At 65.9% G+C, this 56,770-nt stretch carries 49 protein-coding genes and 1 riboswitch (2 of these 50 only partly in view); of the genes, 19 read left to right on the top strand and 30 right to left on the bottom strand.

Annotation, left to right across the window (positions count from 1 at the left end):
- Nucleotides 1–782: the 3' portion of a LysR substrate-binding domain-containing protein gene (locus tag C8J98_RS17280; RefSeq protein ID WP_107914423.1), read on the top strand. 94 nt of this gene lie to the left of the window's left edge; only the last 782 of its 876 coding nucleotides appear in the window; the start codon falls outside the window, past its left edge; the stop codon is at nt 780–782.
- 1 nt (nt 783) lies between these two features.
- Here C8J98_RS17280 and C8J98_RS17275 read toward each other — a convergent pair whose 3' ends face one another.
- From C8J98_RS17275 to C8J98_RS17255, 5 genes are read right to left on the bottom strand one after another with little or no spacing between them, the layout of a single operon-like run.
- The gene (locus C8J98_RS17275; protein WP_107914422.1) at nt 784–1,773 is read right to left on the bottom strand and encodes a diguanylate cyclase; all 990 of its coding nucleotides are present in this window, start codon (nt 1,771–1,773) and stop codon (nt 784–786) included.
- Complete coding sequence (locus C8J98_RS17270) at nt 1,770–2,339, bottom strand: chemotaxis protein CheB (RefSeq protein ID WP_107914421.1); 570 nt, start codon at nt 2,337–2,339, stop codon at nt 1,770–1,772. Before C8J98_RS17270 ends, C8J98_RS17275 begins: the two co-directional genes overlap by 4 nt.
- A complete protein-coding gene (locus tag C8J98_RS17265; RefSeq protein WP_233260269.1) occupies nt 2,336–3,175 on the bottom strand; it encodes a CheR family methyltransferase in 840 nt (279 codons plus the stop codon). The genes C8J98_RS17270 and C8J98_RS17265 overlap by 4 nt, the downstream gene beginning before the upstream one ends.
- A 1-nt stretch (nt 3,176) precedes the next feature.
- Nucleotides 3,177–6,830 (bottom strand): response regulator, encoded by a 3,654-nt coding sequence (locus C8J98_RS17260; RefSeq protein WP_107914420.1) that lies wholly within the window; start codon nt 6,828–6,830, stop codon nt 3,177–3,179.
- A gap of 47 nt (nt 6,831–6,877) precedes the next feature.
- Nucleotides 6,878–7,786 (bottom strand): type II CAAX endopeptidase family protein, encoded by a 909-nt coding sequence (locus C8J98_RS17255; RefSeq protein ID WP_107914419.1) that lies wholly within the window; start codon nt 7,784–7,786, stop codon nt 6,878–6,880.
- 134 nt (nt 7,787–7,920) lie between these two features.
- Here C8J98_RS17255 and C8J98_RS17250 point away from each other — a divergent pair, with 134 nt between their 5' ends.
- Nucleotides 7,921–9,582, top strand: a complete 1,662-nt coding sequence (locus C8J98_RS17250) for an FAD-dependent oxidoreductase (RefSeq protein ID WP_107914418.1) — start codon at nt 7,921–7,923, stop codon at nt 9,580–9,582.
- 164 nt (nt 9,583–9,746) lie between these two features.
- Here the strand turns inward: C8J98_RS17250 and C8J98_RS17245 are convergent, their stop codons facing one another.
- Both C8J98_RS17245 and C8J98_RS17240 read right to left on the bottom strand, forming a co-directional pair.
- A complete protein-coding gene (locus C8J98_RS17245; protein WP_107914417.1) occupies nt 9,747–11,348 on the bottom strand; it encodes a peptide chain release factor 3 in 1,602 nt (533 codons plus the stop codon).
- Nucleotides 11,349–11,495: 147 nt separating this feature from the next.
- Nucleotides 11,496–12,512: a cysteine synthase A gene (locus C8J98_RS17240; RefSeq protein WP_107914416.1), complete on the bottom strand. Its 1,017-nt coding sequence runs from the start codon at nt 12,510–12,512 to the stop codon at nt 11,496–11,498.
- A gap of 251 nt (nt 12,513–12,763) precedes the next feature.
- A riboswitch (SAM riboswitch) is annotated at nt 12,764–12,877 on the top strand.
- Between the two features lie 95 nt (nt 12,878–12,972).
- On the opposite strand from C8J98_RS17240, the gene C8J98_RS17235 reads away from it, so the two are divergent.
- From C8J98_RS17235 to C8J98_RS17225, 3 genes are read left to right on the top strand one after another with little or no spacing between them, the layout of a single operon-like run.
- The gene (locus tag C8J98_RS17235) at nt 12,973–14,010 is read left to right on the top strand and encodes a homoserine O-succinyltransferase (protein ID WP_107914415.1); all 1,038 of its coding nucleotides are present in this window, start codon (nt 12,973–12,975) and stop codon (nt 14,008–14,010) included.
- A gap of 3 nt (nt 14,011–14,013) precedes the next feature.
- A complete protein-coding gene (gene metB / locus C8J98_RS17230; protein WP_107914414.1) occupies nt 14,014–15,207 on the top strand; it encodes a cystathionine gamma-synthase in 1,194 nt (397 codons plus the stop codon).
- Entirely contained in the window at nt 15,204–16,271 is a 1,068-nt protein-coding gene (locus C8J98_RS17225; RefSeq protein WP_107914413.1) for a homoserine dehydrogenase, read from the top strand. The genes metB and C8J98_RS17225 overlap by 4 nt, the downstream gene beginning before the upstream one ends.
- 170 nt (nt 16,272–16,441) lie before the next feature.
- Here the strand turns inward: C8J98_RS17225 and C8J98_RS17220 are convergent, their stop codons facing one another.
- Nucleotides 16,442–18,112 (bottom strand): APC family permease, encoded by a 1,671-nt coding sequence (locus C8J98_RS17220; RefSeq protein WP_107914412.1) that lies wholly within the window; start codon nt 18,110–18,112, stop codon nt 16,442–16,444.
- Nucleotides 18,113–18,271: 159 nt separating this feature from the next.
- Here C8J98_RS17220 and C8J98_RS17215 point away from each other — a divergent pair, with 159 nt between their 5' ends.
- The gene (locus C8J98_RS17215) at nt 18,272–18,652 is read left to right on the top strand and encodes a hypothetical protein (RefSeq protein ID WP_107914411.1); all 381 of its coding nucleotides are present in this window, start codon (nt 18,272–18,274) and stop codon (nt 18,650–18,652) included.
- Nucleotides 18,653–18,764: 112 nt separating this feature from the next.
- Here C8J98_RS17215 and C8J98_RS17210 read toward each other — a convergent pair whose 3' ends face one another.
- On the bottom strand, nt 18,765–20,147 hold the full coding sequence (locus tag C8J98_RS17210; RefSeq protein WP_107914410.1) for an L-serine ammonia-lyase: 1,383 nt from the start codon (nt 20,145–20,147) through the stop codon (nt 18,765–18,767).
- A 73-nt stretch (nt 20,148–20,220) separates the two neighbouring features.
- Between C8J98_RS17210 and C8J98_RS17205 the strand changes: the two genes are divergently transcribed.
- On the top strand, nt 20,221–20,457 hold the full coding sequence (locus tag C8J98_RS17205) for a glutaredoxin family protein (protein ID WP_107914409.1): 237 nt from the start codon (nt 20,221–20,223) through the stop codon (nt 20,455–20,457).
- 129 nt (nt 20,458–20,586) lie between these two features.
- Here the strand turns inward: C8J98_RS17205 and C8J98_RS17200 are convergent, their stop codons facing one another.
- The 5 genes from C8J98_RS17200 to C8J98_RS17180 all read right to left on the bottom strand — a co-directional run bounded on the left by C8J98_RS17200 (nt 20,587) and on the right by C8J98_RS17180 (nt 25,249).
- A complete protein-coding gene (locus tag C8J98_RS17200; RefSeq protein ID WP_233260268.1) occupies nt 20,587–21,930 on the bottom strand; it encodes a GTP-binding protein in 1,344 nt (447 codons plus the stop codon).
- Nucleotides 21,931–21,938: 8 nt separating this feature from the next.
- Nucleotides 21,939–22,499 carry a YceI family protein gene (locus C8J98_RS17195; protein WP_107914408.1) on the bottom strand — a complete coding sequence of 187 codons (561 nt, stop codon included), beginning with the start codon at nt 22,497–22,499 and terminating at the stop codon, nt 21,939–21,941.
- Entirely contained in the window at nt 22,496–23,080 is a 585-nt protein-coding gene (locus C8J98_RS17190; protein WP_107914407.1) for a cytochrome b, read from the bottom strand. Before C8J98_RS17190 ends, C8J98_RS17195 begins: the two co-directional genes overlap by 4 nt.
- Complete coding sequence (locus C8J98_RS17185; protein ID WP_107914406.1) at nt 23,064–23,690, bottom strand: YceI family protein; 627 nt, start codon at nt 23,688–23,690, stop codon at nt 23,064–23,066. Before C8J98_RS17185 ends, C8J98_RS17190 begins: the two co-directional genes overlap by 17 nt.
- Before the next feature lie 104 nt (nt 23,691–23,794).
- Complete coding sequence (locus tag C8J98_RS17180; protein ID WP_107914481.1) at nt 23,795–25,249, bottom strand: GTPase; 1,455 nt, start codon at nt 25,247–25,249, stop codon at nt 23,795–23,797.
- 115 nt (nt 25,250–25,364) lie between these two features.
- On the opposite strand from C8J98_RS17180, the gene C8J98_RS17175 reads away from it, so the two are divergent.
- Nucleotides 25,365–28,886: an ATP-binding protein gene (locus C8J98_RS17175; RefSeq protein WP_158272748.1), complete on the top strand. Its 3,522-nt coding sequence runs from the start codon at nt 25,365–25,367 to the stop codon at nt 28,884–28,886.
- On the opposite strand, the gene lptG is transcribed toward C8J98_RS17175, so the two are convergent.
- Together lptG and lptF are read right to left on the bottom strand one after the other, a co-directional pair.
- Nucleotides 28,870–29,967, bottom strand: coding sequence for an LPS export ABC transporter permease LptG (lptG, locus tag C8J98_RS17170; protein WP_107914404.1), 1,098 nt, complete (start codon nt 29,965–29,967; stop codon nt 28,870–28,872). The genes C8J98_RS17175 and lptG overlap by 17 nt on opposite strands.
- Nucleotides 29,967–31,070 (bottom strand): LPS export ABC transporter permease LptF, encoded by a 1,104-nt coding sequence (gene lptF, locus C8J98_RS17165; RefSeq protein ID WP_107914403.1) that lies wholly within the window; start codon nt 31,068–31,070, stop codon nt 29,967–29,969. The genes lptG and lptF overlap by 1 nt, the downstream gene beginning before the upstream one ends.
- A 97-nt stretch (nt 31,071–31,167) precedes the next feature.
- Between lptF and C8J98_RS17160 the strand changes: the two genes are divergently transcribed.
- The gene (locus C8J98_RS17160) at nt 31,168–32,658 is read left to right on the top strand and encodes a leucyl aminopeptidase (protein ID WP_107914402.1); all 1,491 of its coding nucleotides are present in this window, start codon (nt 31,168–31,170) and stop codon (nt 32,656–32,658) included.
- A gap of 10 nt (nt 32,659–32,668) precedes the next feature.
- Nucleotides 32,669–33,091 (top strand): DNA polymerase III subunit chi, encoded by a 423-nt coding sequence (locus C8J98_RS17155; protein WP_107914401.1) that lies wholly within the window; start codon nt 32,669–32,671, stop codon nt 33,089–33,091.
- A gap of 699 nt (nt 33,092–33,790) precedes the next feature.
- On the opposite strand, the gene C8J98_RS17150 is transcribed toward C8J98_RS17155, so the two are convergent.
- Complete coding sequence (locus tag C8J98_RS17150; RefSeq protein ID WP_107914400.1) at nt 33,791–36,550, bottom strand: valine--tRNA ligase; 2,760 nt, start codon at nt 36,548–36,550, stop codon at nt 33,791–33,793.
- A gap of 55 nt (nt 36,551–36,605) precedes the next feature.
- On the opposite strand from C8J98_RS17150, the gene C8J98_RS17145 reads away from it, so the two are divergent.
- From C8J98_RS17145 to tsaB, 3 genes are all read left to right on the top strand, one after another.
- Nucleotides 36,606–38,531, top strand: a complete 1,926-nt coding sequence (locus tag C8J98_RS17145) for an ATP-dependent DNA helicase (protein WP_107914399.1) — start codon at nt 36,606–36,608, stop codon at nt 38,529–38,531.
- Nucleotides 38,532–38,656: 125 nt separating this feature from the next.
- A complete protein-coding gene (gene creD, locus C8J98_RS17140; protein ID WP_107914398.1) occupies nt 38,657–39,994 on the top strand; it encodes a cell envelope integrity protein CreD in 1,338 nt (445 codons plus the stop codon).
- Nucleotides 39,991–40,680, top strand: a complete 690-nt coding sequence (tsaB, locus tag C8J98_RS17135; protein WP_107914397.1) for a tRNA (adenosine(37)-N6)-threonylcarbamoyltransferase complex dimerization subunit type 1 TsaB — start codon at nt 39,991–39,993, stop codon at nt 40,678–40,680. The genes creD and tsaB overlap by 4 nt, the downstream gene beginning before the upstream one ends.
- A 99-nt stretch (nt 40,681–40,779) precedes the next feature.
- On the opposite strand, the gene C8J98_RS17130 is transcribed toward tsaB, so the two are convergent.
- Genes C8J98_RS17130 through C8J98_RS17110 form a run of 5 tightly spaced genes read right to left on the bottom strand, consistent with a single transcriptional unit; the run spans nt 40,780 to nt 44,512 of the window.
- Nucleotides 40,780–41,178, bottom strand: a complete 399-nt coding sequence (locus C8J98_RS17130; RefSeq protein ID WP_107914396.1) for an EamA family transporter — start codon at nt 41,176–41,178, stop codon at nt 40,780–40,782.
- A complete protein-coding gene (locus tag C8J98_RS17125) occupies nt 41,175–41,534 on the bottom strand; it encodes an EamA family transporter (protein ID WP_107914395.1) in 360 nt (119 codons plus the stop codon). The genes C8J98_RS17130 and C8J98_RS17125 overlap by 4 nt, the downstream gene beginning before the upstream one ends.
- Before the next feature lie 4 nt (nt 41,535–41,538).
- The gene (locus C8J98_RS17120) at nt 41,539–42,375 is read right to left on the bottom strand and encodes an alpha/beta fold hydrolase (RefSeq protein WP_107914394.1); all 837 of its coding nucleotides are present in this window, start codon (nt 42,373–42,375) and stop codon (nt 41,539–41,541) included.
- A gap of 42 nt (nt 42,376–42,417) precedes the next feature.
- A complete protein-coding gene (locus C8J98_RS17115) occupies nt 42,418–43,845 on the bottom strand; it encodes a sensor histidine kinase (protein WP_107914393.1) in 1,428 nt (475 codons plus the stop codon).
- Nucleotides 43,838–44,512, bottom strand: coding sequence for a response regulator (locus tag C8J98_RS17110; protein WP_107914392.1), 675 nt, complete (start codon nt 44,510–44,512; stop codon nt 43,838–43,840). Before C8J98_RS17110 ends, C8J98_RS17115 begins: the two co-directional genes overlap by 8 nt.
- 151 nt (nt 44,513–44,663) lie before the next feature.
- Between C8J98_RS17110 and C8J98_RS17105 the strand changes: the two genes are divergently transcribed.
- Genes C8J98_RS17105 through C8J98_RS17085 form a run of 5 tightly spaced genes read left to right on the top strand, consistent with a single transcriptional unit; the run spans nt 44,664 to nt 49,148 of the window.
- Nucleotides 44,664–45,287 carry a PepSY-associated TM helix domain-containing protein gene (locus tag C8J98_RS17105; protein WP_107914391.1) on the top strand — a complete coding sequence of 208 codons (624 nt, stop codon included), beginning with the start codon at nt 44,664–44,666 and terminating at the stop codon, nt 45,285–45,287.
- Between the two features lie 11 nt (nt 45,288–45,298).
- Nucleotides 45,299–45,811 carry a DUF2271 domain-containing protein gene (locus tag C8J98_RS17100; protein ID WP_107914390.1) on the top strand — a complete coding sequence of 171 codons (513 nt, stop codon included), beginning with the start codon at nt 45,299–45,301 and terminating at the stop codon, nt 45,809–45,811.
- Between the two features lie 12 nt (nt 45,812–45,823).
- Entirely contained in the window at nt 45,824–46,633 is an 810-nt protein-coding gene (locus tag C8J98_RS17095; RefSeq protein WP_107914389.1) for a DUF4198 domain-containing protein, read from the top strand.
- A gap of 23 nt (nt 46,634–46,656) precedes the next feature.
- Nucleotides 46,657–47,697, top strand: coding sequence for an FAD:protein FMN transferase (locus tag C8J98_RS17090; RefSeq protein WP_107914388.1), 1,041 nt, complete (start codon nt 46,657–46,659; stop codon nt 47,695–47,697).
- A complete protein-coding gene (locus C8J98_RS17085) occupies nt 47,694–49,148 on the top strand; it encodes a sulfite reductase subunit alpha (protein ID WP_233260267.1) in 1,455 nt (484 codons plus the stop codon). The genes C8J98_RS17090 and C8J98_RS17085 overlap by 4 nt, the downstream gene beginning before the upstream one ends.
- A 393-nt stretch (nt 49,149–49,541) precedes the next feature.
- On the opposite strand, the gene C8J98_RS17080 is transcribed toward C8J98_RS17085, so the two are convergent.
- The 8 genes from C8J98_RS17080 to C8J98_RS17045 all read right to left on the bottom strand — a co-directional run bounded on the left by C8J98_RS17080 (nt 49,542) and on the right by C8J98_RS17045 (nt 56,351).
- Entirely contained in the window at nt 49,542–50,207 is a 666-nt protein-coding gene (locus C8J98_RS17080; RefSeq protein WP_107914387.1) for an HAD-IA family hydrolase, read from the bottom strand.
- Nucleotides 50,208–50,285: 78 nt separating this feature from the next.
- Nucleotides 50,286–52,025 carry a M56 family metallopeptidase gene (locus C8J98_RS17075; protein ID WP_107914386.1) on the bottom strand — a complete coding sequence of 580 codons (1,740 nt, stop codon included), beginning with the start codon at nt 52,023–52,025 and terminating at the stop codon, nt 50,286–50,288.
- 1 nt (nt 52,026) lies between these two features.
- Entirely contained in the window at nt 52,027–52,413 is a 387-nt protein-coding gene (locus C8J98_RS17070) for a BlaI/MecI/CopY family transcriptional regulator (protein ID WP_107914385.1), read from the bottom strand.
- A gap of 155 nt (nt 52,414–52,568) precedes the next feature.
- Entirely contained in the window at nt 52,569–52,973 is a 405-nt protein-coding gene (locus C8J98_RS17065) for an HU family DNA-binding protein (protein WP_046968653.1), read from the bottom strand.
- A gap of 168 nt (nt 52,974–53,141) precedes the next feature.
- Complete coding sequence (locus C8J98_RS17060) at nt 53,142–53,897, bottom strand: molybdopterin-binding protein (protein ID WP_107914384.1); 756 nt, start codon at nt 53,895–53,897, stop codon at nt 53,142–53,144.
- Nucleotides 53,890–54,714, bottom strand: coding sequence for a cytochrome b/b6 domain-containing protein (locus C8J98_RS17055; protein ID WP_107914383.1), 825 nt, complete (start codon nt 54,712–54,714; stop codon nt 53,890–53,892). Before C8J98_RS17055 ends, C8J98_RS17060 begins: the two co-directional genes overlap by 8 nt.
- 72 nt (nt 54,715–54,786) lie before the next feature.
- Nucleotides 54,787–55,377, bottom strand: coding sequence for a nucleotidyltransferase family protein (locus tag C8J98_RS17050; RefSeq protein WP_158272747.1), 591 nt, complete (start codon nt 55,375–55,377; stop codon nt 54,787–54,789).
- Nucleotides 55,374–56,351 carry an XdhC family protein gene (locus tag C8J98_RS17045; RefSeq protein WP_107914381.1) on the bottom strand — a complete coding sequence of 326 codons (978 nt, stop codon included), beginning with the start codon at nt 56,349–56,351 and terminating at the stop codon, nt 55,374–55,376. The genes C8J98_RS17050 and C8J98_RS17045 overlap by 4 nt, the downstream gene beginning before the upstream one ends.
- A gap of 86 nt (nt 56,352–56,437) precedes the next feature.
- Here C8J98_RS17045 and moaA point away from each other — a divergent pair, with 86 nt between their 5' ends.
- Nucleotides 56,438–56,770, top strand: the 5' end (the start) of a protein-coding gene (moaA, locus tag C8J98_RS17040; protein ID WP_107914380.1) for a GTP 3',8-cyclase MoaA. It continues 642 nt past the right edge of the window; the window shows 333 of its 975 coding nt (coding positions 1–333); its start codon is at nt 56,438–56,440; its stop codon lies beyond the right edge, outside the window.

Genomic DNA, 56,770 nt, shown 5'->3' with positions numbered 1-56,770 from the left:
AGCCGGCGGCGAGCATGGCGCTGGCCGAGCTGGAGCGGCAGATCGGGTCGCCACTCTTCGCTCGCGAGCGCGGACGACTCCGCCTGAACGACCGCGGACGCGAGCTCTTGCCCCTGGCGAGGGAGCTGATCGAGCGCCATGCCGAGTTCGGTCGCCGAGCCGAAGGTTCGGTGGTCGAGCTCACCGGAGATATCGGCATCGGGGCGAGCAACACGGTGGGTAATTATCTGGTCGGCGACCTGCTTGGCCCGTTCGCCGCGGAACATCCTGGCGTGGCGCTGCGGCTTGGTGTCGCCAATACGGCGCGCATCGCCCAGGGCGTGCTCGATCATGACTTCGACATCGGCTGCGTCGAAGGGCCGGTCAATCATCCCGCGATCGAGTCCCGACCGTGGCGTGAGGATCGTCTCGTGGTCTGCGCCCGCCCCGACCATGCGCTCGCCGGCAAGGCCCGCCCGAAGCGGGAACATTTCGCCGGCGCGCGCTGGGTGTTACGCGAGCGTGGTTCGGCCACGCGCGCGCTCAGTGAGCGGGCGTTGGCGGCCTTGCCTGAAGGAAGGGTGGTGCTCGAGCTCGATCAGTCCGAAGCGATCAAGCAGGCGGTGATCGCCGGGCTTGGTATCGCGTGTCTGCCCGAGGTGGCGATCGTGGATGCGGTGAAGACAGGCCGGCTGGTGGTGGTGCCGACGCCGTTTCTCGACCTGACACGGACACTGTCGATTCTGTTGCATCGGCAGCGATATCGCGGGGCGGTGCTGGAAGCGTTCCTGGCCAGTCTCTGACTCAACCAAACACGCAACGGTTCTTGCCCGATCGCTTGGCGTCGTACATGGCCGTATCGGCGGCGGCCACGATGCGGTCGTAGGCATCGCCGGGGATGAACAGCGTCACGCCGATGCTGGCGCCGATGGTCACGGCCAGTCGCGAGCCGTTGACCTCGAGCGTGTAGGGTTCGGCGATCGCATCGCACAGCGTCTGGCAGCGGGCCAGCGCGGACTGCGCATCGGCGGCGTCGTTCAGCAGCACGGCAAACTCGTCGCCGCCCAGTCGGGCGACCGTATCCGACTCGCGCGTGCGGCTATCGAGGCGACCCGCGATCGCTTTCAGCAGGGCGTCGCCAGCGGCGTGCCCGTGGCCATCGTTGACGCCCTTGAAGCCGTCGATGTCGATGTATGCCAGTGCGAACGAACCGCCTTCGGCATCGCCCACGGCGATGGCATCCTCCAGGCGATCGCGGAACAGGGTGCGATTGGGCAGGCCGGTGAGCGCATCGTGGGTGGCCTGGTGACGGACCAGCTGTTCCATGCGCGTGCGCTCGGCCACCTCGGTGGTGAGCTGCTGGTTGCGCAACGACAACTCGTCCAACGCCTGTTGCAGCAGCGCGCGGGCACGATACAGCTCGAGGAAAATCTTCACCTTCGACTGCAGGATGACGTCATTGATCGGCTTCGCGATGTAGTCGACTGCGCCCGCCGTGTAGCCCTTGATGCGATTGATGTCGTCCGCGTAAGCCGCCGTGACGAAGATGATCGGCGTCTCGCTGAGATGGTCGGTTTCGGAGATGAACTGCGCCACTTCGAAGCCGTCCATCTCCGGCATGTTCACGTCCAGGAGGACCAGTGCGAACTGATGGTCCAGGCACAGGGCCAGCGCTTCGTTGCCACTGGCGGCTTCGAAGATATCGGCATCCGCGCGTGCGAGCAGTCGGCGCATGGCCACCAGGTTGGCGGGAGTGTCGTCGACGACGAGGATCTTGGGACGATTCGTATTCATGGAAGGCATAGTTCGTTGAGCCTGGCCGCGATGGCATCGAGGGGCAGGCAGGCGTCTGCGCCCGCCGCCTCCAGTCCGGCGAGGGGCATGACATCCGCCTCCGCGGTAAGGGGGTCCTGCACGATGGCGTAGCCGCCGGCATGACGTACGGCGACCAATCCCTGGGCACCATCGGAATTGGCGCCGGTCAGTAGCACGGCAATCAGGCCGTCGTGCCACGCGTCCGCCGCTGTTTCGAAAAGGACGTCGATCGACGGTCGTGAGTAAGCGACCTTTTCATCGACGCTCAGCGAGAAATGAAGGTTCGGCTCGACCATCAGGTGGTAACCGCTGGGTGCTATATGGATCACCCCGGGGTCGGCGGGCGCCCGCTCCGCGGCTTCGACAACAGGCAGGCTGGCATGGCGACCGAGCAGGTTGACCAGGATGGTGACGTCGGCCGAACCGGTGTGGCAACAGACGACAACCGGGACGCCCAGTCGCGGGTCGAGACCGGGCAGCAGGCATTGCAGGGCGGTGAGGCCCCCGGCACTGCAGCCGATCACGATGGCCTGGCGTGTCGTCATCGGACCAGCGGCCTCGCGCCTGCGCCGCCTACCTGGTAAATGCGCAGCGCGTGATCCACGTCCGCGAAGCCCGCGGCGGCTGGCGAGAAGTCGATATTCTCGCGCGTACCCAGGCAGAGGAATCCGCCGCGAACCAGGCTGTCGCGGAACAGGCCGAGAGTGCGATCCTGCAAGGTGTTGCTGAAATAGATCAGGACGTTCCGGCACAGGATGAGGTGCGCCTCGCAGAACACTTCGTCAGTGACCAGGTTGTGGTTGAAGAAGGTGACGTTGCGGCGCAGGCGCTTGTCGAGCTTGATGAAGTCGTAGCGCGCACTGTAGTAGTCGCTCAGCGAATGACTGCCACCGGCTTCGATGTAGTTACGCGACCAGTCGCGTGCCTCTCGTGTGGCGTAGATGCCATCCGCCGCGACCGCCAGTGCGGCATCGTTGAAATCGGTGGCGTAGATGCGCGAGCGCTCATACAGGCCGGCTTCTTCGAGCAGGATCGCCAGCGAATAGACCTCCTGGCCATGTGCGCAGCCGGCCTGCCAGATGTTGATCTCCGGATACGAGGCCAGCACGGGAAATACCTTGTCACGCAGGGTGCGGAACACCGGCGGGTCGCGGAACATCTCCGAGACCGGCACGGATAGGCCCTCGATCACGCGTGTGACGAAACCCTCCTCGTGCAAGAGCCGGCTATTGAGCTCGCTGATCGATCCCGCGTCGTGCGTGCGTACCAGCTGCTGCACGCGACGCTTCAGCGAGGCCGGTGCGTACTCGCTGAAGTCGTAGCCGTGGCGCAGTTGCATGGCGCGCACGAACAGCTGGAGTTCGATGTCTTCGACGTCCACCTCAGCTCCTGGTCGGCAGCCAGACGCGGATCATCGACAACAGGCGATCGACGTCGATCGGCTTGGACAGGTAGTCGTTGGCGCCGGCTTCGAGGCATTTTTCGCGGTCCCCGCGCATGGCTTTCGCCGTGAGCGCAATGATCGGCACCTTCGCGACAGCGGGCCGTGCGCGAATGGCGCGCATCGTGTCGTAGCCGTCCATGACCGGCATCATGATGTCCATGAGCACCAGTTCGATGCCGGTGTCGGTGTCGATAGTGTCCAGCGCCTTCTGCCCGTCCTGGGCCATCACCACGTCGATGCCCTTGGAGCGAAGTACCTTCGACAGCGCGAACAGGTTGCGCATGTCGTCGTCGACCAGTAGCAGGCGCCGGCCGCGCAGGCTGGCTTCATCCACGCCGCCGGCCGCGGTGGTGGCCTCATCGCGCGCACCGCCGCCGTGGCGGATCGAGTGCAGGAACAGGCTCACCTCGTCGAGCAGGCGATCCGGCGAGCGCGCGCCCTTGACCACGATGCTGTCGGTGTACTGGCGGATCTTCATGCTTTCGTCGCGGCTCAGGTCGCGCCCCGAATAGACGACGACCGGCGGTGTATGGCCGCCGCGCGAGAGGTGCTCGAGAAACTCGATGCCGGACATGCCGGGAAGGCCGAGGTCGAGCACGATGCAGTCGAAGACGGTTTTTGCGGTCTTCGCCAGCGCTTCTTCGCCCGACGCGGCTTCCTCGATCACGACCGAGTCGTCCTTGAGCAGGGTGCGCACGGCGGTGCGCGCGCTGGCATCGTCGTCGACCACGAGCAGGTGACGTGTGCGGCCTTCGGCGAAGTGCAGCATGCGGTCGAACGCACTGGCGATGGACTCGCGGCTGACCGGCTTGGTCAGGAAGCCGACGGCACCGAGTTCCAGCCCGCGGGTTGCGTCGTCGGTCGCCGAAATGAAATGGACCGGGATGTGTCGTGTGGCGGCGTCGCTCTTCAGGCGGTCAATCACGGTCCAGCCGTCCATGCCGGGAAGCATCACGTCGAGCAGGATCCCGGTGGGGCGATAACGTCTGGCCAGCGCAAGGCCGGACTCGCCGTCTCCGGCGGCAAGCACCCGATGGCCCTTCCGGTGAACCATGTCGGCGAGGATGCGGGCGAAGGCGGGATCGTCCTCCACCACCAGGATGACCGTGTCTCCGGGGCTGAGCGATGCGCGGTCGTCGTCGATGGTGTCGGTGAGCAGGCCTGGCGAGAGAGCCAGAGTCGCTTCGGCAGCGGCCTGTTGGAGCGGGACGATGTCCGCCGAGCGGCCGGTGTCGGGAGCTTCTTCGGGCAGGTAGACGGTGAACGTGCTGCCGCGCCCCGGCTCACTGGCCAGCACGATATCGCCACCGAGAAGCATCGCGATGCGTCGCGAAATGGCCAGGCCCAGCCCGGTGCCGCCGTACTGACGGCTGGTGCTGGCGTCGACCTGTTCGAAGGCGTGGAAGACGCGCAGCACCTTGTCGGCCGGAATGCCGATACCGGTGTCGTTCACGGCGATGGCGATGGTCGTGGCCGGAACCAGGCCGGCCGGGAGGATGGCGCCCGTTGCGGGGCGCGAGACAACAAGGCCGACCGTACCGGTGGCGGTGAATTTGAAGGCGTTGCTCAGCAGGTTGTTGGCGACCTGCTCGAGCTTGGCGCCGTCCGTGCGCATGGTGGCCGGAAGGCCCGGCGCCACATCGACGGAGAACGCCAGCTTCTTTTCCTGGGCCACATGGTTGAACGTGCGGGCCACGGTCCGGGCGAGGTCGGCCAGGGGGAAGGTATCGACCACCAGCTCCATCTTGCCGGCCTCGACCTTGGACAGGTCGAGGATGTCGTTGATCAGGCGCAGGAGGTTGGAGCCGGCGTCATGGATGATTCGCGCCGATTCCACCTGTTCACCGGAGAGGTTTTCCTCGTCGTTGTCGGCGAGGCTGCGGGAGAGGATCAGCAGGCTGTTCAGCGGCGTGCGCAGCTCGTGCGACATGTTGGCGAGGAACTCGGACTTGTACTGGCTCGCACGAGCCAGCTCCTCGGCCTTGTCCTGGGTGTCCTTCTGCAGGGCTTCGAGGGCGTCTTTCTGCTCGTTAAGGGTGACACTCTTCTCGCGCAGCTCTTCGTTCGAGGCGTGTAACTCCTCGGTCTGCACGCGCAGTTCTTCCTCGGAGGCGACCAGTCGGTGCGACTGTTCCTGCAGCTCGGTGGTCCTGGTCTTAAGTTCCTCGTTGGTCGAGCGCAGGTCTTCCTGCTGGCTGCGCAAGGCCTCCTCGGAGGCTCGCAGCTCGTCGGCCTGGCTCTGGGTCTGTTCAAGCAGCGCGCGGGTGCTGATGGCGCGGCCAAGGTTTTCGAGCGAGAGCGCGACGATCGGCATCAGCTCTTCGAGCAGGCGATCCTCAAGCGCGGTGAGGTGGGCGAAGCTGCCGATTTCCACGACGCCAAGCAGGCTCTCCCGCGAGGTCACGGGCAGGACCACGACGCTGCGTGGCGCACCTTCGCCGATGCCCGAGTGGATGCGGGTGTAGTCGTCGGGAAGATCCTGCAGGACGATCGTGCGCCGCTCGCTTGCGGCCTGGCCGACCAGGCCTTCGCCGAGCCGGTACTCGGGAATGAGGTGGCCGCCTTCCCTGAAGCCATAGCTACCAACCCGTTCCAGACGGGCCGAATGCTCGTGGAACAGATAGAAGATCCCGAGGCCGGCCTTCATCACGGGCACCAGTTCGGTGACCAGCACGTCGGCAAACTGGCGGTAAGTGGTGGCGCCCTGCAGCTTGTTGGAGATCGAGGTCACCGTGGACTTCAGCCAGGTCTGGCCCGCCGTCTCGATGGACATCTCCTTGAACACCTGCAGTGCGCGGGCGATCTCGCCGATCTCGTCGCGGCGGGCGAGCTGGCGCACCTCGATGCCATGGTCGTGCGCGGCCAGGCGCGACATCAGCTCGGTCATGCGCACGATCGGACGCGTAATCAGGCGGAAGGTCATGCCGATGACGAACAGGCCGAAGATCAGGCAGGCGAGCAGCGAGAAGATGTCGATGTACTTGGTGGCGGTGAGCACGTCGTCGAGCGCGCCGTTGCGCCTATCCAGAAGCGTGTGCTCCGTGGCCGACATCTCGTCGATCAACCTGCGCACGTCGGTCATGAGGACGGTGCGGTGCTCGAGGTAGTCGTGGCGGATCGACTCGCGCGCGAGAGCGCCTTCGGGGGTGGCGGCGTTGCCGATGGCACGCGTGGGTTCGAGTGCGTACCGGGAGACTTCGTCCTTCCAGCGGTCGAGCATGATTTGCAGGCGGTCGATGCGCGACTGCTGCAGCGCGTTGTCGGCGGTGAGCTGACGCAGGGCGGCCACGCTCTTGACGAGGTCGCGGTCGGCCGTCTCGAAGTCGGCGTACTCGGCATCGGACTGGTTGAGCAGGAAACCACGCGCCGCGACCTGACGCGCCTGTGCGTTGTCGTTGACGTCGGCAAGAGTGATCAGGACCACATAGGTGTGTTTGGACCAGTCCCGGGTATCGTTCTCCCGCCACAGCGAGGCCAGGTTGGCGATGGACGCGGCGACGAAAAGGGCTAGCAGGGCACCGATCGCGATGACGATCTTGCGTTGCAAGGGTTGGTCTGCGAGCCAGCTGTGCCGCTTTTCTTTGGAAGACATGCGATGACCGATGGGAAGGTGGCGTTCTGCATGGTATCGACCTTTGCTCAGTCGCGTTGAGCATGGCCGGCACGCCGCCAGGGCGGTGGAACCAGACTGCCGCGGCGGACCGCCACGGCAAGACATACGGCGGTGACGACCGAACAGATGCAAAGGGCGACGACGGAGGCTTCGGCACCGAAGGCGCCTCCCGTGAGCCAGGCGGGCCCCTGCATGTGTGAGGCGAGCACGCCGCGTTGTTCGAAGCCCGACACCGGGATGCCGTAGAACGGGCCCTGGGCGATGTTCCAGGCCGCGTGGGCACCCATGCAGACCCAGAGCGACCGGGTCAGATGGTAGATCAGGCCGAACAGCAGGCCGGCCTCGAGCGCGATGGCCAGGGCACTCCATGGGGTCGCATTGGGGTTCCATAGGTGCAGGCCACCGAATACGGCCGCCGAAATCAGCAGGGCGGCCCAGGTGCCCAGGCCTTCCTCGACGATGCGGAAGATCACGCCGCGGCTGATGATTTCCTCGCCGACGCCCGCGCCCACGCCCATGACGAGAATGGGGCCGAGCCAGTCGACGTCCCGGTTCACGCCGTCGACCACGAAGGCACCCAGCGCCCATAGCGCGGCGACGATCAGGGAGAAACAGAGCGCTCCGCCCACCAGGCCGATGAGCAGGTGCGGCAGCGCCCTCGCGGGGGCGAGTTCGTCGAGTCTGCGCCGTTCGACCAGCCTTGCCAGTAGCCAGTACGCCAGCACGATGGGAGCCAGGCGCAGGGCCTCCATCGGCATGGTGGTATCGCGAAAGGGGATGAACCCTCCGGGCAATCCCAGCGCGGTCCACACCTGGCCCTCGATCCACTGGAACACCTTCAGCAAGGTGAAGAAGAGGAGGAGCCTGGCCAGCGGAACCTGCAGCAGGCGGAAAGGATGGCCCGGCGGCATGGCGATGGTCTCGTTGGCGAACATGGATTTCTCGGGGGCGGGGCTTGCGGCCGCAGTCTACGCAGGCATGATGGTGCTCCGATACAAGAAGGCCGGCGGCGCGTCCGCTAACGTGACAGCCGCGGGCTGTCGCGCCCGATCCCACCTGGAATTGCACGATGGCCATACCGTCCGAAAACGATCCGTCGAGTCCGTCGAATCGCCGCGAGCAGACCTTTCCGCACCTCAACGAGGAGATGTCCGCGCGGCTGGTGAAGTACGGCGTGGAGGAGGTCGTTCCCGCCGGCACCATGCTGTTCCGCCGTGGCGAGCGCCGCATCGACTACTTCTTCGTGATCGATGGCTCGATCGAGGTCTACGACACCGCTGAGGACGGTACGCCGAACATCTTCGTTGTACACGGTCCCAACCAGTTCACCGGAGAAGTGGATCTCTTCAGTGAGCGCAAGATCATGGTCAACGGACGCACGGGCACGGAGACCCGCCTGGTGCGCATGAATCCGACCAGCTTCCGCAAGCTGGTCTCGGGTGAGCCGGACATTGGCGAAATCATCATGCGTGCCTTCATCCTGCGCCGCGTGGGGTTGATCCAGAGCGGCCAGGGCGGCGTCATTCTGGCCGGTTCGGCACACGCCGCAGACACCGCGCGGCTGCGCAGCTTCCTCATTCGCAATGGCTACCCCTACCGGCTCCTCGATACGGACATCGACGAGGACGCCGCGCACCTGCTCGAGGGCTTCGGCCTCGACGCCAACGAATGCCCCGTGGTGATCATGCCGGACCGGCGTGTCCTGCGCTGTCCGACCATTGGCGAGCTCGCCGACGACCTGGGCATCAGCATCGAGCTGGACACGGATCACGTGCACGACGTGGTCGTGGTTGGCGCCGGCCCGGCCGGCCTGGCCGCCGCCGTGTACGCGGCCTCGGAAGGCCTGGATACCCTGGTCATCGAGGCACTCGCACCCGGCGGGCAGGCGGGTACCAGTTCGAAGATCGAGAACTACCTGGGCTTTCCCACCGGCATCTCGGGGCAGGCGCTATCCGGCCGCGCCCAGGTGCAGGCAATGAAGTTCGGTGCGCATATGGCCATCGCGCGCGCCGTGGAAAGCGTGGACTGCGGACGTCACCCCTACCGCTTGAGCCTGGACGACGGCAGCGTCGCCTCGGCGCGTGCCATCGTCATTGCCACCGGCGCCCGCTATCGCAAGCTGGAACACGTCGACTACGAGCGCTTCGAAGGGCAGGGTATCCACTATGCGGCGACCGCCATGGAAGCGCAGCTCTGCGCGGGCGAAGAAGTCGCGGTGGTGGGCGGAGGGAACAGCGCAGGCCAGGCGGCGATGTTCCTCGCCCGCACCGTCGCGCATGTGCACATTCTCGTGCGAGGCAACGGACTGGCTGCGACCATGTCCGACTATCTCGTCCAACGTATCCAGCAGTCGCCGCGGATTACCTTGCACACGCACTGCCAGATCGACCATCTCGACGGCGACACCTATCTTCGCGAGGTTGGCTGGGCGTGCCAGGCCGATGGCAAGCAGGAGCGCAAGAAGATCGGCGCCCTCTTCGTGATGATCGGCGCCGAACCGAATACCGCCTGGCTGCAGGGCTGCCTTGATCTCGACAAGAAAGGCTTCGTGCTCACCGGTCGCGATGCGGATGGTTATGCGACTCCATCGCCGTATGCGACGACATTGCGCGGCGTCTTCGCGGTCGGCGACGTTCGCTCGGGGTCGGTTAAGCGCGTGGCGTCCGGCGTGGGTGAAGGCTCGGTGGTGGTCCAGGCTATCCACCGATTCCTCAACCCGGCGCCTCTGTAGCTTTCCAGCTGTAGGAGCCGATTCATCGGCGATCGGGTGCTCGCGGCAATCTTGCCCGCTGCCGCGGGATCGCCGATGAATCGGCTCCTACCATTTTGCATGGAGCTTGCGGCCTCACCGCTCCGTTGGCTTTTCGCCGCTGAAGCGGCTCCCACAGCTCGGTGTTAGACGTCGACCGAGGCGGCGTGTTCGCGCGTGGCGGCGAAGCGCACCGTGGGCCAGCGCTCCTGGGCGAGCTGCAGGTTCACGCGAGTCGGCGCGAGGTAGACCAGCTCCCCCGCGCCATCGATCGCCAGGTTGCCGGCGTTCTTTTCACGGAATTCCTCGAGCTTCTTCGCGTCGTCGCAATGGATCCAGCGCGCGGTGGAGACGCCGACCTGTTCGAACGCCGAGTCCACGTTGTATTCGTCTTTCAGCCGGTACGCGACGACGTCGAACTGCAGCACGCCGACCGCACCCAGGATGAGGTCGTTCGACATCAGCGGCCGGAAGAACTGGGTCGCGCCTTCTTCGGACAACTGGGCGAGACCCTTCTGCAGGGCCTTCATCTTCATCGGATCGCGCAGGCGTGCACGACGGAACAGCTCCGGTGCGAAGTTCGGAATGCCGGTGAACGAGAGTGACTCGCCTTCGGTGAAGGTGTCGCCGATGGTGATGCTGCCGTGGTTGTGCAGGCCGATGACGTCGCCCGGGTAGGCGCGCTCGACGATCTCGCGGTCGGAGGCCATGAAGGTAAGCGCATTGGCGATGCGGACTTCCTTGCCTGTGCGCGTCTGCTGCATCTTCATGCCTGCCGTGTACGTGCCCGAGCAGACGCGCATGAACGCCACGCGGTCACGGTGGGCCGGATCCATGTTGGCCTGGATCTTGAAAACGAAACCGGTGAGCTTCTCTTCTTCCGGCTTTACTACGCGCGTTAGCGTATCGCGCGAGCGCGGTGACGGCGCGTGTTCGACGAAGAAGTCGAGCAACAGCTGCACGCCGAAGTTGTTCACCGCAGAGCCGAAGAAAACCGGTGTCTGCTTGCCTGCAAGATAGGCTTCGATGTCGAACGGATTCGACGCGCCGATCACCAGTTCGAGTTCCTCGCGCAGTTCGTCCAGTGCGGACTGGCCGATGCGGGCGGCGAGATCCGGATGGTCGAGGCCCTTGAAGATGGTCGAGTCCTGTCGGGTAGCGTTCTTGCCCGGTTCGAACACATGCACTTCGTCGAGCAGTACGTGATAAACGCCCTTCAGGCGTGAGCCCATGCCGATCGGCCAGGTGAGCGGTGCGCAGGCGATGCCGAGCACGGATTCGACTTCATCGAGCAGTTCGATCGGCGAGCGGCCCTCGCGGTCGAGCTTGTTGATGAAGGTCATGATCGGCGTATCGCGCAGCCGGCAGACTTCCATCAGCTTGATGGTGCGTTCCTCGACGCCCTTCGCGCAGTCGATCACCATCAGGGCCGAGTCGACCGCGGTAAGCACGCGATACGTGTCCTCGGAGAAGTCCGCATGGCCCGGGGTATCGAGCAGGTTCACGATGGCGTCGTCGTACGGGAACTGCATGACCGACGAGGTCACCGAAATGCCACGTTCCTTTTCCAGCGCCATCCAGTCCGAGGTCGCGTGGCGTGCGGCCTTGCGGCTCTTCACCGAGCCGGCCATCTGGATCGCGCCACCGAACAGCAGCAGCTTTTCGGTCAGCGTGGTCTTGCCCGCGTCGGGGTGGCTGACGATGGCGAAGCTGCGCCGGCGGCGGGTTTCGGTGAGGTGTGAGGACATGGTCTTCGGGCCGGGATAGATAGGCTAACCGCTTATTCTATCAGCCAATTGACCCGTGGGAGCCGCTTCAGCGGCGATGAGGTGTGCCACCGTCTGGCCCGCTGCCGCGGGATCGCCGATGAATCGGCTTCCTACACGGGTCTGGCGCTAACCCGGGAAGGCGGTGCCCAGCCACGATGGCACCGGAATGCCCTTGCTGCGCAGGAATGCCGGGTTGAACAGCTTGGCCTGGTAGCGCATGCCGCCGTCGCAGAGCACGGTCACGATGGTATGGCCGGGCCCGAGTTCGCGGGCCAGCCGGATGGCACCCGCCGCGTTCACGCCGCTGGAGCCGCCCACGCAATAGCCCTCGCGGTGGAGCAGGTCGTGAAGCAGCGGGACGGACTCGTCGTCCGGGATGGACCAGGCCAGGTCGATCGGCGCGCCCTCGAAATTGGCCGTGATCCGGCTGTTACCGATGCCCTCGCTGATCGAGCTCCCCTCGCCGACGAGTTCGCCGGTCTGGACGTAGCGGGCGAAGACCGAGCCTGCCGGGTCGGCCAGCGCGATGCGGATGTCGGCGCGACGGGCCTTCAGGGCCCGGCCGACGCCAGCCAGGGTGCCACCAGTCCCCGCCGCGCAGACGAAGCCATCGATACGGCCGCCGGTCTGCTCCCAGATCTCCCGGCCGGTGTGGGCCTCGTGCCAGTCGCGATTGGCGGTGTTGTCGAACTGGTTCGCGAACCAGGCGCTGCCGGGATCGGTGGCGTTCATCTCCTCGGCCAGCCGGCGGGCCGTCCGGGCGTAATGGCCGGGATCCGTGAACGGCGCCACCGGAACAAGGCGCACCTGCGCCCCGGCGACATGAAGGGCGTCGATCTTCTCCTGGCTCTGCGTGTCCGGCATGACGACGAGTGTGTGGTAGCCACGGCTGGCACCCAGCAGGGCCAGGCCGATGCCCGTGTTCCCCGCGGTGCCCTCGACCAGCATCGCGCCCGGCCGGAGCAGTCCCTGGCGCTCGGCATCGTCCAGCAGGCCCAGTGCGGTGCGGTCCTTCACCGAGCCACCCGGGTTCAGGAACTCCGCTTTGGCGAGGATCTCGCAACCGGTTGCCTCCGAGGCATACCGCAGGCGGAGGAGGGGGGTATTGCCGATGGCGGCGGCGAAGCTGGCATGGGTAGTCATGGGTCAATCCTAGCGCCTTGACGACCCCCTGTAATTGGCGCCGCGTTCCCGCTGTAGGAGCCGATTCATCGGCGACCGGGCCTGTGTGGGAGCCGCTTCAGCGGCGATAAGGCGTGGCTACATGGCGACGCCCATTCGCCGCTGAAGCGGCTCCCACAAGGAATTCTCTGTCATTGGAAAAGAAGACTTCTAGACATCTGGACGTCTAAACGGCTGTTGACACGTATCGGATCCGGGCGTATCTTCAATTCCACTCATCGAGACCGGCTGAGGGACAGGCCCTTTGAAGCCGGGGCAACCTGCGGATTTCCGCGACGGTGCCAACTCCTGCGGGGCGTGTCTTCACGTCAGCCGATAGATGGGATGTCCTTTGCGGGCATGCGTACGCGCATCCGCTTGAAGGGACACTCCGACTGCCGGTTCCCCGCTGGGCTCGATCCCGAACGCAGGAATCCGGACCATGTCAGCAGAGCCCCTCATCGTGATCTCCCTCCCCGAAGCGGTTGTTTCCCCCGCGCCGCGCAGCGCAGCCGATCTCACCGAGCAGCGCGGTACGCGCAGGGTGTCGTTCACGCCGAAGTACGGCAGTGACGCCGTCGAGGTGGACGTCCATTACCTCTGGTGCGGCGCGCCGCACGCACCGACGATCATCGTCCAGGGCGGCATCTCCGCCGACCGCGATGTATGCACCGGTCGCGAACGCAGTACAGGGTGGTGGCAGGAACTGGTTGGCCGTGGTGCGGCCATCGACCTCGATCACTGCCGTGTGCTCGCGATTGACTGGCTGGTCCCCGCCGATCTCGGCCAGGCCGAGTCGGTGTCGAGCGAAGACCAGGCCGCCGCGCTGGCCGCCCTCGTCGATGAACTGGGTATCGGCCGCGTGCAGGCATTCGTGGGTTCGTCGTACGGAGCGATGACCGCACTCGCTTTTGCTGCGAACCACCCGGACAAACTGAAGTCGCTGATCCTGCTTGCCGGCGCGCATCGTCCACACCCACTGTCCACCGCGCAGCGTTCGATCCAGCGCAGCATCGTGCGGCTCGGCGTTGACTCGGGGCGCACGGACGAAGCGCTCGCCCTCGCACGCCAGCTCGCCATGACCACCTATCGCGGCAGCGAAGAATTTTCCCGTCGTTTCGCCGCGGGTCCGGAACTTCGCGATGGTCGCTTCCATTTCCCCGTGGAGGATTACCTCGAGCATGCCGGCCGCCGTTTCGTCGAGCGCTTCGAGGCCGAGCGTTTCCTCGCCCTGTCCGAGTCGATCGACCTGCACGACGTATCACCGGAACGCGTCACGGCACCGACGACCCTGGTCGGTTTCCCCTCCGACCGGCTCGTGCCGCTGGCCGACCTCTGCGAACTGCAGCGTCGTCTGGCCGGCACCGCCACCCTCGAAGTCGTGGAGTCGCCTTACGGCCACGACGCCTTCCTCAAAGAAACCGTGCAGATCGCTCCCGTGCTGCGTCACGCACTCAACGACTGTCGCGGAGACCACTAAGTCATGACCGATTCCCGCCTTTGTACCCGCGCCGTGCGCGCCGGCATCGAATCCGATACGCAGCACGGCGCCGTGGTGCCCCCGTTGCACCTTTCCACCAACTACGCCTTCGAGGGCTTCGGTCGCAAGCGCGCGTATGACTATTCGCGTAGCGGCAATCCCACGCGCGACCTGCTCGGTGAAGCACTCACCGAACTCGAGGAAGGCGCGGGCGCCGTCGTCACCGGCAGCGGCATGTCGGCGGTGGCTCTCGCACTCGAACTGGTTCCCGCGGGCGCGCTGGTCCTCGCCGCCCACGATTGCTACGGTGGCACGTGGCGCCTGCTCGACGCTTGGGCGAAGAAGGGCCGCTTCAGTGTCCGCTTCGTCGACTTCACAGACCCCACGGCGCTTGCCGACGGCCTCGCCGCTAAACCGGCACTGGTCTGGATCGAGACGCCGTCCAACCCCCTACTGCGGATCACCGACGTGCGTCACGTGTCGCAGGCGGCTCATGCGGTGGGTGCGCTGGTCGTCGTCGACAACACCTTTCTTTCGCCGGCCCTGCAGCAGCCGTTGAAGCTGGGCGCCGACATCGTCGTGCACTCGACCACGAAGTACATCAATGGCCATAGCGACGTCGTAGGCGGCGCGGTCATTGCCGGGGATCAGGCGGTTGCCGAGCAGCTGAAGTGGTGGGGCAACTGCAACGGTCTGACCGGTTCGCCATTCGATAGCTTCCTTACGCTGCGCGGCGTACGCACACTCGCCGTCCGCCTGCGTGCGCATGAAGAGAACGCACACCGTATTGCCGAGCGCCTGGACAGCCACGACGCCGTTTCCCGCGTGTATTACCCCGGTCTGGCCTCGCACCCTGGTCACGCATTGGCACAGCGTCAGCAGAAGGGCTTTGGCGCCATGCTGAGCTTCGAGGTCGCCGGCGGCAACGATGCGATTGAAGCTTTCGTCGACGGTCTACGCTACTTCTCGCTGGCGGAATCGCTCGGCGGCGTAGAAAGCCTCGTCGCCCATCCAGCCACGATGACGCATGCATCCATGGCTCCCGAGGCTCGTGTGGTTGCAGGCATTTCGGATAGCCTCCTGCGTCTGTCCGTTGGCATCGAAGACGGCGACGACCTGCTGGCCGACCTCGATGCCGCGCTCGCCCGCGCCGCCGCGGTCGCTTCAGTCACCTCTAAACGCAAGGTCGGCGCATGAGCGCGGTGGTTGTGGCGCCCGTCGTTGACGTGCCTCCGCGCACGGCAGTCGTGCTCCTGGGCACGGGAGTGGTCGGTCGTGCGTTGCTCACATTGCTGGCGACGCCTGCGGCGCGCTCGCTACGCCTCGTTGGCGCGGCCAATTCACGTCGCCAGCATGCCGTTGCCGATGGCGTCGTCCCGGCCGAAGTTGCTGAACGTCTGAGCAAGGGTAGGGATGGACGCGAGAATGCGCCGCTGTTGGCCGCGCTAGACGCGACCGGAGCTTCACGCAAGGTCGTTATCGACGCGACAGCCTGCGCCACCGAGGCAAGTCGTCATTCGGAGTGGCTGGCGGCGGGCTACCACGTTGTTACCGCCAACAAGGCGCTAGCTGGTGGTCCGCTATCGGGCTGGCGCGCGCTGCAGGCGGCCTCGGCCAATGGCAGTATCTACGGCGATGCCGCCACGGTCGGCGCTGGCCTGCCGGTCTTGTCCACCCTGCGTCGCCTGCGCCAGTGCGGCGACAGCCTGCTCACGCTGGAAGGTGTCTTTTCGGGCTCGCTCTCCTGGTTGTTCAACCAGTACGACGGTAGCCGCCCCTTCTCCGCGTTGCTGCGCGATGCCCGCCGCCTCGGTTTCACCGAGCCGGATCCGCGGTCGGACCTTTCGGGTGAAGACGTCGCGCGCAAGCTACTGATCATTGCGCGCAACGCAGGCTTCTCGTTGGGCAGTGAGGAAGTAGAGATCGAAAGTCTCGTCCCCGAGGCGCTTCGTTCGCTGGATACGAAAACGTTCCTCGATCGCCTCGAAGAGCTCGACGAGCCGCTACGTAAACGCCAGGCCGCGGCGAAGGCGAACGGCAAGGTACTGCGCTACCTCGCGCGTCTGAACCAGCGTGGCCGTGCCCGCGTCGGCTTGTTCGAAGTAGGCCCCGAGCATCCGGCATCGCGTCTGTCGGGGACAGACAACCAGTTCGCATTGACTACCACGCGCTACCACGCGACGCCGCTGGTCATTCAAGGCCCGGGTGCTGGCCCGGAGATTACGGCGCAGGCGTTGCTGGGAGATGTGCTCGCCTTGTAGTGCGGTCCGCTTTCTGTGGGAGCCGGCTAGGCCGGCGATGGTGTCGAGGCAACCTTGCTATCGCCGCTGAAGCGGCTCCCACACGGAAGCGGGTCCCACACAGAAGCGGGTTCCACACAGAAGCGGGTTCCACACACAAAAAAAACCGCCCCGAAGGGCGGTTTCGTTTATCAGTGGTGGCCAGTAACCCTGGCCGCTTCATCCGCACTGGGCGGAACCACCGGGTCATCCCCGTGCATCTCGTCGTGGTTGAAGCGGGCGGCTTCGACCATCGGCGTGCGCCAGCCGGCGGAAACACCCCACAAGTAAAACACGATGCCGATAATGGCAACGACGCCGAGATCGTAGCCGTACGGAATGTAGTTGTGGCCGCCGAAGGTGGTGCTGCCCGCGTAGGAAACCAGCGCAATGGTCGGCAGGTAGGCGACCAGCCACCATGCGCCGGCCATGTGGCGACGGAAATCTTCCCAGCCGCTCTTGGCGGTGTAGTAGAAGTACAGCGGCAGCGCGACGACCACCAGCAGGATGATCTCGCCAGTGAGTGGCCACTTCGCCCAGTACAGCAGTTCGGTGGCGAAGATGAAGGCGAGGGCGGCAAGCAACGGCAGGCCGGGGATGCGCAGCGGTCGTTTCATTTCCGGCGCCGTGCGACGCAGGGTCATGACGCTGACCGGGCCGGTGAGGTAGGAAATGATCGTCGCCACCGAGATCACCGCCGCCAGGGTGCCCCAGCCGCGGAAGAAGAACAGGAAGAGGAAGCTCACCACCAGGTTCAGCCACATGGCCGGACGCGGGATGCCGAAGCGCGGGTGGATGTGGCCGAAGATCTTTGGCAGCTGGCCGTTGCGCTCCATGGCGTAGATCATGCGCGCGGTGGTCGCCGTGTACGTGGCGCCGGTACCGCTGGGGCTGACGAAGGCGTCCGCGTACAGCAGGATCGCCATCCAGTTGATCATCAGCGCAGTCGCCAGCTGAGCGAACGGCGAGGCGTATTCCAGGCCTGCCCAGCCCTTGCCGAGCTGGTCGGGCGGCACGGCGCCGATGAAGGCAATCTGCAACAGCACGTAGACCACGGTGGCCAGCAGGATCGAGCCGATCACGGCGAACGGCACGTTGCGCCCCGGGTTGCGGGCTTCGCCGGCAAGATTCACCGGGCTCTGGAAACCGTTGAAGCTGAAGACGATGCCGGAGATGGCGACGGCGGTGAGGATCGACGAAATGTCGATGGCGTGCGTGCCGCCATTGGCGCCGATGTGGAAGTTGCCCGGGTTGTAGCTGGTGCAGATGAGCGCGATGCCCGTGGCGGCCGGAACGACGAGCTTGAACACGGTGATCGCCGTATTGCTCTTGGCGAACAGCTTCACGCTCCAGAAGTTCAGGAAGAAATAAACCATGACCAGCACCGCGGCGATGGCCAGGCCCGGTGGCGTCAGCTCGCCGTGGCCGGCGGTCACCACATAGAGGCCCTTGGTCCACTGCGCCCATTCCCAGGGCCAGGAAGCCATGTACTGGACGGAGGCCTCGGCCTCGACCGGGATCACCGAGACGATGGCGATCCAGTTGGCCCAGCCGGCGATGAAGCCGACCAGCGAACCGTGCGAGTAGTGGCCATAGCGCACCATGCCGCCGGACTCGGGGAACATCGCGCCCAGTTCCGCATAGGTCAGGGCGATGAACAGGATGATCACGGCGCCGATGAGCCAGGCGTAGATCGCACCGGGGCCGGCGAGCTGGGCGGCGTGCCAGGCGCCGAAGAGCCAGCCTGAGCCGATGATCGAGCCCAGGCCGGTCAGCATCAGGGCGAAAGCGCCGACATCGCGGCGGATAGCGTGGTGGGACATGATGACTCCGGTCGGACGGGACGGGGGAACCCGGCCCATGGCGGCACAAGGGCGGGATGATGACAGCCCCGGCCGCGCATGTCAGCCAGCGCGCGCCGTCGCGCAACCGGGCTCGCGTCGATATACACTGGCCGACGCGGTAGGGATGAAGGGGTTCGGATGCGTTCGAAGGTGGTCGCCAGCGGCGTGTTGTTCATTGCCATATCGGTATGCGGCGTTGCCGCAGCCGATGAGCAATGGAACGACAAAGGCCGGCTGATCGATTCAGAGTCCTACGACCGTACCGCCAAGGGTTTTTACTTCACTCTGTACCCTGGCGAAGACCCGGTGGAATCCGTGCGGCGCTGCGCCATCACGATGCGCGAACTGGGTCATCTGGCCTCGGTATCGTGCTTTGCCTATACCAGCAAACAGCGCTTCGACACCCGCCGCGGCAAGTTGCGTATCTGCTATACGGCGGTCGCCAACTGGTGGGGAGAGGACGAACCGGTCCGTGTCGAGACCGTCGACCGGCTGCCCCGGATGTGCCCGACGCGGTAGTCAAACCATGTGGGAGCCGGCTTTGCCGGCGATGGCCTTCCCGGCTAAGCCGTTTCGTTGGCTTTTCGCCGCTGAAGCGGCTCCCACAAACAGCCGCCTTAGCCGTTGGTTATCAGCACTCGATAACGTTGACGGCTAAGCCGCCGCGCGAGGTTTCCTTGTACTTGTCCTTCATGTCGCGGCCGGTGTCGCGCATGGTGGCGATGACCTTGTCCAGCGATACGTGGTGCTTGCCGTCGCTCTTGAGGGCCATGCGGCTGGCGTTGATCGCCTTGACCGCGCCCATGGCGTTGCGCTCGATGCAGGGAATCTGCACCAGGCCGCCGATCGGGTCGCAGGTGAGGCCAAGGTTGTGTTCCATGCCGATCTCGGCGGCATTCTCGACCTGGCGCACGCTGCCACCCAGCGCGGCGGCGAGTCCGCCGGCAGCCATGGAGCAGGCCACGCCGACTTCGCCCTGGCAACCCACCTCGGCGCCCGAGATCGAGGCGTTCTCCTTGTAGAGGATGCCGATGGCACCCGCCGTGAGAAGAAACTCAATTACGCCGTCTTCGGAGGCATTCGGGCAGAAGTGCCGGTAGTAGTGCAGCACGGCGGGGACGATGCCGGCCGCGCCATTGGTTGGCGCAGTGACCACACTGCCGCCGGCGGCGTTCTCTTCGTTCACGGCCAGGGCGTACAGGTTGACCCAGTCAAGGATGGTGAGCGGGTCGCGCAGCGCGGCTTCCGGCTGCGAACGCAGTTCGGCGACCATCGACGGCGCACGGCGCTGGACCTTGAGCCCGCCCGGCAGGGTGCCCGGCGAACGCAGCCCACGTGAGACGCAGTCCTGCATGGCCTTCCAGATGGTGAGCAGCCCGGCGCGGGTTTCCGCCTCCGGGCGCCAGATGCTTTCGTTGTGCATCATCAGTTGCGCGATGGTGATGCCGTGCTCTTCGCACAGGGAGAGCATCCGGTCGCCGCTGCTGAAGGGGAAGGGCTGCTCGCTGGTGTCCGCCACGATACGGTCTTCGGCCGCTTCGTCGGGATTGACCACGAAACCGCCGCCGACCGAGTAGTAGTCGCGCGTGGCCAGCTCGGTGCCGTCTGCGTCGTAGGCGGAGAAGCGCATGCCATTGGTATGGAACGGGAGCTTCTGACGCTTGTTGAAGACCAGGTCGGCCTTCTCGTCGAAGTCGATCTCGTGACGACCGAGGATGCGGATGCGCTTGCTCGAACGAATGCGCTCCAGCGTAGCCGGGATCGCATCCGGGTCGACCTTGTCCGGCCATTCGCCCTCGAAACCGAGCAGTACGGCCTTGTCGGTGCCATGGCCCCGGCCGGTCATGGCCAGCGAGCCGAACAGCTCGCAGCGCACGCGGGCCACGCGCTCGAGCACGCCTTTTTCGGCCAGCCAGTGCTCGGCGAAGCGCGCGCCAGCGCGCATCGGCCCGACGGTATGAGACGAGGAAGGACCGATACCGATCTTGAAGAGGTCGAAAACGCTGACTGCCATGGCTTGGGGAGTTGGCTACGGGGAGTAGCCGGCTATTCTACGCCTGCCTGCCACTGACCCCATACACCTGCGCATGTCCGAGTTCACCCTGTTTCAGCGAGACGACTGTCACCTTTGCGACCTGGCGTTGGACGTGCTGGCCGAAGCGCGCCTGCCCGATTTCGCTTCGTCCTGGATCGATGACGACGACGTGCTCGAAGCCCGCTACGGCGTTCGGGTGCCGGTGCTTCAGCGCAGTGATGGTGCGGAACTGGATTGGCCGTTCGATGTCGAGGCGGTGAGGGTGTTTGTCCAGGCGCATCGCCGCTGAAGGCAGGTCTTTTGTGGGAGCCGATTCATCGGCGAATGGGCGTTCCGGCGTCACCGCTTCGTTGGCTTTTCGCCGATGAATCGGCTCCTACATTCCCTTATTCGCCGATGAATCGGCTCCTACATTTATCTATTGCCGCAAGCGGCGGAGGATTTCCTCGCGCGCTTCGCGCAGGATGGAATCGCGGTCAAGGCTGGCGACGATGTCGGCGACGGCGCGTTTGGCGCCGTGTTCGCCCCAGGACTTGCCGGTGATGAGGTAGTGCTCGGCGGCGCGGCCGATCAGGACCGTGGCGTACCAGCCCAGCGCGCCCTGCGCCGCTGCCGTGACGACGACGGAGAGGCCACCGCTGAGACCCTTCAGGGCTGATGCCACCAGTTGCACGCCCCAGACGGCGCCCATCAGGGCGGCGAGCTGGGTGGTGATGACCGCGACCAGACGTCCCGATTCACTACGTGTCAGCGGCAGTCCATACACGCGGCCCAGCTGCACGACCATCGCCGCATCCAGTCCGCCTGCCAGCAGCAGGTCGGCGACCGGTATGGGATTGAGCGCGACCGCCACGGACTTGGCGATGCAGTACTGACGGATGACGCCGGAGGCTACGTTGCGCCGGGTGGCTGCGACCCGCCCGGTCACCTGGTCGGTGAGGCGTCCGGCGAACAGGCCGGCATTGATCGCCGACAAGGTCTTCCCCTCGCGCTCGGCGATCGCGAGCAATCGTGACTTCAACGCCGTGACGTCGGCGGCCGAGGCTGCGGATGTCCGTCGTTCATGACCTTGGGCATCCGTCTCGATGACATTGCGCGCGCCAGGCCGCGCCGCCACGGCGATCACGTCTTCGCGGCGGACCAGGCCAGCGCTGTGCTGGCGTAGCTGTTCGAGAAGGCCTTCGCGTTCCTCGTCGGAATAGCGGTCGGTCTTGTTCAGCACGAGCAGCAGGGGCCGCCGGGTCGCTGCCAGCGTGCGCAGGGCGTCGCGTTCCTCACGCGTCAGGTCGCCGTCGGCGACGAACACGATCAGGTCACTCACCTCGGCGACTTCAAAAGCGAGCTTCTCGCGTGCTTCACCGCCGAGTTCATTGATACCTGGCGTGTCGATGAGCACGAGGCCGGCGCTGCTGGCCTCGTCCAAGCGCGCCGCATCCGCCTCGGTGGTCGTGCCGTGGAGCACGCCTACAGTGAACGCGTCGCGACCCAGCAGGGCGTTGCCCAGCGCTGACTTGCCGGCCGAAACGCGGCCGAACACGGCCACGTGGAGTTCGTCGCGCTCGAGGCGATCGAGCATGGTTTCGACGCGGCGAAAATCCGCCGCCATTGCTTCGCGCACATTGCCCGGGATCGAAGGATCGTCCAGCAGCCCGCGCAGGCTCGCCGCCACGGGGCCGCCGCGCGCATCCACCGTGGGCGCGGCGGGCGCACCTCGACGGAAGCGGTCGGCGAGACCGCGAAAGCGTTCGCGGAAACCCGCCACTGTCGGACTTACTTCGGCAACAGGTTCAGCGAACCATTGACCAGCACCTCGTCGGCAATCGTCGAGGTGTCCTTGTACTCGCCGCTGCCGACGCCGAAATCGAGACGCTTAAGCGTACCTGTCACAGACAGGCGCGCGCCGCCGGCGTTCGGCGAGAACGCGACCTTGAGTGCCACTGGTTTGGTCACGCCGTGCAGCGTCAGGTTGCCGTTGGCGATGACGTCGCCCTTCGCGTTCTTGCTGAAACCCGTGGTGACGTAGTGTGCGGTGGCGAACTTCTTCGTGTCGAAGAAATCGGAGCCCGGAAGTGCATCGTCACGATCGCCGTCGCCAGTCTTCGCGGTGGAGACGTCTACCGTGACATCGAATTTCGACGTGGCCAGATTCGCGGCGTCGAAGCTGATCGCGGCATCGAACTTACCGAAACTGCCGTCGAACTGCTGGCCCTGGAACTTGCCGCTGAAACCGAGCGTGCTGCCGGGGCCGACCTTGTAATCCGCTGCGGAGGCAGCCAGCGGAAGAGCGAACGCGAGAGCAAGAACGGACAGGCGGCGGGTAGTCAGGATCATGGCGTGTCTCCGGGATGTGTGGGGGGCATCCGCTTCGCACGGCCGAACGGCAGCATGCGGCGGAGCGTGTCGTCGCGATCGATGAAGTGATGCTTGAGCGCGCCGCCGACATGGGCGACGAGCACCAGCAGCAGGAACCAGAACAGGTAGACGTGGACCGTACCCAGCGTATCGGACAGCTCCGGGTTCTTTTCCACCAGTGCCGGAAGATTGAACTGCTTGAAATACTGCAGCGGGAAGCCGTGAGCGGAATTGAACGCCCAGCCCGACAGTGGGATGGCGGCGATCAGCAGGTAAAGGAATCCATGCACCGTCTTCGCGGCGAGGTGCTGCCAGCGTGGCGCCGGGACGTCCGGCGGCCGCCGGTCGATGGCGCGCCAGAGCACGCGCAGCAGGAAAAGGGCGAGCACGGTGAGGCCGATCGACTTGTGCAGGGCGAACAGGTTGATCTTCTGCAGCGACGGCTTGAGACCATCCATCCAGAAAGCGAACGCGCCGTTGCCGAGGATCAATAGCGCCATCACCCAGTGGAAGGTCTTCGCGGCCGTGCTCCAGCGGGTGTGGTCACTGCGCAGGGACATCGGTCTTTTCCTTGTCGTTGGAAGGGCTGCCTTCGCCGCCACGAATCGCTTCGATTTCGAGCCAGACGGCTACGTTAGTGCCGATCGAGTTGCGATTGGATGTCATGCCGTAGGCCGTGCGATCGACCGATACCTGGGCGGAGAAGCCGGCCACCGTGTGCAGGCCGTAGATGGTCTTGCCGACGCGGTTGACCCGAAAAGGGATGTCGAGGGGCAAGGCCACGCCGCGCAGGGTCAGTTTGCCGTGCACGACGCCCTCGTCGTCGTTCTTCTTTTCTACCGAGTCGCTGACGTAGCGCGCTGTCTGCGCACGGTCGGCGTCGAGCAGGTCACTGCCGCGGACGACCTTGTCCCAGGCGCTGTCACCCATGTCTACCGAGGTGAGATCGATCGTAGCGTCGACGGACGACTTCGACCAGTCGTCGCGGTCGAAGCGGATGGTCCCGTCGGTGATGCGTAGTCGCCCGAACGAGCGTGAAAAGCCATTGTGTTCGACGTTGAACAACAACTGGCTGTGTACGGGATCGATGTGATAGCTGAGCGCTTCGGCGCTTGCCGCGACCGGCGCGACAGCCAGGCCGAACATAAGGAAGAAACTGGCAATACGCATGCGTGCTGGGCCTGTTCCGACGGGGCCGCGGGGCGGCAGACGAGGAGCAGTGTGGCCGACAGCGGACGCCTTGTCAGCCCATTCGCGGGGAACGCATTGTTCACTCAGCGATCCCGTAGCGCCTCCCCGGTCAGATCGGCGAGCCGGCGCAGGCGGGAAGCGCCGGTGTCGCCGAGCAGGTCACGCATCCGCGCGCCGGCATCCGCCTGATCCAGGCTCTGACGCTCCGCAAGGCTTGCGGCGAGGGCACGCCCTAGGCTGTCGAAAATCAGCGCGTAGGCGAAGGCGTGCAATACGCCACCGCCCAGGGTGCCCAGGCCGGGAAAGGCCTTCAGCGCATTGCCGGCGACGGCAAGGACCACCGAGGTGCCGGTCCGCAAGGTCAGTCGCGCCTGGCGCAACAGGCTTTCGATTTCCACGTCCGTCACGCGAACGCCGTACAGCGCCGCCAGCGCGCGGACGAGACCAGCGGCGAGCGCGCCCTGGATGACCAGGTCCGTCCCCGGTGCCACGGCAGCCATTGCGCCGACGATGGCGCGTCGCGCATACCGGCGCACGATGCGTTCAGCCTCCACGGCGCGCCAGGTGGCTTCCTTTTCGCTGGTGCGTTCGTGCAAACCTGCGAGTACCGCATTTTCGCGCTGGCCCTCGAGCGCCGCCGCGCCGGGCGCCAGTATCCGGCGCAGGGCATCAGGCAGCGCGCCCAGGTCGGCACGGCGGGTTCGGCGCACGTCTTCGCTGGAGCCGTCGGCGAGATGGCGGGTGAAACTTTCCTCACCGCCCGCACTGACCGCGATGATCGCATCGGGGATGCCTTCGCTGCGTTCGCGCAGGCGTGCGATCAGCTGTTCACGTTCCGACTCCGTCCATTGGTCCGCCTTGTTCACGACCAGTAGCAACGGCTTGCCAAAATCGCCCAGCCAGCGGAGCTCCCCAGCCTGGGTCCGGGTGATGTCGCCAGCGCAGACGTAGAGCACGGCGTGCGCACGCAGCGCCTCGTCCCGTGCCATGCGCTCGCGTTCGTCGCCATCGGCCTCGGCCGAGCCCGGCACGTCCGCCACGGTCCAGTGCTCACCTGACGGGGCATCGCCTTCGTAGTGGGCAACCTCCCGTGTGGTACCGCCACGTACATCGCTCATCGGCGTCGAGCCGGGGACCAGCGCAGCGATCAATTTGGATTTGCCGGTGGAGATCTCACCGAAGACGGCCAGATAGATGGAGCCCGACGCCCGGCGGTGGTCGAGTTCGCCGAGTTCACTACGAAGTTCCTCAACGTCGGCGTCCGATTCGCGCAGTGCGGCGATGCGCGATTCGAGCGAGGCGCGATCGGGGGCGACGATCGGCGCACGCGGTTTGCGCGGACGCAGGAGCCACACCGCCGCGGCCGCGCCGAGCGCGACGATGACCGCAAGCAGGCCGCCGATCAGCCAGCGCACACCTTCCGGCAGGCTCATGAAACGCTGCGCCAGCGACAGCGCACGCTCCAGCGCGGCAAAGAGCAGCCAGGCGAGGGCGGCAATGCCGATGGCCGCGATCAGGAGACGAAGTCGGCGTGACATGCCAGCCATTCTAGAGGCAAGAGCGCGGGCGAATGCTTACCGTCCGTAGGCAGTCGCGCCTGTTCGGCTTTGGCGACGCTATGGCATGATCGGGATCGAACAAGGAATACAGCGTATGCACCACACGCTCTTCGCGAGATGGATTCTCGTGGCCGCGGTCTTCCTGACCGTTGTCACCCCCGTCATGGCCACCACGCCCATGCCGCCGGTTCCCACCCCTCAATTTCGCGGCTTCGGGCTGCACGAAGGCCTGCCCAGCAGCAAGGTCAAGGCGGTGGCGCAGGACGCCCGCGGCTTCATCTGGGTGGCGACCGCGATGGGCCTGGCCCGTTTCGACGGTGTCGAGTTCATCGTGCCCGGCATCGGTGCGGAGCGAAACCACGCGATGCCTGCCGGCCCGCTGTCGGCGCTCTACATCGACCACGACGATCGCGTATGGATCGGTGGCCCCGACATCGGCCTGGCGCGCTACGACCCCGTGACCGGCGGCTTCGTGCAATGGCGCGACGGCCTGTCGGACGACGATGTGCGCGCGGTCACGCAGTCGCGCGACGGATCGATCTGGGTGGGCACGTCAAAGGGGCTCGACCGCATGCGCCCGGACGGTAGCGGATTCGAGCACCTGGCGAGCAGCCCCGACGGATTGTCGTCGTCCACCATCCGCGCGTTATACGCCGCGGACGATGGTCGCGTATGGGTGGCCGGGGAGGCCGGCGTGGACGTGATCGACCGCGACGGCCAGCCGGAGGCTGTCCCGTTTTCCGACGGTGGCAAGCCGCGGGTCATGCGGATTGATGGCAGCAGCGGCGAGCTGCACTTCGCAACCGACGCCGGGCTCTACCGCCTTGCCAACGACGGTCGCATCCATCCGGACAAACGCGTGGCGGCGCAGCATGTTCGCGGCTCGTTGGTCGACAGCCACGGCACCGTCTGGATCGCCACTCTCGACGGCCTGTCCATCATCGACCGCCATGGCCGACCGCACACCGTCGCCGATTCGTGGACTGCTCCCGGAGGGCTGCCCGGCCGCACCGTCAGCGACATGATCGAGGATCGCGAGCACGGGCTCTGGTTTGCCCTCAGTGACGGCGGCCTGGCGTATCTCGGACCGGGCTGGGAGGACTTCACACGCTTTGCCCACGTGGCGACCGATCCGTGGAGTTTTCCCGGCCGCGCGGTGACAGCGGTCGCGGCACACGGCGACCGGGAACTATGGGTGGGTGGTTTCCGTGGTTGGGTCCGACGCTTCGATCCGTCGACCGGACGTGCGTCGGGAGGATTCGACCTGGGCGCGGCGCGGGTGCAGAGCCTGCTCGAAACGGCGGATGGGCGTCTCCTCGCCGGCGGGGTGGATGGCTTGTCGATCGCTTCGGACCGTGGCGCGCAGCCGCTGTTCCGCAGCACCATCGATCGCGCCGTCACCTCGATGGCCGCCGCGTCCGACGGCACACTCTACGTCGCAGCGGTCGGCCGCGGTCTCTTCGCCCTGGACGGCGCCCTTACCAGCGCGAGTGCCGTGCCGTTCGTGGAATCCCGACGTGGCGCGGCCGATACGCGGCAGATCGAGATGGTTGACGGTGAGCTCTGGCAGGCCAGCGTTGCGGGCCTGGCCCGCTTCGACCGCAGCGTGGGGCAGATGCGCTACGTCGAAGGCGTGGCGCCGGGTCGCGTCAGTGCGTTCGAGCCCGACGGCGGCGGCTTCTGGATCGTCCGCCCCGCGGCGCTGGAGCATTACGTGTGGGACGGCAACCGGGCACGGCTGCAACGCAGCCTCGGCGGCGCACAGGGATTTCCGTCGGCGGACATCCTCAACGTGCGCAAGGACCTCATGGGACGCCTGTGGCTTTACGGGCAGACCGGTGTCTGGCGCTTCGATCCCGCACCAGGGAGCTTCCGACCCTTCGGCCTCGCCGACGGCCTGGCCAATGGCGAATTCACCAACGCGACCACGGTACTGCTCGCCGACGGCACCATGTACGGCGCCACGCTTGGCGGACTGGTCGGCTTCCGCCCCGACCACCAGCGCGATCACGCGCGCCGGCCTGTCATCGTCGTACTTGGCGCCACTGCGTCGCGAGAAGGCACGCGTCGATCCTTGCCCATCGTCGACGACACGCTCCACCTGGATTGGAACGACCGTGACCTGACGGTACGTTCGCGCGCCCTGTCCTACGTGAATCCAGAACGCAACCACATCGATTTCGCGCTCGATCATGACGGTGTGGTCGCGGCGCTACGAACCGGAAAACAGGGTGAGCGCACGTTCGGTCAGCTCAGTCCCGGCACGCATCACCTGGCGATCTACGGTGCGCAGCGCAACGAGGTCGATGGTGCACCGGTGGCACTGACGATCATCGTGGACGCACCGCCGTGGCTACGCTGGTGGGCGTGGTTGATCTATGTCGCGCTGGCTCTCGTGCTTGCGGGCGGCGGCATCGTCGCGGCGCGTCACCGTGTGCGGCAGGCGCTCCGCCTCCGGCTCGCCGAACAGCAACAGCGGCTTGCCGAAGAAGCCAATGCCGCGAAAACCGAGTTCATGGCCACGCTGGGGCACGAGATCCGCACGCCCATGACCGGCGTACTCGGCATGGCCGAACTCATGGCGCAGACGCCGCTGGATGAGACGCAGCGCGGTTACGTCGACGCCGTGCGTCACTCGGGCAAGACGCTGCTGCGATTGGTCAACGACGCGCTCGACATCACCCGGATCGAATCGCGCCGTTTGCTGCTCGAAGTCGAATGCGTCCCACTGCATGCGCTGGCGGATGAGGTGATCGCACTGACGGCGGGCAACGCAAGAGAAAAAGGCCTGGCCCTTTCGGTACGGGTGGACGCCGATGTGCCGGTCGCGATTCGTGGCGATACGATCCGCCTGCGCCAGATCCTGCAGAACCTCGTCAACAACGCGGTGAAGTTCACCGACACCGGCTCGGTGGGTCTGCACCTTCGCCGCGATAACGAGACACTGTCAATGACGGTGACCGATACGGGGCCGGGCATTTCAGATGAGCTGCGTGGCCGTCTTTTCTCGCGTTTCGAGCAGGGCGGTTCGCCGCAGCGGGCGCAGGGATCGGGACTCGGGCTGGCGATCTGCCACGAACTCTGCACGCTCATGGGCGGGCACATCGCCGTTGAAAGCCGACCTGGCCTGGGCACCTCCTTCATCGTGAGGCTCCCGCTTCGAACCTGTGCATGCAAGGGCCGTACGTGTGCGGTATCGCGATCGACGCGGCGGACAAACCCGGGTCGCCGGTTGCTTCTGGTCGAGGACGATGCTGTGATCGCCGATGTCATGGCGGGCCTGCTTGGCCAGCGTGGCCATCAGGTCACCGTGGTAGGCGACGGTCTGGCGGCGATGGCTGAAGTGTCGAGGAATGTCTACGACGTGCTCCTGCTGGATCTCGACCTCCCACTGGTCGATGGTTTCCAGGTTGCGCGCATGGTGCGTCGCATGAACAAGCTTGCAAGCCTTCCCATCGTGGCGGTGACGGCACGCTCGGCGGGTGACGAAATGCGGGCGATCCGCGACGTTGGCATGAATGCACTACTGCGCAAACCGATGACCGGCGACGAGCTGGATGAGGTGCTCGACGCGGTGTCGACGCCGGTGCCGGAAGGAGCTAGCCGAATCGCCTGAAGTAAGTGAGCGCACCGATGACCAGCAGGCTTGTCGGCAACAGGTTCGCTAACAAGGGTGGCAAGCCGTACACCGTGCCGAAGTTGACCATGGCGCCCTGCAGGAAGTACCAGCCGATGGCCATGATCACGCCGAGGAACAGGCGTTTTCCGAAGCCGCCCGATCGCAGTGAGCCGAAGGCGAACGGCATCGCGCAAAGCACCAGGATCAGGGTGTTTACCGCGAATAACGCGCGACCCCAGAAGGCCACCGCATAAGCCCCGGGATTCTGACCGTTGGCCTCCAGGTAGCGCATGTTGCGGCGCAGGTCGGCCATCGACAGGTACTCCGGATGGATCACCGACTGCTCGAGCACATGGGGATTGAGATGCGAGGCCCAGGTCTGCGTGGCCTGCTGCGTGGCGTGCGTACCCTTGTCGTCCAGCGTCGTGTTGCGGACGTTGGTCATGATCCAGCGGTTGCCGTCGTGAATGGCGCTGTCGCCGTGCGAGAACTCCTGCACCTGGCCGTCGGCGGTGAAGGTGTACACCCGCACATCTACCAGTTTTACCGTGGTGCGGTCGCCGTCCTGCAACGCGATGGCTGACTTGGCATTGATGATCTTGCCGCCGTCGCGGGCCCACAGGCCGCTGCTCGTGGCGCCGAGATTGCTCGAGCGCATGCGCACCTGGATCGCCTGCGCGTGCTGATCGCCGTAGGGGCCGGCGGTTTCGCCCATCACGACGACGCCGACGGTGAGAACGGCGATGACGCCGGCGGCCGAGGCCGCAATGCGCAGCTTCGACATGCCCGCCGCGCGAAGGGCGGTGAGTTCGCCGGTGGCGGCGAGACTACCGAGGCCGAGCAGACCGCCGATGAGGGCGGCGTTGCTGAACATCTGGTAGAGGCGCCGCGGCACCGTCAGCATGATGTAGGCGATGGCGTCGTAGAGCGTGAAGCCGTTCTTGCCGATGTTGCCGAGCTGGCGCACGAACTGGGTCAGGGCATCGAAGCCGGTCAGTACCAGCCAGACCAGGAGCAGGGTGCCGAGCACGGTCATGCCGATGAGGCGGTCCGCCCGCTTGATGGTCAGCGAAGCCATTACGCGGTTACCTTCACTTGCCGCGGCGCGTTCTGGCGCCAGAAGAACCACGCCGCCACGCCGAACACGATCACATGGAGAACCCAGATCGGTACGGAGGTGTGCAGGTGCCCCTTGATGATCTGGGTGCGTGCGATCAGCTGCCAGATCACATACAGGAAGTAGGCCAGCACCGCGATCAGCAGGCGGCCGTAACGTGCGTCGCGTGGCGCCTGCCGGGACATCGGCAGCACCATCATCATCAGCACCAGGGTGCTGACCGGGGCGGCGAAGCGCGAGACCAGCTCGCCCAGGCCGTCGGCCGTGGGCTTCCTGAACAGGTCGCTGGTGGTCGATTCGTGGGCCGGGTCGGTGTCGTCGTCGTCGTCGGAGATGTTCGACAGCGAGACGTCGTTGCGCTCGTACTTCATACGCCGCCAGTTGTCCGTGCCCAGCGGGATTTCGAACTGCCAGCCGTCGAAGAGGGCGAGAAAGCGGTTCACGCCGTCGCTCTCCTGGTACATGTGGCCGCTCTTGGCATTGACCACTCGCACCTGCGGCCGATTGTCGCTGTCCACGCGGTCGGTGGCGATGAAGGTCTTGCCCAGCACGGTGCCGTCACGGCTGAGGGTGTCGACGAAGATGATGCCGCCCTTGCCCGGCAGTTCGGTGAAGCGGCCGGCGTCTAGGCCGGCGGCGATCACCGACTTGTTCGCGGCGGCGATGATCGTGTCGGCGCTGCGGGCCGAAAGCGGCCCGAGCCAGAGGGAGACCAGGCCGACCACGATCGTGGCGATGACGGCAAGCAGGGTCACGGGCCGCAGCAGGCCGCGCGGCCCCATGCCCGAGGAGGCCAGTACGTGCATTTCGCTCTCGCGGTACATCCGGCCCAGGGCCGTGAGCGTGCCCAGGAAGACCGACATGGGCAGCAGGGTGGAGAGCAGGTCGACCATCTGCAGGCCGAGTACCTCGAACATGACGCTCGGCTGGATACTGCCGTTGGCCACCTTCTGCAGGACCGTCGCGAACGCGCCACCGGCGAAGATGACGAGCAGAACCACGGCGGTCGCAATGACACCGTAGGCAAGTTCGCGCAGGAAGTAACGGTCGAGGATGCTGAGCATTTGGTAGAATTGGCGGTTCGTGCCGCGTCAGTCCTGGCCGGCAAACCACAAGTCTAGCCTGTCCGGGCCCCGGCGGGCTTTTGCAGGACAGTTAGCTATGACGGTTCAGTTCAGCCTCGGTTCCAACGCTCCCGAATCCACCGCGACCCCGGTCGCCGTGGTTGGCGTCTATGAGAACGGTGTCCTGACCAGCGCCGCCGCGCGGATCGACACCGCTGCCAGCGGGGCGATCAAGCGTCTCGTCGAGGCGGGTGACATCACCGGCAAGGTCGGCAACCTCGTCACCCTGCTGCACCCGGCCGGCGTCGCCGCTGCCCGCGTGCTGGTCGTGGGCCTTGGCGCGCAGAAAACCTTCGACGCCGCCCGTTACCAGCGGGTGATCCTGGAGGCCGCCCGCGCCGTGGGCCGGCTGCCCGTCACGGAGGCCGTCAACTGGCTGCCCGAGGTCGAGGTTCCGGGCCGCGATGCCGCCTGGCGCCTGCGCGTTGCCGCTCTGGCGACCGACCACGCCGCCTACCGCTACACCGCCACTGTGAAGCCGCGCGACAAGGCGCAGCCGGAGCTCGCCACGATGACCTTCATCGGCCCGGCCGACGGCGAAACCGGCCTGGCCGAAGCCCGCGCGATCGCCGAGGGCGTCCGCTATGCGAAGGAGCTCGGCAACCTGCCGCCCAACATCTGCAATCCCGACTACATCGCCGACCAGGCCAAGGCCTTCGCCGATGCCAACGAGGGCGTGACCTTCGAGGCCCTCGACCGCGCCGACATGGAGCGTGAAGGCTTCGGTTCGTTGCTGGCGGTGGCCCGTGGCTCGGCCAACGCGCCGCGCCTGGTCATCCTGCAGTGGAACGGGGGCAAGGACGGCGAGCGTCCTTACGCCTTCGTCGGCAAGGGCATCACCTTCGACACCGGCGGCGTCAGCCTCAAGCCCGGTCCGGGCATGGAGGAGATGAAGTTCGACATGTGCGGCGCGGCCGGCGTACTCGGCGCCTTCGTCGCTGCGGTGAAGCTGAAGCTGGCGGTCAACCTCGTCTGCGTCGTCCCGGCTGTGGAAAACATGCCGGACGGCGACAGCTATCGCCCCGGCGATGTCCTGACCAGCCTGTCGGGCATCACCATCGAGGTGCTCAACACCGACGCCGAGGGCCGCCTGATCCTCTGCGATGCATTGACCTACACCGGCAAGCGCTTCGATCCGCACACCATGATCGACGCCGCCACCCTCACCGGTGCCTGCGTGGTGGCGCTGGGCAAGCACGCCAGTGGCCTCATGACCAAGGACGAATCGCTCTCGGCCGAACTCCTCGCCGCCGGCGAGTCCACGCTGGATCGCGCCTGGCGCCTGCCGCTCTGGGACGACTACCAGAGCCAGCTCGAATCGGGCTTCGCCGACGTGGCGAACATCGGCGGCAAGTACGCCGGCGCCATCACCGCGGGTTGCTTCCTGGCACGCTTCACTGAAGGCCGCCGCTGGGCGCACCTCGACATCGCCGGTACGGCGTGGGACGAAGGTCGCAAGGGCATGGCCACGGGTCGTCCGGTACCGCTGCTGACGCAGTGGCTGCTCGACCGCGTCGCCGCCGGCTGATCTCGACCGTATGCCGCGCGCCGACTTCTACCTGATCGACAAACCGCGGTTTCGCGAGGATCCGCTGCTGCTGGTCTGCGAACTGGCCAAGCGTGCCTTCGGTGTGCAGCAGCCAACCCTGATCCTCACCCGCGATTTCGAGCAGGCCGAGGCGATCGACGAGTACCTGTGGTCGTTCGATGAAGACAGTTTCATCCCGCACCAGCTCGCCGGTGACGACGATGACGCGAACACGGCGGTGCTGATCGTGCCGCCGGGCGTCGAGGTGGCAGACCGGCCTATGGTGATCAACCTGCGCGAGGTCTGCGCGCCGGGACGTTTCGATCGCGTGCTCGAGGTGGTCGCGGCGGACCCCGCGGAACGCGAGGGGTCGCGTAGCCGGTGGACGGACTACAAGAAAGCCGGCTTTGAAGTGAACAAGCACGATATGTAAGAAAGAATCCCGCCAGTTGGCGGGATTTTTTTTGGGTCTCCACGCATTACCGGGGCCCGGGTGCCCGGCTTTCAGGCCGGGCATTCTTTCGCACCTCGCGCCTCGCGCATGGCTCGCTTCCGGCCTCGCGGGGCGGCTCGGCTTCGTCGTGGCTCTCTACACTTGGGCGTCTCGCGGGGGAGACCTTGGTGTCCACCCTCGCTGCTCAGACAGTCCTCCGCGTTCGGTGCGGAAGGCCGCTTCGCGGCCCATGTCTTATGTGGCCTACGGCCGCTCACTTGTGCGGAACTCGCCTCGAGGGTGGACGCCAAGGTCTCTCACAACGATACGGTTGAGTGGGAGGAGAGCCGTGGCGTGGTGCCGTCGTCGGCCCCGGCCGCTTCCGGAACACCGGGGCGAAGCGGAAGCGGCTGCTGGTACCCGGTCGCCGAACACCTTCCTCGCTCCTGTGCCGCCGTGCCTGCGGACGATGCTGTCGCGCGGCTTTGGCTCGACCCACGCGAACCTCAGGGCTCGGGAGAGCCTTCGGTGCCCACCCTCGAGGCGAGTTCCGCACAAGTGGAGCGGCCGTAGGCCAGATAGATACACGGGCCGCGCAGCGGCCTTTCCGGTACGAAGCGCGGAGGACTGTCTGAGCAGCGAGGGTGGGCACCGAAGGCTCAGCGCCTCACCCTCTACGGTGGACCGAACCCGTCGTAGTCAGCCGCCGAGCTTCACGACCTGTTCGCGCATGGCCTGCGCCTGGTGGGTCCAGTCGGCGATGCGCTGGCGCTCTTGTTCGACGACCTCGGCAGGTGCGTTGGCGACGAAGTTCGCATTGCCGAGTTTGGCTTCGCACTTGCGGACTTCGCCTTCGATGCGGGCGATCTCCTTGGCCAGGCGGGTCTTCTCCGCGCCCACGTCGATCAGGCCTTCCAGCGGGATCAGCACGCGCATGCCGCCGACCACGCCGACCGCAGCGGCGGGCTCGTCACCGTCGACCCAGACCGGCGTTTCCACACGGCCGAGGAAGGCGATCTGCGCGGCGAACTTCCCCGCGCGTCCACGATCGGCGGCATCGCCGTCGGCGAACAGCAGCGGAATGACCTTGCCCGGCGAGATATTCATCTCGGCACGGATGCGGCGCACACCCGTGAGCACATCCTTGACCCATTCGATCTCGGCCGTCGCCGTGGCATCGGCTTCGACGTCCGTGGCTTCGGGGTAGGGACGCAGCATGATCGTCTCGCCCTCGATACCGAGCACCGGCCGCACGTTCTGCCAGATCTCTTCGGTGACGAAGGGAATGATCGGATGCAACGCGCGCAGCAGCGTCTCCAGCACGTGGACGAGGGTGTAGCGCGTCGAGGCCACGGCGTCGTCGTCGTTACCGCTCAGCGCCGGCTTGGAAAGCTCGAGGAACCAGTCGCAGAACTCATTCCAGGTGAACTCGTACAGCGCCTGGGCAGCGAGATCGAAGCGATAGCCCGCAAGCTGTTCCTTCACTGTCGCCAGCGTGTCGTGCAGGCGGGTGAGGATCCAGCGCTCGGCTTCCGTCGTCGGCTTCGTCGGCGTGACCTTCGCGTCTTCACCGAGGTTCATCAGCACGAAACGCGAGGCGTTCCACAGCTTGTTGACGAAAGCCTTGTAGCCAGCCGCGCGCTCGAGATCGAACTTGATGTCGCGACCATGCGTAGCAAGCGAGGCGAAGGTGAAGCGCAGCGCATCGGCACCGAACGCGGGGATGCCTTCGGCGAATTCCTTGCGTGTGGCCTTCTCGATCTTCTCGGCCATCTTCGGCTGCATCAGGCTGCTCGTGCGCTTGGCCACCAGATCGTCCAGCGTGATGCCGTCGATGAGGTCGAGCGGGTCGAGCACGTTGCCCTTGGACTTGGACATCTTCTGGCCGTCCTTGTCGCGGATCAGGCCCGTGACATAGACGTCCTTGAACGGCACTTCGCCGGTGAAGTGGTCGGTCATCATGATCATCCGGGCGACCCAGAAGAAGATGATGTCGAAGCCGGTGACCAGCACGTTGGTCGGCAGGTAGCGGTCGAAACCGCGCTCGGCCTGCGCCTGCGGATCGGGCCAGCCGAGCGTGGAATGGCTCCACAGCGACGACGAGAACCAGGTTTCCAGCACGTCGAGGTCGCGGCGCAGGGCGCCGGTATAACCGAGCTCCGCGGCCTTCGCCTTCGCCTCGCTCTCGTCATGCGCCACGACGATGGCGCCGTCGGCCGTGTACCAGGCGGGAATCTGGTGACCCCAGGTCAGCTGGCGGCTGATGCACCAGTCCTGGATGTTGGCAAGCCAGTGACGGTAAGTATTGATCCAGTTCTCGGGGACGAACTTCACGTCGCCCTGTTCGACCAGCTGCAGGCCGCGAGCGGCGAGCGTGTCCATCTTCACGAACCACTGCCAGGTGAGGTATGGCTCGATGACCTGGCCGGTACGGTCGCCGCGCGGCACCTGCAGCTTGTGCTTTTTCGTTTCGACCAGGAGCTCGGCGGCTTCGAGGTCGGCAAGCACGGCCTTGCGCGCGACGTAGCGATCCAGACCGCGGTATTTCTCCGGCGCCGCGTCGTTGATCTTCGCGTCGTCGGTGAGAATGTTGATCATCGGCAGGTTGTGACGCAGGCCGATGGCGTAGTCGTTGAAGTCGTGCGCCGGGGTGATTTTCACGCAGCCGGTGCCGAAGTCTTTCTCGACGTAGTCGTCGCCGATGATCGGGATCTGGCGGTCGGACAGCGGCAGGCTGAGCATGCGGCCGATCAGGTGCGCGTAGCGCTCGTCTTCCGGATGCACGGCGACGGCGACGTCACCCAGCATGGTTTCCGGGCGGGTGGTGGCGACGACAAGTTCGCCCGAACCGTCCGCAAGCGGATAGCGGATCGACCACATTGAACCGTCTTCTTCCTCGCTGACCACTTCGAGGTCGGAGATCGCGGTTTTCAATACCGGGTCCCAGTTGACCAGCTTCTGGCCACGGTAGATCAGGCCTTCCTCGTGCAGGCGCACGAAGGTTTCGACCACGGCCTTCGACGGGCCCGGATCCATGGTGAAGACTTCGCGGCTCCAGTCGCCCGATACACCCATGCGGCGCATCTGGCGGCCGATCGTATCGCCGGACTCGGCCTTCCATTCCCATACGCGGCTGATGAACGATTCGCGGTCGAAGTCCGAGCGCTGCTTGCCTTCCGCATTGAGCTGGCGGGTGACGACCATTTCGGTGGCAATGCCCGCGTGGTCGGTGCCCAGCTGCCACAAGGTGTCGTAGCCACGCATGCGGTGGTACCGGACCAGGGTGTCCATGATCGTGTGCTGGAACGCATGGCCCATGTGCAGCGTGCCCGTGACGTTGGGCGGCGGCAGCATGATCGTGTAGGGCGTGCCCTTGCCCGACGGCTTGAAATAGCCGTTGGACTCCCACTGGGCGTACCACTTCGACTCGATCTGGCTGGGCTCGAAACTCTTATCCATGCGTGGGTTCTCGGCTCGCGACGAAAAGACTGCCATTGTAGGCGATACTTGAGGGATGACTGCATCCGATGTGGCCGCGATCCTCGGCGCGGAGGGCCCGTTTGCCCGTGAAGTACCCGGTTTCGCGCCCCGCGAGGCGCAGGAGCGCATGGCGGGAGCGGTGGCTACGGCCATCGACCAGCGTGACGTCCTGATTGCCGAGGCCGGCACCGGCACCGGCAAGACCTTCGCCTATCTGGTCCCTGCCTTGATGTCGGGGCGCAAGATCATTGTTTCCACCGGGACCAAGGCCCTGCAGGACCAGTTGTTCTTCCGCGACCTGCCGCGCGTCCACGCGGTGCTGGGCAGCCGCGCCAGGACCAGCCTGCTCAAGGGCCGGTCCAATTACCTGTGCCTGTATCGGCTGGACCAGGCCGTCCGCGAGGGCAATCCCGACCGCCAGCTGGCCAGCCAGCTCTCCGCGATCCGAGCGTGGTCGGCCCGCACCCGTCGCGGCGACCGCATGGAAATGATCGACATTCCCGAGGATTCCCCGGTGTGGCCGCGGGTCACCTCCACGCCTGAGAATTGCCTGGGAACGGAGTGCCCGTTCTTCGACGACTGCCACGTGGTCAAGGCGCGCCGCGAGGCGATGGAGGCCGATATCGTCGTGGTCAATCATCACCTGTTGATGGCCGATCTCGCCCTGAAACAGGAAGGCTTCGGCGAGATTCTGCCGGGCGCCGACGCCTTCATCCTCGATGAAGCACACCAGATTCCCGAGCTGGCCGGCCAGTTTTTCTCACAAAGTGTCAGCGCGCGACAGATGGTGGACCTTGCCCAGGATGCCCTGGCCGAAGCGCAGGGCGTCACCGGCGCAACGAGCCAGCTGCTCGAGCCGGTGGAAGTGGTCCAGGACCTGGTCAAGCGCCTGCGCCTGGCCATGGATCCCTTGCCGGCACGCGGCCCGTTTGGCGCGCTCGACCGCGACGAAGTGGTGCACGGACTTCTTGGCGAGCTGCGCGAGGTGATGGCCGCACTCGCCGACCTGCTTTCCTCGCTGGGCGAGCGCTCGCGCGGGTTGGCCAACGTGTTCGAACGCGCGCAGATGCTCAGCCTGCGGCTGGACCGTATCGCCGAGGAGCATTCGGCCTCCGACGTGCGCTGGTATGAAACCTGGCCGCGTGGTTTCGCCCTGCACGCCACGCCGCTGGATCTGGCCACGCCGCTCCGCGCGATGCGCACGGCTACGGACGCAGCATGGATCCATACCTCGGCCACCTTGTCGATTGCCGGCGACTTCGCCCACTTCGCCCGCCAGCTCGGTATCGAGGACCCGCAGACGCTGCATGTGGAGAGTCCGTTCGACTACCAGCGCCAGGCGCTCGCCTATCTGCCCAAGGACCTCCCCGATCCTGCGGCACGTGATTACACCGACCGCGTCATCGCGGCGATCCGTCCCGTGCTGGACGCCTCCGACGGCCGCGCGTTCCTGCTCTTCACCTCGCACCGTGCCCTGCGCCGTGCGGCGGAACTGCTCGAAGGTCGCGTGCCGTGGCCGTTGTTCGTCCAGGGCACTGCGCCGCGACATCGCCTCCTCGAGGAATTCCGCGCCAGCGGCCGCGGGGTGCTGCTGGGCGCGGCGAGTTTCTGGGAAGGCGTGGATGTGGCCGGCGAAGCCCTGAGCGTGGTCGTCATCGACAAACTGCCCTTCGCCATGCCCGACGACCCCGTCCTCCAGGCGCGGCTTGAAGCGCTCGAGGAAGCGGGCATCAATCCTTTCATGGGCTGGCAGGTACCGACGGCCGTCATCGCGCTGAAGCAGGGCGCGGGGCGCCTCATCCGCGACGTGCACGATCGCGGCGTGCTGGTGCTGTGCGATCCGCGGCTCAGCACCAAGGGCTATGGCCGGCTGTTCCTTGCCAGTCTGCCGCCCATGCCGCGCACGCGCGAGCTCGCCGATGTCACGGCCTTCTTCGCTCCGGTGTCTTCCCAGGCCTGATTTCCCCCTCGGGCCGGGTCGACTCCGTTTCGCCCCTCCTCGCCCGCGCTTTGCCATGGCCGGCGCCGATAGCGCACCCACGACCGGCCCAGCATCGTTCCCATCTATCAGGAAGGGAGAGGCCGATGTTTCGCTGGATGCAATCGATTACCGCCAAGGTGCTGGGTATCGGGCTGCTTGCCCTGCTCATGCTGATTCCGCTGACCCAGGCCGATGGCCTGGTACGCGAGCGACAGGCCATGCGCGATACGGCCGTCACCCGGGTTGCGGATGGCTGGGGTGGCCCACAAGTCATCGGTGGCCTGGTACTTGCCGTGCCAACCCAGCGCGAGACGCACGACGCCGCAGGTGCCGTCGCCAAGCTCGTCGACGGTACGGAAATCGTCCTCGCCGATGCCCTCGACACGGTCGCCGACCTCACTGTCGACAAGCGCTCGTCCGGCATGTACGTGGTACCGACCTATACCGGCGAAGTCACCATCCGTGGCCATTTCCTTCCCGCCGATCTGCGCCGGTTCGCTGCCGAGGCGGGTGCCACCTGGTTCACCGGCAAATCGGAAGTCCGCGTGCTGATCGCCGATACACGTGGCCTGCAGGGCATCACCTCGGTCATGGTCGATGGCCATGCGGTGCGCTTGTCGTCGTCCACCGCACGCATGGGCCCGTACACGGTGCTGTCGGCGCCGATCATCATCGAGCCGGATCGCGAAGCGCCGGTCGAATTCGAACTCAAGCTCAGCGTCGCCGGCACGGAGTCCTTTTCGGCGCTTCCCCTGGCGCGTACGAACAGCGTGCAGATGCGCTCGCCGTGGCCCGACCCCAGCTTCACCGGCTCCCTGTTGCCGACACGACGCAGCGTCACGTCGGCGGGCTTCGATGCCTCGTGGAAAATCCTCGATCTCAATCGCGCGTACGGCCAGCATTGGGATGCGACGAACCGTGACGTATCCGATCGCCTGGAGGCCTCGGCCTTTGGCGTTAAGCTGTACCAGCCCGGCGGTGTGTACCAGCAGAACGATCGAGCCGGCAAATACGGCCTGCTCTTCATCGCGCTCACCTTCGTGGCGTTCTTCCTGTTCGAAGTCTTGAAGGGCCTGCGCCTGCATCCTGTGCAATACCTGTTGGTCGGCGCGGCGATGACCAGCTTCTACGTGCTCCTGCTTGCCCTTTCCGAACAGATCGGATTTGGCCCGGCCTACGCCGTCGCCGCCGCCACGGTGGTTCTGATTGTGGGAGGGTATGCGATGGCGGCCTTGCGCGCGCGGACGGCCGGCCTGGCGCTTGGCGGCGTCCTCACCCTGGTTTACGCCATACTGTATGGCCTGATCGGCGCGGAACAGTACGCGCTGCTGATCGGCTCGGTCGTGCTCGTGGCAGTCATCGCGCTGCTGATGTACCTGACCCGCCGGATCGACTGGTACGCCCAGGGCGTACCGCTCAACGCCACGTCGGAAACGCCATGAACTTCCTTGCCATCGAAACCTCCACGGAAGCCTGCTCGGTCGCCCTCGTCCACGGTGACGAAGTGATCGAGCGCAGCGAGATAGCGCCGCGCAGGCATGCCGAACTCGTCCTGCCCATGGCCGACGACCTGCTCGCCGAAGCCGGCCTGAGCCGCACCTCGCTCCACGGCATTGCCGTGGGGCGTGGCCCGGGTGCCTTTACGGGCGTACGTCTGGGCGTGTCCCTGGCACAGGGCATGGCGATGGCATTGGACGTGCCCGTCGTCACGGTGTCGTCGTTGCAGGCGCTGGCGCTGGAAGCACCCGAAGACGATGCCGCCATACTTTCCGTGATCGACGCGCGCATGGGTGAGATCTATGTCGCCGCATGGCGGCGCGAGGACGATGGCAGTGTCACGCTTATCGATCGCGAGCGCGTCGATACGGCGGCCGCGCTGGTATTGCCCGATGCTACGGCATGGCACGTTGTCGGCACGGGGTGGGCCACGTATGAGGCGATTCTCCGGGAACGCATTACCGCGCCGATCCGCTCGGCTGACGGTGCGCGTTTTCCGCAGGCCCGGCACGTTGCCGAAGTGGCGGCGCGGGCTTTTCGCAATGGCGAAGCCGTGGCGCCGGAGTTGGCCTTGCCGGTGTACTTGCGCGACAAGGTGGCGTTGACGTTGGTGGAGCAGGGGCGAGCTTGAGGCTAGCTCCCATCGCCGATGAATCGGCTCCTACAGGAGCTCGCACAGGTGCTCTTGTAGGAGCCGATTCATCGGCGATACGCGCGAAGCGCGTCAATGTCAGCCGGGAACTATACGACCGGCTGTGTCTTCACTGCCTTCGGCGAAGGCCAGGCAGATGATGCCGGCGACGATGACGCCGGCGCCGACGATCTGCGTGATGCTTACCGGTTCAGCGAACACCCACCAGGACAGCGCCATCGCGGTCACGACTTCCAGGTGGGACGCCGCGAAGGCCGGCCCGATCGGTGCATGTTTGAGCAGGCTCATCCAGGTGACGAAGGCCCCGATGTAACCGGCTATCGCGCCGTACACCCACGGATGCGAGAACACGCGGAGCAACCACGCCATGCTCATCTCCAGCGGCAGGGCATGCATGCCGGCCGCCTTGAAGCAGAGCAGGTTGACCGTGTCGAACGCAAGCAGAAGCGTGAAGCCGATAAGGTAGAAGCGCTTCACGAGCCGGCGCCGACGATGGCGACGCCCGCAGCCACCAGGAGGATGCCGGTGACGCGCAATGGGGTGAGGCGCTCATGGAAGAGGATGCGCCCCGCGACCATGATCGCGACGATGTTGAGCGCGCCAAGCAGGACGCCCTCTGATAGCGGCACCAGCGAGAGAAAGGCGATCCAGACCAGGAACACGGCGACGTAGCAGCCGATGCCGACCCATATCCAGGGACGTGCAAGCATGTAGCGCCAACGTGCGAGCCCGTCCCCGGCGCGACCGTCACTGGCCACTGCCTTGAAGACCAGCTGCCCGGCGGTATCGAGCACGACATAGGCGATCAACAGCGCCAGGGCCAGGCCGTGCATCCGATCAGGCGGCCATGCGCGAAGGTCGCGCGTCGCGGGAGACACGGCTGAAGAAATCGGCCGTGCGTTCGATCAGCATGCGCCGCTCGCGGTCGATCGTGATCATGTGATAACTGTCGCCAAGCAGGAGCATCTCGATCGGCCCGCGCACGCGGCGCGCGACCAGGTCCGCATTGGCCACACTGGCGACGTCGTCGTCCGCTGCGTGCGCGACGAAACACGGCGCGACGACATCGGGCAGGCGACGACGCACATCGCGCGAAAGCTCGACCATCTCGGCCAGCGCGTCCCAGGGATTACCTGGCAGGCCGGCAGCTTCGCTGTCGCCGGAGAACATCGCGGCGCTGACCTGCGCACGCAGGCGCTCGTCACGGATGCCGTAGGGGGGCTGCTCGATGAAAACGCGGTTCTTGCCAATGCCGAGGCGCTTGAACATCGGCAGCATGAACGAGAATCTGCCCGTCCAGGGAATCGACCAGCCGTCGTAGCGGAACGTGGCGCCGAACACGCCCACGCCGTCGACCCAGTCGGGGCGAACGGCGGCCAGGCGCAGCGCCAGAAGGGCACCCATAGAGAGGCCGGCGACGAAGACGCGGTCGACGCGCCCACGGAGCTCTTCCGCGGCAGCCTCGACGCTGGCGTACCAGTCTTCCCACGTGGTGGCGAGGAGGTCTTCTTCCGTGCCGCAGTGACCAGCCAGGCGCACGCCGACGACGGTAAACCCGGCGCGGTTGAGGCCCTTGCCAAGGATACGCATCTCGGTAGGCGTGCCAGTCAGTCCGTGGATCAGCAGGACACCGTCGCGCCCGCCCTCGAACTGGAATTCTGCCGGGTTGCTCACGCCGAAGCCTCGTATCCTGGATTGCTCATGAAGAGCATGGTCTCAGTGCGTGGTTTCAGCTGGCTTTCCTGTCACCGCCGGGAACCGAACCTCCACCCGGAGACCGCCGGAGGCCGCATGCAGGAACGCTACTTGCGCGGCATGCCGCTCGGCGATGCTCTCCACGATGGACAGGCCCAGGCCCGTGCCGTCCTCGTCGCCGCCGGGCACGCGGAAGAAGCGTTCGCCCAGCAGGGTGAGGAAAGCATCGGCGACACCCGGGCCATCGTCGTCCACGGCGAGCACGAACTCGTCCACCTCCCGGGAGAGCGACACGGTGACCGTGCAGCCACGGCCTGCGTAGTGGTAGGCGTTGTCGACCAGGTTGTCGATGACCTCCTGGACCTGGAGCGCGTCCCCACGTATCAGGCACGCGCCGTCGATGCCTTCGTAGCCGAGGTCGACGCCGAGCGATAGCGCCTGGTGCACGCGCATGGCCACCGCTTCGGGCACCACGGTGGACAGGTCGATGACGGCCATGCCGTCCTGGTCGGGCAGGTCGGGCGATTGGGTGCGGGTGAGCGCAAGCAATTGCGCCGATGTGCGCGCCGCACGTGCGGCGAGGCGGTGCACGTGGCCGAGGGCCTCGGTCCGCTGGGTTCCATCGAGGGTGGCCTCGAAACGTTCGACGTGCAACTGGATGCCGGCAAGCGGTGTGCGCAACTGGTGCGCGGCATCGGCGATGAAGCGCTCCTGCAGGCCGAGCATGTTGCGCATGCGCGCAAAGAGATCGTCGATGGTGCGGGTAAGCGGCAGGATCTCGATCGGGACGTCTTCCTCGCCGATCGGACCCAGGTCATGCCCGCGCCGGCTCAGGCGCGCCGTCAACGGCTCCAGCACACGCAGGCCATGGCTCACGCCAAACCACACCAGGCACAACACGGCCATGATCAGCAGGGCTTGCATCGGCAGGGTGAGGAAAAGAATCTCGCGCGCGCGCATGTGCCGGTCGCGCAGGCTCTCGGCCACGGTAATCGTCAGCACGTCACCCGCTTCGTTGCGATTGCTCACCCGCATGACCGCCGCACGCAAGGGCTTGCGACCCAGGGCGGTGTCATAGAGCCGCGGCGGCCCGTCGGTAGGCACGCTGCCTTCCGGCCCCGACAGCTCGGCGTTGCCGATGAGCCGACCGTGTCGATCGCTGAACACCGTGTAGTAGTTGCGTCCGTCGGGATCGTATTCGAGGAGGAAGCGCGCCTGGGCGGTGAGTTCGCCGCGAAGCGCGTCGTTGCCGATCATCTCGGACAGGGTCAGCGCTGAGTCGGAAAGATCCGAGTCGTGCACCCGGTTGGAATAGGCCAGGGCGACGAAATAGCCGATCACCGCGTCAAGCAGGAGGAAGCCCAGGACCGGTACCAGCAGGAAGGTGAGCAGGCGGCGGCGCAGGCTGGGCTGGGACGGACGGTGCCCCGCATGGCGACGCTCAGGCATCCGTGGATTCTTCGAGCAGGTAGCCCAGGCCGCGGATGGTACGCACGCTCGTGCCCGAGCCACCCAGCTTGCGGCGGAGGCGGTGCAGGGCGATATCCAGGCCGTTGTCGGTGAGGTCTTCGTCCCAGTTGCACAGGGCTTCGACCAGCTGGGCGCGACTGGTGACTTTGTCGGCGCGGATGGCGAGCGCTTCAATCAGGCCGAACTCGCGTGCGGTCAGGTCGAGCGGTACCTCGCCGATCCAGGCGCGGTGACCGGGGATGTCCAGGCGCAGGCGTCCGATGCGGAATTCCGGTGTGCCGTTGCTGCTGCGGCGGCGGAGCAGGGCGCGCACGCGCGCATCGAACTCGGCCAGCGCGAAAGGCTTCACCAGGTAATCGTCAGCGCCGAGATCGAGCACGCGCACGCGCTCTTTCAGGCCCTCGCGTGCGGTGACCACCAGCACCGGAAGACTGGCGCCGCGCTTTCGCGCCCGTGCCAGCACTTCGCTGCCGTCAAGCATGGGCAGGCCCAGGTCGAGCACCAGCAAGTCGTAATCGTGATCGCGCAGGGCGTTGTCGGCACTGGCGCCATCGGGAACATGGTCGACGGCGTGACCACCCTGTTCGAGGGAGGAGCGTACGGCCGCGGCGATGGCGGCGTCGTCTTCGGCTAGGAGGATGCGCATGGTGGGGAAGGATACGCTCCGGAAGGAGACGCACGCATGTTGTCGTGGCAGGATTTTCGGCCCCGTTCACGTTGCCTCAATTGCGAACGATTCGCATTGCTGTTAACATCACCAGGCTTTCCGACCACTGGCTGCAGGGGCCCTCAACCGCATGCGCGACACCGTCGACCGGCAACGCCGTGCGTTCTGGCTAAAGCACCTGCACCGCTGGCACTGGATCAGTTCGGCCATCTCGCTGGTGGTGCTCCTGCTGTTCTCGGTGACGGGATTCACGCTCAATCATGCTGCGCGCATCGAAGCGTCGCCGCACGTCGAGCGACGCCAAGCCACCCTGCCACCCGAACTGCTCAGCCACCTCGTCGCGCCGCGTGAGAAATCCGCGCCGCTGCCGATATCGATCGCCGCATTCGTGGCCGCACACACCGGAGCACACATCGAAGGACGCGCGGGCGACTGGAGCGACGACGAAGTGGCCGTGTCGATGCCGCGGCCCGGTGGCGATGGCTGGGTCAGCATCGACCGGGAGACCGGCCAGGTTCAGTACGAGACCACGGATCGCGGATGGCTCGCCTACGTGAACGACCTGCACAAGGGCCGCAACACCGGTCCGGTGTGGAGCTGGTTCATCGACGTGTTCGCATTGGCCTGTGTCGTCTTCGCACTCACCGGCCTGCTCCTGCTGCAGATGCACGCGGGGCAACGTCGTATGACCTGGCCGATGGTGGCCCTCGGTTTCGTCCTTCCGGCGGTCATCGCCCTCATTTTCATTCACTGACGGATCCGCCCATGCGTCGTCTGATTCCGCTTCTCCTGTGCGTTGCCGCGACTGCGCCTGCCGCAGCTGCCGATCTGAACCTCACCGTGGAAATCCCCACGTTGAAGGTGGCCGAGTATCACCGACCGTATGTCGCCGTGTGGGTGGAGCGCGAAGACCACAGCGTCGCGGCCAATCTTGCGATCTGGTACGACATGAAAAAGGCCGATGGCGAAGGCACCAAGTGGCTGAAAGACATGCGCCAGTGGTGGCGCCGCAGCGGCCGTGACCAGTCCATGCCGATCGACGGCGTCTCAGGTGCCACGCGCCCCGCCGGCCAGCACCAGCTGCGCCTCACCGATGGCAACCCCCCGCTGGGTACGCTCGCGCCCGGTCACTACGAGCTGGTGGTCGAGGCCGCGCGCGAAGTCGGCGGTCGCGAAGCGCAGCGCATCGCGTTCGACTGGCCGGTGAAGGCACCCACGCACCTGTCCGCCAAGGGCACGGACGAACTCCGCCAGATCAACCTCGACCTCAATCCGTAACCGGAGTCACCCATGAAGCATGCATTCGTTCGCGCCGCCCTGTGCGCTGCCCTGGTCCTGCCCGTTGCCGCGCAGGCACACAAGATGTGGATGGTGCCCTCGGCCACCGTGATCTCCGGCGACGACGCCTGGGTGACCGTGGATGCCGCCGTGTCCAACGATCTCTACTACCCCGATCACTTCCCGGCGCAGCTCGACCAACTGGTGATCACCGCCCCCGACGGCACCACCGTGAAGCCGGAGAACGCGGCCACCGGCAAGTACCGCAGCACGTTCGACCTGGCCGTGCCGCAGAAGGGCACCTACCGTCTGGCGCTCGTCAACCAGGGCCTGTTCGCGAATTACGAAGTGGATGGCCAGAAGAAGCGCTGGCGTGGCAAGGCGGATGAACTAAAAGCCGCCATCCCGGCCAACGCAAAGAACGTGCAGGTCAGCGAGATGTCCTCGCGCGTGGAAACCTTCGTCACCCAGGGTACGCCAAGCGACGGTGCGCTGAAGCCGACCAACAAGGGCCTCGAACTCGTCCCGGTGACGAAGCCGAACGACCTCATGGCCGGTGAGAAGGCCACCTTCCAGCTGCTGCTCGACGGCAAGCCCGCAGCCAACCTCAAGGTCGCCGCCATCAACGGCGCCACGCGTTATCGCAACGCCCAGGACGAGATGGACACCACCACCGACAAGGACGGCAAGTTCTCTTTCACCTGGCCGACCGCCGGCATGTACTGGGTCAATGTCTCCAGCGAAGACGACAGGACATCTGTGAAGGAAGCGAAGCAGCGTCGCCTTGGTTACACCGCGACGCTTGAAGTGTTGCCGCAGTAAGCCCGATGCGAATCGGATCGACGATGTTTCGTGAAGGGCCTCGCGCCGGCAACCAGTGGTTGCTGGTGCTGCTTCTGGCCTCGGGAGCGGCGTTCGGCAAGGACGTACGCCGCTTCGAAGGCGAGACGATGGGCACGACCTGGTCGGTCAATGCCGTACTGCCCGATGGCACGGATGACCGCGCCATCGAAAGCGGCATCCAGGCCGAGGTCGATCGTGTCGTCGCGCAGATGAGCACGTACGTAGCGGACTCGGACCTGAGCCGATTCAATCGCGCGCCAGCGGGTACGTGGCAGACCCTCCCGCCCGAGTTCTATACGGTGCTGCGCTACGCGCTGGATCTGGCGAAGTCCTCAGGCGGCGCTTACGACCCCACCGTGGGTCCACTGGTGAACCTGTGGGGATTCGGGCCGGACAAGCGGCCGCGCGAAGCGCCCGATGCTGCGGTGATCGCTGCAGCGAAGGAGCGCGTGGGCTGGGCGAAGATCCGACTCGACGAGGCTGGTCACCGCGCCTTCCAGCCGGGCGGCGTGTACGTCGACCTGTCTTCCGTAGCCAAGGGTTTCGGCGTGGACCAGGTGGCACGCTACCTCGATCGTGTCGGCGTGCATGCCTATCTGGTCGAGGTGGGTGGCGAGCTGCGTGGACGAGGACACAAGCCCGACGGATCGCCCTGGCATGTCGGTATCGAGCGACCGCATGCGGCGGCCGGTGCGGTCGACAATCCGGACGAAGTCGAACGGATCGTGTCGATGACCGACCGGGCCATCGCTACCTCGGGGGATTACCGCCATTTCTTCGAAAGCGGCGGGATGTTCTTTTCGCACCACATCGATCCTCGCACGGGCTATCCGGTCACCCACCGCGTGGCATCGGTCAGCGTCATTGCCGTGGACTGCATGCTCGCCGATCCACTTGGTACCACGCTCACCGTGCTCGGTTCCGACGAGGGCATGGCCTATGCGAAAGAGCACGGCATCGCCGCGCTCTTCATTCTCTACGGCGAGGACGGCAAGTTCAGTGAGGTGATGTCGCCCGCCTTCACGGCGGCACTCAAACAGTGAAAGCCACGCTTGGCCAGATCGGTATCGGCCTGTTTCTGCTCGTTGTCGTCGTCGTCTTCGCGGGCATGCATGATTTCTCCGGCATGCAGGCTGCGTCGCCACCACGCACCGGCTGGGCGGGTGCGCTCGGTGTCGGCTGGGTTGCGATGTCGGTCCTTTTGACGCGCGGAAAACGCGACGCAATCACGAAGGACGTCGTGAGCGTGGCCCCGATGCCGGACATGATGCTTGTGATTCACGCGTCGCAGACGGGCTTCGCCAGTGAGCTGGCCGCGCGTACGGCCGAGCTCCTGCGCAGTGGTAGCGTTACCGTGGAGCTGCGCGACATCGCGGCGCTGACGCCGGCCATGCTCGCCCACGCGACGCGCGCACTGTTCGTGGTCAGCACGACGGGCGAGGGCGATGCACCGGATAACGCCACGGCATTTCGCCGTGCAGCCATGAACTCGCCGCAGGCGCTTCATGGGCTGGCCTATGGGGTACTTGCACTCGGCGACCGCGACTACGAAGACTTCTGCGCGTTCGGCCACGATCTGGAACACTGGCTCCACGCGAGCGGCGCCGTGCCGCTGTTCGATCTGGTCGAGGTCGACAACGGCGACGAGGGCGCGCTGCGGCATTGGCAGCACCATGTTGCACAGCTGTCGGGTGTAACGACGCAACCGGACTGGTCGCGCCCTGCTTACCAGCCGTGGCGCCTGCTCGAACGTCGCCTGCTGAATCGGGGGAGCATGGGTGGTCCCTGTTTTCATCTGGCGCTGGCTCCGGAGGATGCGACGCTGCTGAGCTGGCAGGCCGGCGACATCGTCGAGATCGGGCCGCGGCATGCGAGCGGAGAACCGGTGACCTTGCCGCATCGCGAGTACTCGATCGCATCCGTGCCCGCCGACGGTGCGTTGCATCTCGTTGTCCGGCAGATGCGCGCAGTGGACGGCACGTTGGGGCTGGGTTCGGGCTGGCTGACTGAATACGCCGCGGTCGGTGCCTTGATCGACGTACGCGTGCGGCGCAACGAAGGCTTCCACGCGCCCATCGACGACCGTCCGGCCATCTTCGTCGGCAATGGCACGGGCATCGCGGGCCTGCGCGCATTGATCAAGGCGCGTATGGCGCGGGGTCACACGCGAAACTGGCTGGTCTTCGGCGAGCGCCATGCCCAGGCCGACCGCGTTCACGTCGACGAACTGGAACGCTGGCACGACCTCGGTGGCATCGAACGTCTCGACCTGGTCTGGTCACGTCAGCCGGGTGGCTCGCGCTACGTGCAGGACCGCCTTCGAGCCATGGCGGATGAAGTACGCAGCTACGTGGCCGAAGGTGCAAGTATTTACGTCTGCGGCAGCCTCGCCGGCATGGCCCCGGGCGTCGACGCCGCGCTGCGGAACATTCTTGGTGAGTCACTCGTCGACGAGCTCGCCGCTACGGGCCGCTATCGACGCGACGTGTATTGATCGGATAGCTCGCTTTGCGAGCTCAAGTTTCCAGCGGCTTGCGCCGCCTCATGCTCTTTCGGCGTTGGGAGTCGCGAGGGGCAACGAACGTCGAGGTTGCGTGTGGTCGAGCGAACCGCCGACCACTTGCGGTGCCGCTTTCTGTAGGAGCCGCTTCAGCGGCGAACCCTCAACGGTGATTCTGCGAACGAGGCATTGCATCGCATCATGCTGGAGGTTCAACCGCTCGCCGAATCTGCTCAAGGCCTCCTTCGCATACCCGACAGCCTGAGGGTTCGCCGCTGAAGCGGCTCCTACAGAAGGCACGTTTTGCGCTGTCGAATGGTGTGCGACGAGGCGGCGTTGAGCTCGACCAGACGCCACCTCAACCGCGGCTCCGAAACAGCACGAGCGTCAGACAACAATCAACCGCACCTTCCCCTTGAAAACCCCATCGAACCGCAACGCCGTCAGGTCGGTCACCCACTCGACGTTCGCGGGAATCTCTTCCGGATGGTCGCCCGCGATGGCGATGACGCGCGCACCGGCCGCAAGACCCGCGTCGATGCCGGCTTTGGCGTCTTCGAAGACGAGGGTGTCCTTCGGTGCCGCGTTCATGCGCTTCGCGCCGAGCAGGTAACCCTCGGGATCCGGCTTACCGTTGGTGACGATTTCACCGGTGACCATCAGCGGCGGCGGCACGATGCCGGCGGCGCCGAGGCGTGCCTTCGCCAATTCGGTGTCGGCTGAGGTGACGATGGTCCACGCCGAGGGCGGCAGGGCGGCGAGGAGGGCGTGGGCCCCGGGGATCTGCACGATGCCGTCGACGTCCTCGACTTCCTCGCGATACAGGCGCTGGAATACCGCGTCGACATCCATGCCGGGTTTCGCGAACATCTTCACCGAGTCCATCATGCGTACGCCGTGCAGGCGCGGCAGCACGTAGTGCCAGTCGATGCCGTTCTCGTCGCACCAGCGTTTCCAGATCTTCTCCACGACGACGCGCGAATCGATCAGCGTGCCGTCCATGTCGAAGAGCAATGCACTGGCCTCGATGACCGTGCCCGATTCAAGTCGCATGACGCCTCCGATAGGGGGAAAGACTCAACACGTGGGGACGTGTACAGGCTTTCACCATACCGGAGGGCGCCAACCTCGTCAGCGTGCGGCCTGGGCGGCGTGGTTGCGGACGGCTTCGGCAAGGATGTCGTTCACTTCCTTTGTGGCCTGGCGTGCGGCCTCGGCCTGACGGCGACCCCATTCGGCCTGGGTCTTGCCCTGCATGGCACGCTGCTGGCCGATCTGGGCCATTTTCTGTGCGATGGCCGCCTGCTCGTGACCGAGTGCGGCGTGGCCGGCAGCGTAAGCGCCGGGATCGCGCGGCCGGGTCGGATCGCTCTCCTGGGCGGCAAGTTCGGCCTGGCGCTCGCCGAGTTTGGCCATCTGTTCGTCGAGGATGGCTTGCTGGTTATCGAGCTCGGCCACCTTGTCAGCGCTCATCGCGCCCATGTCCGCGGGCTTCGCGCTACGCGTGAAAGCGGTGGTGATGCGCTTCACGTAGGCGGGATCCCGCAGCACCCAGGCCTGATCACCGTTGCGGAACCAGACGTAGTCGTTCGAGTTGTCGCGTTGCGCCTTGGCACGACGAATGTCGCTGCTGCTGCCATTGATCACGGTGACATCGTCACCGAAGAAAACCAGGGCATGCGAGGCTTCGCCGCCGCGGATATCCACGCTTTCTACGGCCGGTACGGGGGGAGCCGGCGGCACGGGCGGCGGCGGCATGGGGGCGGGCGGCGCGGGAGGCGGCATGGACACGGCATGCGCTGAAGGTGCGACGGCCGGCTCGGCGGGAGCGGGCGGTGCTGCGGGCGCTGCCGGTGCTGCCGGCGGCACCGAAGCGTAGGCAGCACGTTGCGTCCCGCCGTTGTCCGCGGCGACGACGCGCCAGGGCATCACGCCGATGGCGGCGATGGCGATGACGATCGAGACGGTGAGCACGCGCGGCGGCGCGTCAGTGGCGTGACCGAGCATGTCGAGTCTCCTTTTGAGATTCTGAAACGTGGGTGAGGCGCCCGGCAGGGCATGATGCGGATGGGGTGCGACGCCCAGACGGAGCAGCAGGCGTCCATAGGTCTTCGGGGCCTGTCGGCCACGCGATACGACAAGGGCGTCGCAGGCGGCTTCGCGGCAAAGCGCGTACTCGCGCACGGCGAAGTGAACCAGTGGATGGAAGAAGAACAGCGTCCGCGCCGCTGCCGGGATCCAGCCGAGTACGAGGTCACCGCGACGGACATGCGCGAGTTCGTGCATGAGGGCCATGTCGAGTTCGTCGTCGCCGAGGCCATCGTCCAGCGGCAACAGGATGGTCGGACGCCATAGACCGATGACCTGGGGTGACTCGACTTCGTCGGAGACCGCGAGGCGGGGCGAACGACGCAGGCCGAGTTCGCGCGCACGGCGCGCGCAGAGCGCTTCCACGCGCACGTCGTCATGCGGTATGGCGCGGCGGGCCACGCCGAGCAGGCGATGCAAGCGCACCGCGGCGACGGCACACTGGGCGAGGACGGCGGCGAGCCAGAGCCCCAGCAGCGCGTACGTCCAGGAGAAGGTCCAGCCTGTGTCCGCGGCGAGCGACACGGCGCCCGTGTCGCCGAGGATGGCAACGGTCGTCACGGTGGTCGCCGGCGCGGCGGGAAGTAACGGCACGCCGAGCAGCGTGGGGCAGGCAATACCGACAATCAGCTGTGCGCCGAGCAGCCACCACAAGCTGCTGCGTGCAGCGGCGGAGAGCGACGGTACGACGCGGCAGGTCACATGCACGATGGCGGCGAGCAGGAGGGCCTGCACGGAGGCGTGTGCGAGACGGGAGAGCAGGGTGTCGAGAAAGGCATCCATGTCAGCGCCCCTTGCGCCGCGACTGCAGGGTGTCGACCAGCGCCTCGAGTTCGGCCAGTTCGGTATCGCTCACCTGGCCGCGTTCGGACATCCAGGCGACGAAGGGCGACACCGAACCCTGCAAGGTCTTTTCGACGAAGCGTGCCACCGCGCCGGTCATGACCTCGCCCGATTCGTTCGTGGCGCTGTAACGAAACATGCCTTCGATCTTGCGGCGGCCCAGATAGCCCTTGGCACGCAGTCGCTCCATCATGGTCAGTACGGTCGACCGCGCGAGGCCACGGGTTTCGCCATACCCGGCACACACTTCCGCCACCGTGCTTTTCGGCGCCTCGCCGATGTACTGCAGGAGGGCGAGTTCCTGGTCGCCGATGGTTTTCTTGCTCATGCCGCCTCTCCTGACTACAGATGTAGGCAGCGTGCGCCTGACGACAGGTGTAGTCAAGCGTGACCTTCGGCAGGGGCCATGAAAAAAGCCCCCGCCGTAAGGCAGGGGCTTTCGGGTACCTCGTCGATCGCGGCGGCTCACGCCACCGCGAAAGATCAGGCTGCCGCGTCCTTGAGCTTCTTGAGCGGACGGACCTTGACCTTGACCGAGGCGGGCTTGGCTGCGAACCAGCGCTCTTCACCCGTGAACGGATCCTTGCCCTTGCGCTTCGGCTTCGCAGCGACGGCAACGGAGGTGATCTTCAGCAGACCGGGCAGCGTGAACGTACCGGCGCCCTTCTTGTGAACCGACGCGGAGATCGCGCCTTCGAGCGAAGCCAGCACGGCCTTCACGCTCTTGCTGTCAATGCCGCTCTGCTCGACGATGTGCGAGACGAGCGTGGACTTCGAAAGCGGATCCTTGATCGGCTTAAGAGCGGCCGGGGCCTTCGCAGCCTTCACGGCAGCCTTGGCAGGAGCCTTGGCAGCCTTCTTCGCCGCCGTTTTTTTGGTCGTGGCCATGGTTATCCTTGTCACTTGATCGAATGAGGCGGCCTTTCCGGCCGGTGCCCAGCGGGCGACTCACTCTAGCGTTGCTTTGGTCCGCTGAAAATAGGGTTCGCGAAGATTTTTCGCATTTCGAGCCCTTTTTTTACGGATCCGCGTGATGCACTGCGGAAAAACGGCAGGTCAGATGCCTGCATACCACTCGTAACCGTTGTCTTCCCAGTACCCGCCGTTGCCGTCTCCGACCTCCGCGAAGGACGCGACCACTTCGATTCGCCGGATGTATTTCGCTTGCTTGTAGCCTAACTGGCGCTCGACGCGCAGGCGCAGCGGCGCGCCATTGGCAACCGGCAGGGCGCCTCCGTTGAGGCCATAGGCCAGGAGTGTCTGCGGATGCCGGGCCTCGTCGAGGTCGACACTCTCGTAGTAAGGCGTGTCCTGCTCCATGTCGTCGAAGCAATGAAAGACGACGTAACGTGCCCCGGCGCCAGGCTTGACGTGATCCAGTAACGCGGCCAGCGGCGTGCCCGTCCACTTGCCGATGGCGCTCCAGCCCTCGACACAGTCGTGGCGGGTGATCTGGGTTCGCATGCCCAGCGTCCTGAGCTCGTCGATCGAAAAGTGAGTGGGCTTTTCGACCAGTCCATCGACTTCGAGGCGGTAGTCGGCAAAGCCGCCTTTCATAAGTCCCTGGTAGAGCGGGGTGTCCGGCATCAAGGTGCCGTTGGGCTTGAATACCGCGGAAATATCGGATTCGGCATATTCGCGGGCGAGCGCCTTCGAAGGCGAGAGAAAGCGCTGCACACGTCGGTTTATCGCCTCGGCACTTTCCAGGAGCCGGGGGCCCGACTCGCTTTCCGATATCCGGTCGCAGCCGGCGAGCGTCGCGCCGCCGAGCGCCAGCAAGGTCGACCGCAGGAAGTCGCGGCGGTCACTCATGGTGCGTCTCCTCGTGACGAGCGTTGTGAATGCGGTACCAGCCCGTGATCATCCCGCGCAACTGGTTCAAGGGGCCGCTGATGAGCACTTCGAGCACGTGGACGATGACGAAGGCGACGAAACCCGTCGCGATCACGAAGTGGATCGCGCGGGCCGACTGGCGCCCGCCGACGGCCTCGACCAGACCGCCCAGCACCGCGTCCATGCGCGGTGACATAAGCAGTCCCATCAGCACGATGCCACCACCGAACACGAAAATGGCGACGAGATAGGCCAGCCGCTGGAGGACGTTGTAGCGCAGCGCGTCTTCTCCCTCGGCGTGGCGAAAGCGCAAGTGATCGACGATGGAGCGTCCGAGACCTCGCCAGTCGCGGCGATCAGGCACCAGATCGCGGGAAAGATGTCGACTGGCCAGCGACCAGCCGACATACGCGAGGCCATTGATTACGAACAACCAGGCGAAGAAGAAATGCCAGCGGCGTCCCATCGCAAGCCAGCCTGGTCCGGGAATGGTCGCCCAGGCCGGAAAGCCTCTCGCGGCCCATTTGCCGTCGACCCTGGAAGCGCCAAGGATTCCCGTGGTGTCGAAGGCGTGGCTGCCGATGACGGTCGTTCCGCGCACGTTACCCGTGGCATCCTGGCTGGCTCGCAGGCTCAGCCATTCCTTGCCGGGGTCGGAGCGGTTACCCCAATAGAGCGACGGATGCGCGTTGAAAATCTGCAGGCCGCTTCCCAGCAGGACCAGAAGGCAGAGGACGTTGATCCAGTGCATGAGGCGCACTGGCCAGCGGTGTCGGTAGACGAGGCGGGTGTTCATCGCGCATGGCTCCCGTCGGCAGGTGATACACAGTATGACCCGGTCGCGGCGGAATGCCTTTCACGGCGAGCGTCAACGAGGATCGCGGTCGATGCGACCCGACGCGACGGCATGAGCAAGGTCGGCTTCGGTGTCCAGGTCCTGCGCGAAGGCGTCGGCGCGGATGGCCTGCGGCATGGTGTCCTTCCATAGCGCGCGGAAGCCCATGTCGCCCTCGAGCGCCGCCGCGCGCATCAACGTCGCGGCTCGCAGTACCGCCGGTACGCCCATCGCGTCGGCGTAGGCCGTGACGGTATCGCGTGAGCCATCGTGTGCGGCGAGGAGACGCCACAGATGCGCCTCATCGAGCGCGAGCTGGTCAATAACCACGACCAGGACAGGGCCGGTGCGTCCCGCCAACGCATCGGCGGCGACACGAAGCGAGGAGGCCATGCCCGTGGCCCAGTCGGGATTGAATACCGCCATCGCGCCTGCGAGCGCGCCGCACATGCGTTCGGCATGCGCTCCCAGCACTGCTACGGTCTTGCCCGGCCGCGTCGCCGCGACGATCCGCGATGCGCGCGCCACCAGCGTCTCGCCGGCGACGGTCAGGAGCTGCTTGGGCCGGCCCAGGCGCAGGCTACCGCCCGCGGCGAGGATCACCGCGTCATGGCCACCGATCACGGCAGCCGCGCGCGGTCGCGCTGGCAGACCTGGGCGAGAATGGACAATGCGATGCCATGTGGCGTCTGCGCGCCAATCGGCAGTCCGGCCGGGAGGTGCAGCCTTTGCAGTTCGTCGTCGTCGATGCCCTCGTCCTTCAGGCGCTCGACACGCGCGCCGATCTTGTTGCGACTGCCCAGGATGCCCACCGCGAAGGCGCTCGAATGCAGCGCATGCGCGGCTACGGCGTGATCGATTTCCGCATCGTGGCTCAACGAGTACACGGCGGTGCGATCGTCCAGTTGCAGATCTCCGAGGGCGGCCGGCAGGCTGCGTGAGTCGTAGCCGGCTAGCGGCGTGCCCGGTGGCGGTTCGGTCGGGCCATGCGGGCGCAACAGGATCACCTCGACGCCGAGCAACGGGGCGAGATGGGCGACCGCAAGGGTTACCGGGTCGCCACCGACGGCCACCAGGCGCAACGGTGGACGCTGGACGCGGGCGTAATGCTGTGCGCTTGTCCGCAGGTCACCCTCGACGATCTCCCATGCGCCGCTTTCCCGGTCCGACAGTACGGTGACCGTGCGCCGCTCGCGGCGGGCAACGGTGAGCGTATTAACGTACCGCGAGGGTTCCCGCAGTTCACGAACGAAGATGCCGATACGGCCGCCGCAGCTGAGCTGGATGTCCAGTACGAGGCTGCCGACGCCATAGTCGAGCAGTCGGGGACGGCCCTCGGCGACCGCCATGGCGGCCTCCTCGGCCACCGCTGCCTCGACACAACCCCCGGAAACGTACCCGGCGACCCGGCCGTCGGCGGCGATCGCCATCTCGCTATAGAGCGGGCGTGGAGACGGGCCCTCGATGCTCACCAGCGTCGCCAATGCCACGCGGCCGCCATGGGCATATTCGCGCAGGGAGGGGAGCAGGTCCTCGACCAGCGCGTATTCCGGCCAGACCGGCCAGTCCTGCGCGACGGAAGGGTTCAAGGCGTTCATGCCCGAAGTCTGGCACGATTGCACGTGAAGGGCTTGGCGGGGCCAGATACACCCCGCTTACGCACATTGTGGTTTCCTGAGGCGACATGTCCCCACTCATCGACCGTCACGGACGTACCAAGCGGAAGTTGCGGATATCGCTTACCGACCGCTGCAATTTCCGCTGTACGTACTGCATGCCCGAGCACCCGGACTGGCTTCCGAAAGCCAGCCTGCTGGCGCGCGGCGAAATCGTGCGCCTGGCTGGCCTGTTCGTGGATCACGGGATCGACCAGATCCGCCTCACCGGTGGCGAGCCGCTCCTGCGCAAGGACCTGCTCGAATGCGTGCGTGACATCGGCGCCCTCCGCGAACGCGGCCTTCGTCGCCTTTCGATGACCACCAACGCCTCCCGTATCGCGCCCAAGGCGCGCGAGCTG

Source organism: Luteibacter sp. OK325, assembly GCF_003050935.1.
Taxonomy (GTDB): Bacteria; Pseudomonadota; Gammaproteobacteria; order Xanthomonadales; family Rhodanobacteraceae; genus Luteibacter.
Note: the sequence above shows the minus strand (reverse complement) of the source record. Positions and strands in the feature narration are given on the sequence as shown.

Excerpts from the sequence above, each read along its gene's own strand:
- C8J98_RS17275 (WP_107914422.1), bottom strand. The coding sequence starts at position 1,773 with ATGAATACGAATCGTCCCAAGATCCTCGTCGTCGACGACACTCCCGCC.
- C8J98_RS17270 (WP_107914421.1), bottom strand. The coding sequence starts at position 2,339 with ATGACGACACGCCAGGCCATCGTGATCGGCTGCAGTGCCGGGGGCCTC.
- C8J98_RS17260 (WP_107914420.1), bottom strand. The coding sequence starts at position 6,830 with ATGTCTTCCAAAGAAAAGCGGCACAGCTGGCTCGCAGACCAACCCTTG.
- C8J98_RS17255 (WP_107914419.1), bottom strand. The coding sequence starts at position 7,786 with ATGTTCGCCAACGAGACCATCGCCATGCCGCCGGGCCATCCTTTCCGC.
- C8J98_RS17250 (WP_107914418.1), top strand. The coding sequence starts at position 7,921 with ATGGCCATACCGTCCGAAAACGATCCGTCGAGTCCGTCGAATCGCCGC.
- C8J98_RS17245 (WP_107914417.1), bottom strand. The coding sequence starts at position 11,348 with ATGTCCTCACACCTCACCGAAACCCGCCGCCGGCGCAGCTTCGCCATC.
- C8J98_RS17240 (WP_107914416.1), bottom strand. The coding sequence starts at position 12,512 with ATGACTACCCATGCCAGCTTCGCCGCCGCCATCGGCAATACCCCCCTC.
- C8J98_RS17235 (WP_107914415.1), top strand. The coding sequence starts at position 12,973 with ATGTCAGCAGAGCCCCTCATCGTGATCTCCCTCCCCGAAGCGGTTGTT.
- metB (WP_107914414.1), top strand. The coding sequence starts at position 14,014 with ATGACCGATTCCCGCCTTTGTACCCGCGCCGTGCGCGCCGGCATCGAA.
- C8J98_RS17225 (WP_107914413.1), top strand. The coding sequence starts at position 15,204 with ATGAGCGCGGTGGTTGTGGCGCCCGTCGTTGACGTGCCTCCGCGCACG.
- C8J98_RS17220 (WP_107914412.1), bottom strand. The coding sequence starts at position 18,112 with ATGTCCCACCACGCTATCCGCCGCGATGTCGGCGCTTTCGCCCTGATG.
- C8J98_RS17215 (WP_107914411.1), top strand. The coding sequence starts at position 18,272 with ATGCGTTCGAAGGTGGTCGCCAGCGGCGTGTTGTTCATTGCCATATCG.
- C8J98_RS17210 (WP_107914410.1), bottom strand. The coding sequence starts at position 20,147 with ATGGCAGTCAGCGTTTTCGACCTCTTCAAGATCGGTATCGGTCCTTCC.
- C8J98_RS17205 (WP_107914409.1), top strand. The coding sequence starts at position 20,221 with ATGTCCGAGTTCACCCTGTTTCAGCGAGACGACTGTCACCTTTGCGAC.
- C8J98_RS17195 (WP_107914408.1), bottom strand. The coding sequence starts at position 22,499 with ATGATCCTGACTACCCGCCGCCTGTCCGTTCTTGCTCTCGCGTTCGCT.
- C8J98_RS17190 (WP_107914407.1), bottom strand. The coding sequence starts at position 23,080 with ATGTCCCTGCGCAGTGACCACACCCGCTGGAGCACGGCCGCGAAGACC.
- C8J98_RS17185 (WP_107914406.1), bottom strand. The coding sequence starts at position 23,690 with ATGCGTATTGCCAGTTTCTTCCTTATGTTCGGCCTGGCTGTCGCGCCG.
- C8J98_RS17180 (WP_107914481.1), bottom strand. The coding sequence starts at position 25,249 with ATGTCACGCCGACTTCGTCTCCTGATCGCGGCCATCGGCATTGCCGCC.
- C8J98_RS17175 (WP_158272748.1), top strand. The coding sequence starts at position 25,365 with ATGCACCACACGCTCTTCGCGAGATGGATTCTCGTGGCCGCGGTCTTC.
- lptG (WP_107914404.1), bottom strand. The coding sequence starts at position 29,967 with ATGGCTTCGCTGACCATCAAGCGGGCGGACCGCCTCATCGGCATGACC.
- lptF (WP_107914403.1), bottom strand. The coding sequence starts at position 31,070 with ATGCTCAGCATCCTCGACCGTTACTTCCTGCGCGAACTTGCCTACGGT.
- C8J98_RS17160 (WP_107914402.1), top strand. The coding sequence starts at position 31,168 with ATGACGGTTCAGTTCAGCCTCGGTTCCAACGCTCCCGAATCCACCGCG.
- C8J98_RS17155 (WP_107914401.1), top strand. The coding sequence starts at position 32,669 with ATGCCGCGCGCCGACTTCTACCTGATCGACAAACCGCGGTTTCGCGAG.
- C8J98_RS17150 (WP_107914400.1), bottom strand. The coding sequence starts at position 36,550 with ATGGATAAGAGTTTCGAGCCCAGCCAGATCGAGTCGAAGTGGTACGCC.
- C8J98_RS17145 (WP_107914399.1), top strand. The coding sequence starts at position 36,606 with ATGACTGCATCCGATGTGGCCGCGATCCTCGGCGCGGAGGGCCCGTTT.
- creD (WP_107914398.1), top strand. The coding sequence starts at position 38,657 with ATGTTTCGCTGGATGCAATCGATTACCGCCAAGGTGCTGGGTATCGGG.
- tsaB (WP_107914397.1), top strand. The coding sequence starts at position 39,991 with ATGAACTTCCTTGCCATCGAAACCTCCACGGAAGCCTGCTCGGTCGCC.
- C8J98_RS17125 (WP_107914395.1), bottom strand. The coding sequence starts at position 41,534 with ATGCACGGCCTGGCCCTGGCGCTGTTGATCGCCTATGTCGTGCTCGAT.
- C8J98_RS17115 (WP_107914393.1), bottom strand. The coding sequence starts at position 43,845 with ATGCCTGAGCGTCGCCATGCGGGGCACCGTCCGTCCCAGCCCAGCCTG.
- C8J98_RS17110 (WP_107914392.1), bottom strand. The coding sequence starts at position 44,512 with ATGCGCATCCTCCTAGCCGAAGACGACGCCGCCATCGCCGCGGCCGTA.
- C8J98_RS17105 (WP_107914391.1), top strand. The coding sequence starts at position 44,664 with ATGCGCGACACCGTCGACCGGCAACGCCGTGCGTTCTGGCTAAAGCAC.
- C8J98_RS17100 (WP_107914390.1), top strand. The coding sequence starts at position 45,299 with ATGCGTCGTCTGATTCCGCTTCTCCTGTGCGTTGCCGCGACTGCGCCT.
- C8J98_RS17095 (WP_107914389.1), top strand. The coding sequence starts at position 45,824 with ATGAAGCATGCATTCGTTCGCGCCGCCCTGTGCGCTGCCCTGGTCCTG.
- C8J98_RS17090 (WP_107914388.1), top strand. The coding sequence starts at position 46,657 with ATGTTTCGTGAAGGGCCTCGCGCCGGCAACCAGTGGTTGCTGGTGCTG.
- C8J98_RS17080 (WP_107914387.1), bottom strand. The coding sequence starts at position 50,207 with ATGCGACTTGAATCGGGCACGGTCATCGAGGCCAGTGCATTGCTCTTC.
- C8J98_RS17075 (WP_107914386.1), bottom strand. The coding sequence starts at position 52,025 with ATGGATGCCTTTCTCGACACCCTGCTCTCCCGTCTCGCACACGCCTCC.
- C8J98_RS17070 (WP_107914385.1), bottom strand. The coding sequence starts at position 52,413 with ATGAGCAAGAAAACCATCGGCGACCAGGAACTCGCCCTCCTGCAGTAC.
- C8J98_RS17065 (WP_046968653.1), bottom strand. The coding sequence starts at position 52,973 with ATGGCCACGACCAAAAAAACGGCGGCGAAGAAGGCTGCCAAGGCTCCT.
- C8J98_RS17060 (WP_107914384.1), bottom strand. The coding sequence starts at position 53,897 with ATGAGTGACCGCCGCGACTTCCTGCGGTCGACCTTGCTGGCGCTCGGC.
- C8J98_RS17055 (WP_107914383.1), bottom strand. The coding sequence starts at position 54,714 with ATGAACACCCGCCTCGTCTACCGACACCGCTGGCCAGTGCGCCTCATG.
- C8J98_RS17045 (WP_107914381.1), bottom strand. The coding sequence starts at position 56,351 with ATGAACGCCTTGAACCCTTCCGTCGCGCAGGACTGGCCGGTCTGGCCG.